The 56,703-nt window shown below is 71.0% G+C and carries 50 protein-coding genes and 1 tRNA gene (1 of these 51 only partly in view); 25 read left to right on the top strand and 26 right to left on the bottom strand.

The window, feature by feature from the left end; all coding sequences use genetic code 11:
• From ACWGR4_RS13640 to ACWGR4_RS13610, 7 genes are all read left to right on the top strand, one after another.
• Positions 1 to 108, top strand: partial view of a hypothetical protein gene (locus ACWGR4_RS13640; protein ID WP_452128948.1) — the 3' portion only. 1,272 nt of this gene lie to the left of the window's left edge; only the last 108 of its 1,380 coding nucleotides appear in the window; the start codon falls outside the window, past its left edge; it ends in the stop codon at positions 106 to 108.
• A gap of 45 nt (positions 109 to 153) precedes the next feature.
• Positions 154 to 2,142 (top strand): AAA family ATPase, encoded by a 1,989-nt coding sequence (locus ACWGR4_RS13635; RefSeq protein WP_380002775.1) that lies wholly within the window; start codon positions 154 to 156, stop codon positions 2,140 to 2,142.
• Positions 2,135 to 3,409, top strand: a complete 1,275-nt coding sequence (locus ACWGR4_RS13630; RefSeq protein WP_452128949.1) for a hypothetical protein — start codon at positions 2,135 to 2,137, stop codon at positions 3,407 to 3,409. The genes ACWGR4_RS13635 and ACWGR4_RS13630 overlap by 8 nt, the downstream gene beginning before the upstream one ends.
• A gap of 6 nt (positions 3,410 to 3,415) precedes the next feature.
• Positions 3,416 to 3,877, top strand: coding sequence for a hypothetical protein (locus ACWGR4_RS13625; RefSeq protein WP_380002777.1), 462 nt, complete (start codon positions 3,416 to 3,418; stop codon positions 3,875 to 3,877).
• A 182-nt stretch (positions 3,878 to 4,059) separates the two neighbouring features.
• Positions 4,060 to 4,635 (top strand): hypothetical protein, encoded by a 576-nt coding sequence (locus tag ACWGR4_RS13620; protein WP_380002778.1) that lies wholly within the window; start codon positions 4,060 to 4,062, stop codon positions 4,633 to 4,635.
• Complete coding sequence (locus ACWGR4_RS13615; RefSeq protein ID WP_380002779.1) at positions 4,632 to 7,199, top strand: Hsp70 family protein; 2,568 nt, start codon at positions 4,632 to 4,634, stop codon at positions 7,197 to 7,199. Before ACWGR4_RS13620 ends, ACWGR4_RS13615 begins: the two co-directional genes overlap by 4 nt.
• A 1-nt stretch (position 7,200) precedes the next feature.
• Positions 7,201 to 7,611 (top strand): hypothetical protein, encoded by a 411-nt coding sequence (locus ACWGR4_RS13610; RefSeq protein ID WP_380002780.1) that lies wholly within the window; start codon positions 7,201 to 7,203, stop codon positions 7,609 to 7,611.
• A 208-nt stretch (positions 7,612 to 7,819) separates the two neighbouring features.
• On the opposite strand, the gene ACWGR4_RS13605 is transcribed toward ACWGR4_RS13610, so the two are convergent.
• Positions 7,820 to 8,698, bottom strand: coding sequence for a TauD/TfdA dioxygenase family protein (locus ACWGR4_RS13605; RefSeq protein ID WP_452128950.1), 879 nt, complete (start codon positions 8,696 to 8,698; stop codon positions 7,820 to 7,822).
• A gap of 170 nt (positions 8,699 to 8,868) precedes the next feature.
• On the opposite strand from ACWGR4_RS13605, the gene ACWGR4_RS13600 reads away from it, so the two are divergent.
• Entirely contained in the window at positions 8,869 to 9,348 is a 480-nt protein-coding gene (locus ACWGR4_RS13600; protein ID WP_452128951.1) for a hypothetical protein, read from the top strand.
• 49 nt (positions 9,349 to 9,397) lie between these two features.
• Here ACWGR4_RS13600 and ACWGR4_RS13595 read toward each other — a convergent pair whose 3' ends face one another.
• The 3 genes from ACWGR4_RS13595 to ACWGR4_RS13585 all read right to left on the bottom strand — a co-directional run bounded on the left by ACWGR4_RS13595 (position 9,398) and on the right by ACWGR4_RS13585 (position 11,129).
• The gene (locus ACWGR4_RS13595; RefSeq protein WP_201260864.1) at positions 9,398 to 9,781 is read right to left on the bottom strand and encodes a BlaI/MecI/CopY family transcriptional regulator; all 384 of its coding nucleotides are present in this window, start codon (positions 9,779 to 9,781) and stop codon (positions 9,398 to 9,400) included.
• Positions 9,782 to 9,872: 91 nt separating this feature from the next.
• Positions 9,873 to 10,376, bottom strand: coding sequence for a hypothetical protein (locus ACWGR4_RS13590; protein WP_452128952.1), 504 nt, complete (start codon positions 10,374 to 10,376; stop codon positions 9,873 to 9,875).
• Positions 10,377 to 10,511: 135 nt separating this feature from the next.
• Entirely contained in the window at positions 10,512 to 11,129 is a 618-nt protein-coding gene (locus ACWGR4_RS13585; RefSeq protein WP_452128953.1) for a hypothetical protein, read from the bottom strand.
• A 115-nt stretch (positions 11,130 to 11,244) separates the two neighbouring features.
• Between ACWGR4_RS13585 and nfi the strand changes: the two genes are divergently transcribed.
• On the top strand, positions 11,245 to 11,955 hold the full coding sequence (gene nfi, locus ACWGR4_RS13580; protein ID WP_380002786.1) for a deoxyribonuclease V: 711 nt from the start codon (positions 11,245 to 11,247) through the stop codon (positions 11,953 to 11,955).
• A 134-nt stretch (positions 11,956 to 12,089) separates the two neighbouring features.
• On the opposite strand, the gene ACWGR4_RS13575 is transcribed toward nfi, so the two are convergent.
• The 3 genes from ACWGR4_RS13575 to ACWGR4_RS13565 all read right to left on the bottom strand — a co-directional run bounded on the left by ACWGR4_RS13575 (position 12,090) and on the right by ACWGR4_RS13565 (position 16,759).
• Complete coding sequence (locus tag ACWGR4_RS13575; protein ID WP_452128954.1) at positions 12,090 to 14,654, bottom strand: ABC transporter permease; 2,565 nt, start codon at positions 14,652 to 14,654, stop codon at positions 12,090 to 12,092.
• Between the two features lie 22 nt (positions 14,655 to 14,676).
• Positions 14,677 to 15,435, bottom strand: coding sequence for an ABC transporter ATP-binding protein (locus tag ACWGR4_RS13570; RefSeq protein WP_078977113.1), 759 nt, complete (start codon positions 15,433 to 15,435; stop codon positions 14,677 to 14,679).
• Positions 15,436 to 15,772: 337 nt separating this feature from the next.
• Entirely contained in the window at positions 15,773 to 16,759 is a 987-nt protein-coding gene (locus tag ACWGR4_RS13565; protein WP_452128955.1) for a helix-turn-helix transcriptional regulator, read from the bottom strand.
• Positions 16,760 to 16,824: 65 nt separating this feature from the next.
• On the opposite strand from ACWGR4_RS13565, the gene ACWGR4_RS13560 reads away from it, so the two are divergent.
• Positions 16,825 to 17,322, top strand: a complete 498-nt coding sequence (locus ACWGR4_RS13560; RefSeq protein WP_380002790.1) for a pyridoxamine 5'-phosphate oxidase family protein — start codon at positions 16,825 to 16,827, stop codon at positions 17,320 to 17,322.
• A gap of 33 nt (positions 17,323 to 17,355) precedes the next feature.
• On the opposite strand, the gene ACWGR4_RS13555 is transcribed toward ACWGR4_RS13560, so the two are convergent.
• Positions 17,356 to 19,023, bottom strand: a complete 1,668-nt coding sequence (locus ACWGR4_RS13555; RefSeq protein WP_452128956.1) for an ABC-F family ATP-binding cassette domain-containing protein — start codon at positions 19,021 to 19,023, stop codon at positions 17,356 to 17,358.
• A gap of 258 nt (positions 19,024 to 19,281) precedes the next feature.
• Complete coding sequence (locus ACWGR4_RS13550) at positions 19,282 to 20,022, bottom strand: YoaK family protein (protein WP_452128957.1); 741 nt, start codon at positions 20,020 to 20,022, stop codon at positions 19,282 to 19,284.
• A gap of 310 nt (positions 20,023 to 20,332) precedes the next feature.
• Here ACWGR4_RS13550 and ACWGR4_RS13545 point away from each other — a divergent pair, with 310 nt between their 5' ends.
• Positions 20,333 to 21,604, top strand: a complete 1,272-nt coding sequence (locus ACWGR4_RS13545) for a hypothetical protein (RefSeq protein WP_452128958.1) — start codon at positions 20,333 to 20,335, stop codon at positions 21,602 to 21,604.
• Between the two features lie 50 nt (positions 21,605 to 21,654).
• Here ACWGR4_RS13545 and soxR read toward each other — a convergent pair whose 3' ends face one another.
• Positions 21,655 to 22,131: a redox-sensitive transcriptional activator SoxR gene (gene soxR, locus ACWGR4_RS13540; protein WP_201260865.1), complete on the bottom strand. Its 477-nt coding sequence runs from the start codon at positions 22,129 to 22,131 to the stop codon at positions 21,655 to 21,657.
• Positions 22,132 to 22,265: 134 nt separating this feature from the next.
• Between soxR and ACWGR4_RS13535 the strand changes: the two genes are divergently transcribed.
• Together ACWGR4_RS13535 and ACWGR4_RS13530 are read left to right on the top strand one after the other, a co-directional pair.
• Positions 22,266 to 22,973 (top strand): SDR family NAD(P)-dependent oxidoreductase, encoded by a 708-nt coding sequence (locus tag ACWGR4_RS13535; protein ID WP_452128959.1) that lies wholly within the window; start codon positions 22,266 to 22,268, stop codon positions 22,971 to 22,973.
• Positions 22,970 to 23,986 (top strand): S-adenosylmethionine:tRNA ribosyltransferase-isomerase, encoded by a 1,017-nt coding sequence (locus ACWGR4_RS13530; protein WP_452128960.1) that lies wholly within the window; start codon positions 22,970 to 22,972, stop codon positions 23,984 to 23,986. Before ACWGR4_RS13535 ends, ACWGR4_RS13530 begins: the two co-directional genes overlap by 4 nt.
• 36 nt (positions 23,987 to 24,022) lie before the next feature.
• On the opposite strand, the gene ACWGR4_RS13525 is transcribed toward ACWGR4_RS13530, so the two are convergent.
• The 3 genes from ACWGR4_RS13525 to ACWGR4_RS13515 all read right to left on the bottom strand — a co-directional run bounded on the left by ACWGR4_RS13525 (position 24,023) and on the right by ACWGR4_RS13515 (position 27,532).
• The gene (locus ACWGR4_RS13525) at positions 24,023 to 24,688 is read right to left on the bottom strand and encodes a DUF6629 family protein (protein ID WP_452128961.1); all 666 of its coding nucleotides are present in this window, start codon (positions 24,686 to 24,688) and stop codon (positions 24,023 to 24,025) included.
• 270 nt (positions 24,689 to 24,958) lie between these two features.
• Positions 24,959 to 26,143, bottom strand: a complete 1,185-nt coding sequence (locus ACWGR4_RS13520) for a L,D-transpeptidase (RefSeq protein ID WP_380002799.1) — start codon at positions 26,141 to 26,143, stop codon at positions 24,959 to 24,961.
• A gap of 132 nt (positions 26,144 to 26,275) precedes the next feature.
• Entirely contained in the window at positions 26,276 to 27,532 is a 1,257-nt protein-coding gene (locus ACWGR4_RS13515) for a L,D-transpeptidase (RefSeq protein WP_452133078.1), read from the bottom strand.
• 776 nt (positions 27,533 to 28,308) lie between these two features.
• Between ACWGR4_RS13515 and ACWGR4_RS13510 the strand changes: the two genes are divergently transcribed.
• The 5 genes from ACWGR4_RS13510 (at position 28,309) to ACWGR4_RS13490 (ending at position 32,629) form a co-directional block, all read left to right on the top strand.
• Positions 28,309 to 29,829: a sensor histidine kinase gene (locus ACWGR4_RS13510; protein WP_452133077.1), complete on the top strand. Its 1,521-nt coding sequence runs from the start codon at positions 28,309 to 28,311 to the stop codon at positions 29,827 to 29,829.
• An 80-nt stretch (positions 29,830 to 29,909) separates the two neighbouring features.
• Entirely contained in the window at positions 29,910 to 30,374 is a 465-nt protein-coding gene (locus ACWGR4_RS13505; RefSeq protein WP_126643224.1) for a roadblock/LC7 domain-containing protein, read from the top strand.
• Complete coding sequence (locus ACWGR4_RS13500) at positions 30,371 to 30,730, top strand: DUF742 domain-containing protein (protein ID WP_078977125.1); 360 nt, start codon at positions 30,371 to 30,373, stop codon at positions 30,728 to 30,730. Before ACWGR4_RS13505 ends, ACWGR4_RS13500 begins: the two co-directional genes overlap by 4 nt.
• Positions 30,711 to 31,334 carry a GTP-binding protein gene (locus tag ACWGR4_RS13495; protein WP_126643223.1) on the top strand — a complete coding sequence of 208 codons (624 nt, stop codon included), beginning with the start codon at positions 30,711 to 30,713 and terminating at the stop codon, positions 31,332 to 31,334. Before ACWGR4_RS13500 ends, ACWGR4_RS13495 begins: the two co-directional genes overlap by 20 nt.
• Entirely contained in the window at positions 31,331 to 32,629 is a 1,299-nt protein-coding gene (locus tag ACWGR4_RS13490) for a cytochrome P450 (protein WP_380002802.1), read from the top strand. The genes ACWGR4_RS13495 and ACWGR4_RS13490 overlap by 4 nt, the downstream gene beginning before the upstream one ends.
• 82 nt (positions 32,630 to 32,711) lie before the next feature.
• On the opposite strand, the gene ACWGR4_RS13485 is transcribed toward ACWGR4_RS13490, so the two are convergent.
• The 3 genes from ACWGR4_RS13485 to ACWGR4_RS13475 all read right to left on the bottom strand — a co-directional run bounded on the left by ACWGR4_RS13485 (position 32,712) and on the right by ACWGR4_RS13475 (position 36,038).
• A complete protein-coding gene (locus ACWGR4_RS13485) occupies positions 32,712 to 33,926 on the bottom strand; it encodes a cytochrome P450 (protein WP_380002804.1) in 1,215 nt (404 codons plus the stop codon).
• A gap of 401 nt (positions 33,927 to 34,327) precedes the next feature.
• Positions 34,328 to 34,600: a hypothetical protein gene (locus ACWGR4_RS13480; RefSeq protein WP_452133076.1), complete on the bottom strand. Its 273-nt coding sequence runs from the start codon at positions 34,598 to 34,600 to the stop codon at positions 34,328 to 34,330.
• A 430-nt stretch (positions 34,601 to 35,030) separates the two neighbouring features.
• Positions 35,031 to 36,038: a transcriptional regulator gene (locus ACWGR4_RS13475; RefSeq protein WP_452133075.1), complete on the bottom strand. Its 1,008-nt coding sequence runs from the start codon at positions 36,036 to 36,038 to the stop codon at positions 35,031 to 35,033.
• A 352-nt stretch (positions 36,039 to 36,390) separates the two neighbouring features.
• Between ACWGR4_RS13475 and ACWGR4_RS13470 the strand changes: the two genes are divergently transcribed.
• Together ACWGR4_RS13470 and ACWGR4_RS13465 are read left to right on the top strand one after the other, a co-directional pair.
• Complete coding sequence (locus tag ACWGR4_RS13470; protein ID WP_380002809.1) at positions 36,391 to 36,840, top strand: hypothetical protein; 450 nt, start codon at positions 36,391 to 36,393, stop codon at positions 36,838 to 36,840.
• A 440-nt stretch (positions 36,841 to 37,280) separates the two neighbouring features.
• A complete protein-coding gene (locus ACWGR4_RS13465) occupies positions 37,281 to 37,616 on the top strand; it encodes a hypothetical protein (protein ID WP_380002810.1) in 336 nt (111 codons plus the stop codon).
• A gap of 88 nt (positions 37,617 to 37,704) precedes the next feature.
• Here ACWGR4_RS13465 and ACWGR4_RS13460 read toward each other — a convergent pair whose 3' ends face one another.
• The 4 genes from ACWGR4_RS13460 to ACWGR4_RS13445 form a co-directional block, all read right to left on the bottom strand.
• A complete protein-coding gene (locus ACWGR4_RS13460; RefSeq protein ID WP_452133074.1) occupies positions 37,705 to 39,054 on the bottom strand; it encodes a helicase in 1,350 nt (449 codons plus the stop codon).
• Entirely contained in the window at positions 39,045 to 40,589 is a 1,545-nt protein-coding gene (locus tag ACWGR4_RS13455) for a hypothetical protein (RefSeq protein WP_452133073.1), read from the bottom strand. Before ACWGR4_RS13455 ends, ACWGR4_RS13460 begins: the two co-directional genes overlap by 10 nt.
• Positions 40,586 to 41,743, bottom strand: coding sequence for a hypothetical protein (locus ACWGR4_RS13450; protein ID WP_452133072.1), 1,158 nt, complete (start codon positions 41,741 to 41,743; stop codon positions 40,586 to 40,588). Before ACWGR4_RS13450 ends, ACWGR4_RS13455 begins: the two co-directional genes overlap by 4 nt.
• Positions 41,744 to 41,817: 74 nt before the next feature.
• Positions 41,818 to 43,743 (bottom strand): hypothetical protein, encoded by a 1,926-nt coding sequence (locus ACWGR4_RS13445; RefSeq protein ID WP_452133071.1) that lies wholly within the window; start codon positions 43,741 to 43,743, stop codon positions 41,818 to 41,820.
• A 256-nt stretch (positions 43,744 to 43,999) separates the two neighbouring features.
• On the opposite strand from ACWGR4_RS13445, the gene ACWGR4_RS13440 reads away from it, so the two are divergent.
• Positions 44,000 to 44,073: transfer RNA gene (locus ACWGR4_RS13440), tRNA-Lys, on the top strand.
• Between the two features lie 64 nt (positions 44,074 to 44,137).
• Here the strand turns inward: ACWGR4_RS13440 and ACWGR4_RS13435 are convergent.
• Positions 44,138 to 44,497: a hypothetical protein gene (locus ACWGR4_RS13435; protein ID WP_452133070.1), complete on the bottom strand. Its 360-nt coding sequence runs from the start codon at positions 44,495 to 44,497 to the stop codon at positions 44,138 to 44,140.
• A 1,426-nt stretch (positions 44,498 to 45,923) separates the two neighbouring features.
• Between ACWGR4_RS13435 and ACWGR4_RS13430 the strand changes: the two genes are divergently transcribed.
• Positions 45,924 to 46,331 (top strand): hypothetical protein, encoded by a 408-nt coding sequence (locus ACWGR4_RS13430; RefSeq protein ID WP_452133069.1) that lies wholly within the window; start codon positions 45,924 to 45,926, stop codon positions 46,329 to 46,331.
• 248 nt (positions 46,332 to 46,579) lie between these two features.
• Here the strand turns inward: ACWGR4_RS13430 and ACWGR4_RS13425 are convergent, their stop codons facing one another.
• Positions 46,580 to 47,350, bottom strand: coding sequence for a hypothetical protein (locus tag ACWGR4_RS13425; protein ID WP_452133806.1), 771 nt, complete (start codon positions 47,348 to 47,350; stop codon positions 46,580 to 46,582).
• 811 nt (positions 47,351 to 48,161) lie between these two features.
• On the opposite strand from ACWGR4_RS13425, the gene ACWGR4_RS13420 reads away from it, so the two are divergent.
• A complete protein-coding gene (locus ACWGR4_RS13420) occupies positions 48,162 to 48,809 on the top strand; it encodes a TRADD-N-associated membrane domain-containing protein (protein WP_452133807.1) in 648 nt (215 codons plus the stop codon).
• 75 nt (positions 48,810 to 48,884) lie between these two features.
• Here ACWGR4_RS13420 and ACWGR4_RS13415 read toward each other — a convergent pair whose 3' ends face one another.
• The 3 genes from ACWGR4_RS13415 to ACWGR4_RS13405 form a co-directional block, all read right to left on the bottom strand.
• Positions 48,885 to 49,667 (bottom strand): hypothetical protein, encoded by a 783-nt coding sequence (locus ACWGR4_RS13415; protein WP_452133808.1) that lies wholly within the window; start codon positions 49,665 to 49,667, stop codon positions 48,885 to 48,887.
• 578 nt (positions 49,668 to 50,245) lie between these two features.
• On the bottom strand, positions 50,246 to 50,911 hold the full coding sequence (locus ACWGR4_RS13410) for an HAD family hydrolase (RefSeq protein ID WP_452133809.1): 666 nt from the start codon (positions 50,909 to 50,911) through the stop codon (positions 50,246 to 50,248).
• 286 nt (positions 50,912 to 51,197) lie between these two features.
• Complete coding sequence (locus ACWGR4_RS13405) at positions 51,198 to 52,010, bottom strand: phosphatase PAP2 family protein (protein WP_452133810.1); 813 nt, start codon at positions 52,008 to 52,010, stop codon at positions 51,198 to 51,200.
• A gap of 281 nt (positions 52,011 to 52,291) precedes the next feature.
• Between ACWGR4_RS13405 and ACWGR4_RS13400 the strand changes: the two genes are divergently transcribed.
• The gene (locus tag ACWGR4_RS13400) at positions 52,292 to 53,428 is read left to right on the top strand and encodes a phosphotransferase family protein (RefSeq protein WP_380002825.1); all 1,137 of its coding nucleotides are present in this window, start codon (positions 52,292 to 52,294) and stop codon (positions 53,426 to 53,428) included.
• A gap of 243 nt (positions 53,429 to 53,671) precedes the next feature.
• Entirely contained in the window at positions 53,672 to 55,942 is a 2,271-nt protein-coding gene (locus ACWGR4_RS13395) for a RelA/SpoT family protein (protein WP_380002827.1), read from the top strand.
• Here ACWGR4_RS13395 and ACWGR4_RS13390 read toward each other — a convergent pair.
• The gene (locus ACWGR4_RS13390; RefSeq protein WP_452133811.1) at positions 55,939 to 56,472 is read right to left on the bottom strand and encodes a MarR family winged helix-turn-helix transcriptional regulator; all 534 of its coding nucleotides are present in this window, start codon (positions 56,470 to 56,472) and stop codon (positions 55,939 to 55,941) included. The genes ACWGR4_RS13395 and ACWGR4_RS13390 overlap by 4 nt on opposite strands.
• Positions 56,473 to 56,703: the final 231 nt, after the last annotated feature.

Raw genomic sequence — 56,703 nt, 5'->3', positions numbered from 1 at the left:
TACCGAATACTGGCCTTGGGCGTACGGGACCTGGGCGCGGGACGGCCCGAGGCGGCCCGGGCCCGGGCGGACCTGGCCGAGCGGCTGCTCGCCGGCGACGAGGCGTGATCCGACCGGGTGCGATCGAAACGGCGAGGCGGGGGAGAAGGCGACGTGGACACGGACATCCTCGGGGTGCCGGAGCAGGTGTTCGACAGCGGGCTGCTGGTGGCCACCCGCCGGTTCGAGACCGCCTCGGCGGTGGCCCGCGAGCTCGGCGCGCACACGATCGAGGTCGCCCACACGCTGATCGCCCTGGCCCGGATCGACGGCGGGCGCGCCTGCGGCCTGTTCGCCCGCCAGGGCATCCCGCCGGACGTGCTCGCGGCCGGCCTGCTCGGCGGCGGCGGGCCGGCCGCCGGGGCGAGCGGCAACGGCCGGGGCGGCGCGGGCGCGCTCGGCGGCCTGCCGGTCACCGCCGACCTGCGGGCCGGCTTCGCCGCCGCGGCGGACACCGGCTACGTCGACGAACGTGCGCTGCTCGCGGAGTTGTTGCCGCGCCTGGAGCCGGGCGCGGTGGACCTGCTCGTCGGCTACGGCCGGGTGGACCTCGACGCCTGGCGGGCCGAGGTGGCCGCGGCGCGCCCGGCGGCGGAGGTGTGCCGGGCCGACGGGTCGATCGACGAGGCCGCGTTCGCCCCGGGCGCCCGGCGGGTGCTGGCGATGATGGTCGCCGAGGCGAGCGGGCTCGGCCGGCGGCAGTGCGGCATCGCGATGCTGCTGCACGCGCTGGCCACCACCCCGGGCGGACTCCTGGAACAGGCCTTCCTGTTCCTGCGCCGGGACGTACGGGCGCTGCGCGAACAGACCATCGCGCTGACCGGCGCCCGGGTCCGCGGCCCGGCGGGCACCGGCCCGATCACCCCCGACGAGCCGCTGCGGCAGACCCTGCGCCGCGCGGCGACGTTCGCCGCGAGCGGCCCCGACCCCGACCCGGACACCGGCGCCCGGATCACCGAACGCGACCTGCTCGCCGCGCTCCTGGACACCCCCAGCGGCCTGGCGGCCGGATTCTTCCGCGACATCGGCCTGGACCTGGACCGGCTGCGCCGCTTCGCCGACACCTACTACCGCGAGCCCGCCGAGCCCGAACCGGACCGGGCCGGCACCCCGATGTCCCCCGAGGAGGCGGTACGCCGGCTGCGCGCGGGCCTGATCGGCCAGGAGAGCGTGGTCGAGCGGCTCGCCTTCCACGTCGAACTCATCAAACGTTCGCTCACCCGCGGCTTCCGCCCGGACGACCGGCCGCGCGCGGCACTGCTCCTGTGCGGCCCCAGCGGCTCCGGCAAGACGATGACCGCCCGGCTGCTCGCCGAGGTCGTCTACGGGTCCGAGGACGACGTCCTGGTCTTCGAGATGGGCCAGTTCAGCGCGCGCGAGTCGATCAACAACTTCATCGGCGCCCCGCCCGGCTACGTCGGCTTCGGCGAGGGCAAGCTCACCAACGGCCTGCGCGACAATCCGCGCCGGGTGTTCCTGTTCGACGAGGTGGAAAAGGCCGACGCGCGGGTGCTCGACGCGCTCCTTCGCCTGCTCGACGAGGGCCGGATCGGCGATCCGGCGGGCCCGGTGCGCGAGGCGCACGACGCGGTGGTGATCCTGACCACCAACCTCGGCGCGACCCACTCCGCCGCCGAAGCGGTCGAGGACGACGTGGACAGCGTGGACAACTTGATCGGCTCGATCCTGGCCGAGGGCGCCACCGGGCACACCGCCGCGAGCGCCCGGCTGCGCCGCACGATGGAGGGGTTTTTCCGGCCCGAATTCCTCAACCGGGTCGACGAGGTGATCCTCTACTCGCCGTTCGGCCCCACCGAACTGCGCGGGATCGCGGAGAACGGCCTGACCCGACTCGCCGCGCGGCTGCGCGAGCAACTCGGCGTCGCGCTGACCTGGACCGACGAGGCCGCCGACCACATCGCCACCGTCGCCTGGCGCGGCCGGCCGGAGGAGGCGGCACGCGGCGTCAACCGCTGCGTGACCGCCGTGGTGCCGGGCGTGTTGCGCCTGCTCGACGAGGCCGACGCGGCCGGCCGGCCGATCGGTGCGGTCCGGGTGCGGGTGGTGGCCGGTGCGCTTGTGGTGGGGGGCGCCGATGACTGACCGCGCGGAACTGCGCGCGTTCGCCGCCCGGCTGCGCGAACACGGCGCGGGCGACGGGCCGTTGGACGGCGAGGCGTACGCGAGCCTGGGCACCGGCGCCGACGCGCAGCCGTGGAGCGCGCGGGCCGAGCAGTTGTGGACCACCGGCGGCGGGCCGTGGCGCACCCACCACCTCGCGGTCGCGCTGCACGCGCGCGCCTACGACCTGGAGCTGGCGGGTGAGAGCGAGGCGGCCCACCCGTACTGGAAGAAGGCGTTGGCGCACTGGGCCGAGCTGTACCACGACAGCGCCTTCTGGGATCGGATGCACGAGCACCTGGAGGCGGTGGCCGGGAGCCCGGTGCCGGCGGCGACCGTCCAGGAGGTCCGCGAGCGGCTGCCGCGCGACCTGCTCGCCCCGCACCTGACCCTGGCCGCCGATCGGCGCCTGCGCGACCCGCTTTCCGCGCGCGAACACCTGGACCTGGTCCGCGAGTCCGGCTTCCCGCCGTCGGTGATCGCCAACGCCCGGGCCGACCTGGTCCGCGAGGCGCTGGCCCAGGCGTCGCGCGACGTCGAGGAGGGCCGCTACGACGACGTGGTCGAACTGCTCGCCTCCTGGCTCACGGTGGACCCCGGCAACACGGGGGCGGCCCGGGCCCTGCTGTACGCGACCCGGCGCCACATCGAGATCGTGGTGGCCGCGCCCGGGTGGGCGCACAAGATCGAGCCGCTGGTCGAGCGGGTGGCTCGGCTCGTGCTGCCCGCCTGGGACGAAGTGGGCACACCGGAGGGCTCGTTCGCGGTCGAGCTGGCCCGGCACGAATACTGGCGCGGCATCGTGGTGCGCGAGTTGGAGTCCGGCCCGGCCACCGAACCCGCCGTACTGGAACAGGCCACGCTGCGCTCGGGCCGACACCTGCTGCGCGCCCTCGAACTCGACCGCGACCTGGCGCTCAAGAGCATGTACCGCGACGTCGAGCAACTGGCCGCCGAGGAATGGGCGTTGGCCGCCACCGCCCGACAACGCCAGGGGCTGCCGGACGGACACGTGCGGGACGCGCTGCGCCGGGCGCTGGCGATGTCCGCGCCCGGGCCGTGGGGACGGCTGTTCATGGCCCGCGTACTGATCAACCTGCACGCGCCGCAGCCGGAGGACCTGGCCACCGCCCGCCGGCTCGCCGACGAGGTGGCCGCCGACCCGGACGCGGACAAACCCGAGATCGTCAACGCGCTGCGCGGCGTCGTGTTGTCCCTGGCCACGGGGCACGGCCCCGCATGGAGTTGAGTGCCGATGGAACCCACCGCGAGCGAGGGCGCCCGGGAGAACCCCTGGGCCTGGCAGGCCGGCCGGAACCCCTACCGGGGCACCGCCTTCCAGATCCTGGATCTGGATCCGGATCTGACCGGCCGGGCGGCGATCAAGGCACAGGTGCGCAAGCGGCGACAGCGGATCACCCGCAGCGCCGACCGATTCCCGGTGCACGGGAGGGTGCTCGCGCCGGCCGAGGTGAACGCGGCCGAGGAGGCGCTGACCGACCCGGCCGGTCGGCTGGCGGCCGAACTGCTCACCCACCGACCCGAGCGGCCCGGCCCCGATCCGGCCGAGCTGGCGGAGGAGTTCGCCGAGACCGAACCCCCGGAGTCGGCCGGGCCGCCGAGGATCGGGATCGACCGACGTGTGCTCGCGGGCCTGGTGCCGCCGCCCGCGCCGCGCGAGTTCGTACCGTTGTGGACGGAAGAAGGGGCGCACTGATGGCAGCGACACCCGAGCGGGGCCCCCTCGGGGCGGACCCACCGGCGGATGCGACGGGTTCGCCCGATCGGGCCGGCTCGCCCGCGTCGAAGGCGTCGACAGGATCGACCACATCGACTCCGTCGACCGGACCCGTCGATCCGGCCGAGTCGGCCGCTCTCGCCGCGGACCACGCCGACCCGATGGCGATCACCGAGAGCGAGCGCGCGGTGCCGGAGCACGCGCTCGACCCGCCGTTCGCGCTGGTCTACGACGTGGTGCGGCGAACCGCGCGCGAACGCGAGGCCGGGCGCGAGGAGATGCGCAAACGCCTGGAGTCCACCCACGAGCGGTACACCGGCCTGGCTGCCGACGCCGCGGTCGCGCTGCACGAGTTGCGCGGCTGCCTGGACGGCGAGCCCGCGCCGGCCGTACTGGCCTCGATCGCCCGGCGGTTCGCCACGGCGCTCGACCGCGCGGGCGTACGCTTCGACGATCCTGTGGGCGAGGCGTACGCCGCGGTCGGCCGCCGCGTGGACGTCGCGCACGCCCCCGACAGCGGCGACGAGGCGGCGATGATCGTGGCCAGGACGCTGCGGCCCGGAGTACTCCTCGACGACGGCGAGGTGATCCGCCGCGCACAGGTCGTGCTCGGCTTCGTACCCACCCCGGCCGAACGCGAGGCCGCCCCCGGGCGGACCGACGACCGGGAAAACCCCGCGGCACCGCGCCCCGAACCCTCGAACGAGCCGAACTCCGAAGGCGGTAGCACCAGATGAGCATCGTGGTCGGTATCGACCTCGGCACGACCAACTCGTGCATCGCGATTCCCGCCGACGCCGAGGTGCCCGACAAGGAGGCGCTGATCGCCGCCCGTCGGCTGCGCCCGGTCGGCGACTCGCTGATCGTGGCCAACCCCGACCGCTCGCCCACCACCCCGTCGGCGGTGTGGATCGATCCGATCGGCACCCCGATCGTCGGGCAACTGGCCAAGAACAAGGCCCGGTTGCCCGGCGCGCCGCCCGCGATGTTCTTCAAGCGCAACATGGGCACCGACCAGCTGGTCACCGCCGGACACGCGCGGCTGACCCCGCTGGAGGCGTCCACGCACATCCTGCGCCACCTCAAGCAGGTGGCCGAGGAGGTGCTGGGCGTGCCGGTGGAGCGGGCCGTGGTGACCGTCCCGGCGTTCTTCGAGACCCGGGCCAAGAACGAGACCACGCGCGCGGGCCAGGCGGCCGGCCTGGAGGTGGTCGAGACGCTGATCGAGCCGGTGGCCGCGGCGCTTGCGTACACGCACGAGCGGGCCCGCGAGCTGACCGAGCCGCAGACGTTCCTGGTCTACGACCTCGGCGGCGGCACCTTCGACACCTCCGTGGTCACCTGGGACCCCGAAGTCGGCTTCGAGAACCGCTCGTTCAGCGGCGACCGCTACCTGGGCGGATTCGACTTCGACCGGCGGATCGTGTCCTGGATCGCGGCCCAACTTCCCGAGTACGACCTGGCGATCGACTCGGAGAACCCCGCCGACGGCAAGGTGGAGGCGCAGTTGCTCTCGGTCGCCGAGGGCGCCAAGCACGACCTGTCGCGCTACCCCGAGACCGAGATCGTCAGCCAGTACTGCGAGGACCGGCGCGGCACCCCGATGAACATCGGACTGCCCATGCGCCGCGAGGAGTTCGAGGAGATGATCGCGGATCGTATCCGCGGCACCCTGGACGACTGCGATCGCGCGCTGGCCCGCGCCGGGATGACCGCCGCCGACCTGGACGAGATCGTCATGGTCGGCGGCTCGTCCCGGATCCCGCTGGTGGCCTCCATGCTCACCGAACACTTCGGGCGCGGTCCCCGGCTGCTCAACCCGGACCTGTGCGTCGCGCTGGGCGCCGCGCTCAAGGCGGCGAACGTACCGAGTCGCAGCGGCCATCTGGAACTGGACCGCCCCGAGGCGCTGCCGCCGGAGACGGACATCGGCGGCCGGGTCCTGGCCGGCCCCGACCTCGGCTCGCCGGCCGCCGCGCAGTTGGTGCTGACCTCGGACGACGGCTTGGTGTACCTGACCGAGACGGCCGACGGGGAGGGCCGATTCCTGTTCGCCGACGTGCCGTTGCGCGAGGGCGAGAACGGCTTCACCGTGCAGGTGTCGGTGCACGGCCGGGAGATCGAGAGCCGCCGTCTGGAGGTGACCACCGACGACAAGCCGCGCTCCGACGCGACCGGCGACGTGCTCGCGCACGACTTCTCGGTCGAGCTGGTGGACGGGCTGCACGCGGTGGTGCGGGCCGGGACGATGGTGCCGTACCGCACCGATTTCCGCCTGGAGACCGCGTCCCACGGGTCCAGCCTGCGGGTCGGCCTGGTCGAGGGCCTGGTGCCGATCGGCGAGGTCTCGATCCGGGACCTGCCGACCGACGTGCCGGTGGGCTCGACCGTCGAGGTGACGCTGGAGTTCGAGACCGGCTGGACGATCCGGGCCGAGGCGCGGTTGCCGCAGGTGGGCGCGGAGGGCAGCGCGATGATCGACATCCCGCAGCGGGCCGTGCCGGGGTGGCCGGAGCTGACCGAGCGGCACCGGCAGGTGGTGACCGGATGGGCGGAGAAGCGCGACGCGATCCCGCCGGCCGACGCCATCCGGGTCGGCCCGGCGCTGGATCGTCTCCTCGCCGAACTCGCGGAGCTGGTCCGGGAGCGGATCGACCCGAGCAAGACCCACCACAAGCTCCTGGAGGCGGAGACGCTGGTCCAGGGCCTGCGAGTGGCCACCACCGCGGGCAGCGCGCTGAACCCGGTGATCGGCGAGTTCGAGGACAACCTGGCCTTCCTGGCCCGGCTCGCCGACCGGCTGGTGGACCACGACCCGGTCGAGGCGGAGCGCTTCCGAAGCGCGATCCCCGGCCTGCGCGCCACCGGCCGGGCGGCCTACGCGGCGGGCAACAAGATGGACTGGCACCTGGCCAACGAGGCGGTACGGGACCGGATCAACGCGGCCGAGCGCATGCTGCACGGCGGCCGTGCCCCGCAGCAGTTCACCGCCGCCGAGTTCCAGGTCGCGGTGCTCCAGGAGGTGGAGTATCTGCGGCGCTCGATCCAGGAGATGGACCAGGCGTCCGGTGGCCTGCACCGGCTCGACGCGGACGCGTTCCTGCGCGAATTGGACACGATCGCCGAGGACGCGGCGGAGGTGGATGTCCGGGACGAGGCGGCGGGCAACCGACGGCTCGTGGAGATCTATCGGGGTCGGATCATGCCGCTGCGGGCCCGGGCGGACCGCTGGATGGAACAGATCCGGGAGGGCTCCCCGCACATCGGGTTGCGGCTCCCGAAGAACTCCCTGGAGAAGTGACATGGCGTTCGCGATCACCTGCCCCCTGTGCCGCCGCCGGATCGCCGACCTGACCGGACGCTGCCCGGCCTGCGGCGGCGACCTCGGCGCGCTCGCCGGCCTCGTCGAACTGGCCGACCGCCACTTCAACGACGCGGTACGGGCGGCCCGACGCGCCCGCTGGAACACCGCCGCCGAACACCTGGCGGTGACCCTCGCCCTCAACCCGGCCGACGCGGAGGCCCGCCAGCTCCTCACCAAGGTCCGCTACCACCAGGACCCCAAAACCCTCCCCGACCGCCTGTGGCGCAAGGCCCGAACCCACCTCCCCTACGGCGACCGCCTCCCCCGAACCCTCCCGAAACAAGCCACGGTTCACCACCTCCTGGAGCAAGCAACCCGCCGCTGGTCGACAACCCGAAAGTCGCCCTGACCACCACGGCACACGGAGCCGGCGGGCCACATCCACCCGCACGGGAGTCCGGAGCCACCTCCGCAACGTCGGACGAAACGCCGGCCGGGCAAAACTCCAGCCCGGCCGGCGTTTGAGGCCATCTCGGCCGAAGGCCGGCCCATCAAGCCCGTCCGGCGTTTGAGGACGGCAAGCCGACCATGGCCAACCGTCGACCACCGCCCGCCGATCAAGCCACCGACTCGCCGACAGGCCGGCTGCGCCGACCATCCACCCCCACCGGAACGTCCCCGTCGATCGTCACCCGGTGCAACAACCGCCGCGACCCGTCGAAGTCCGTGATCACCCGATGCTGGGTCGCCCGGTTGTCCCAGATCGCCACGTCACCCGCCCGCCACCGCCACCGCACGGTGTTCTCGGGCCGAGTGACGTGCTTGTGCAACAGCGCGATCAACGCCGCCGAGTCCTCGGCGTCGAAGCCCACCAGCCGCTGAGCGAACGCCCCCAGAAGCAGCGCGCGTTCACCGGTGACCGGATGCACCCGCACGACCGGATGCTCCGTCTCGTACACGGTCGACTCGAACAACTCCCGATAGTCCTTCCGCGCCTGGCTGAGCCCATCCGCGTCCGAAGCCACGTAGTCGTACCGATTGCTGTGTACCGCCCGCAGCGAATCCGCCAACGCCGCAAGCGGGCCGGGCAGTTCCGCATAGGCGCTCGCGGTATCGGCCCACAACGTGTCCCCGCCCACGTCCGGCAGGCGTACCGCGCGCAGGATGGAGGCGAGCGGATAGGCGGGCACGAACGTGACATCGGTGTGCCAACGGTCGGCGACCACCCCGTGATCGTTGTCGATCGGCACGATCAACTCGCCCTCGGCGGACGCGGTCGGGTGCCCGATCGGATCGCCGAGCAGCCGGGCGAAGGCGAGTTGGCCCGCGTCGTCCAGGTGGTGCTGGTCGCGGAAGAAGATCACCCGATGCCGATGCAGTGCGTCCCGGACGGTGTCCACCGTGATCGAGTCCAGTTCGCCGCCCAGGCGAACTCCCTCGACCACGGCCCCGATTCGGGCGGCGACGGGTGATACGGAAACGGTTGCAGCGGTCATGAGCGTGGTGTCCCTTTCGGCCTTCGCACGGAGAGAACGTCATCCGAAGCGGGCGCACGCGGGCGCGGACCGCCGAATCCCGCGCATCCACGAGAGAGACATGACGACCCATCAACAAACCGAAGCCGGCGCGCGCCCTAGCGACAGCGCATACCGGGCGGAACAGGAAGATGCGCGATCCGATGCCGCCGCATCACAGACGCGACAACACGCCCGCCGGCGCCGCCGGCGCGTGCCATCCTCGTGATCCCCACACCGAAATTCTCCGGGTGGCCCGCATAGGGGTCAACCTCGGGGACGCGTCCATTCCCGTCCGGGGGGACCATCCCGCCACGCAACGCGATTTCGAAATCGTACGACCTGCCATGGGGAGCATGGACCGCGAGGAATTCGACCGACTGACCGCCATCGCCGAGAGCATGCACGCGCCGTCCAATTACAAGGTCGAGATCAGCGATGGCACGCTCGTCATGACGACCGGCCCATCCGGCATCCACGAGTTCATCGTGCGTCGCCTGCGCATGCGTATCGAGCAGGGGATCGCCGGGCGTCCCGAGTACACGGCTCGCGCGGCCTACGCGTTCGGCGAGGACGTGCCGTTGCCCGGTTTCGGGTTCGCGGTGACGACGGCGGACTTCCCGACCTACTGACGGTCTGCCGCAGGCGCGTCCGGACCGGTGGACGAGCCGGCGGGCGCGCCTAGGAGCCGCCCTCCTCCAGCAGGCGACGCAGCAGTGCCTCGTCGTCGGTGGACAGGTCGGAGACGAATCGGGCGAGCACCGCCTGCCGGTCGCCCTCCTTGTCCAGCACCTGGCGCATCCGCCGCGCGGCGAGCCCGGCCTCGTCGTACACCGGCGCGTACACGTAGGACCGGCCCGACCTGGTGCGCTGGAGCACACCCTTGTCGTGCAGGCGGGACAGGATCGTCACCACCGTCGTGTACGCCAGCTCGCCGGAGACCCGTGCCTGCACCGCGGCCGCGCCCATCGCCGTGGGCGACGTCCACAGCAGGGACAGGATCTCGGACTCCAACTCGCCGGGGCCACGTCGCGCGGGCGCTCCGCCTGCTCTGCTCTCGGTCACTTCGGCCTCCGGTCAATGGGCACAACGCCCCGGAAGCCTAGTCGCGCGCCGAATACGGTCAACAGGGTCGCCGAATTCGGCCAGGCGCTCGTCAGGCGGCGGTGACCAGCGGGTCGCGCACCGGCAGGGGAGGCGCGGGGGCCTCGGCCCGGGCCACGAGCACGGCGCAACCTTCCGCGCGCAGCGCCTCGACCAGGACGTCGTGCCGCCGGCCGTGCACCCGGGCCGGATCGGCGGCGGCCGGCACCAACACGGCCACCCGGCGCTCCGGCAGACCCCGGACGAACGTCGCCAGCGCCTCGACGAGCCGGTCCCGCTCGTCGAAGACCACGCTCAGCGGCGCATCCACCCCGGTCGCGTCCCACGCGTCCACCAGCGCGTCGCGAACGGCCCGTTCGCCGGGGCGCGTCACATGCACCGCGATCGCCCGTCCGCCCAGGTCCCGCGCGGCGCCGAGCGCGGCGAGCGCGGCGGCGTCGATGCGTACGATCGGCACCACCACGGCCTGCGGAGCGCCCTCGGCGCCCCGGCCACCGGTCCGGCGGAGCGCGACGGTACGACGAATTCCGGTGACCCGACGCAGCACGGTGAACATGACGGCCTCCTCTCGACCGTCTTCAGCCTCGCCCCGAATCGGCCCGCCGGCGCCCGCGTTGACGCGCTCTTGGCGTGCACCATGCCGATCCGAGCGCGTTCCTTACCCTCGGCGTCACCGGTCCGAGCGCGGACCTCACCCCAGGGGCAGCAGGTTGGCGCGGACGAAGCCGGCCAGCCGGGACTGGTCCAGACCGCCCTTGTCGGCGCGCACGACGAGGGTCGGATGATTGCGCGAACGCGGGTTGCCCAGGGTCACGATCGCGACCGGCTCGCGCCAACGCCGTACCGAGTTGGTCGCCTCGTAGTACTCCTGGGTGAACAACACCGCCTCGCCCAGCGGAGTCTGCACCGTCTGGGTCACCGCGCCGGGCGGGACGTCGGCCGCCGTGCGGTACAGGCCGTGCCACCCGTTGCCGGGCGGGCCGCCCGGCGCCTTGCAGGTCACCTCGTTGGACTCGATCGTGACGTCGTCGAGCGCGAGCAGGACCCGATCGCACGGGGTGGTCACGGTCCGCGCGCCCGCATCGGTGCCCCCGGCGGCGCGGACCTCGAAGGCGACCGTGCCGGTGTCCACCCTGGTCGCGTGCACCCGCACCGGCGGCGCCGTGGACGGGGGCGCCGTGGACGGGGGCGCCGTCGACGAGGGCGCCGACACCACGAACGGATCATCCCCGGATCCACCACACCCCGACACCCCGAGCATCACCCCGGCCGCGACCACCGCCCCCACACTCCACCGCCGCACCGTCATCGCCCTGCCCCCTCGTCGTCGGTCGCACGCACCCGCGCAGTCGTACGCGCCCGCAGAGTGGACGCGACAGCCCACCGAGGGGTTCCACCCGCGAAGCCGGCGGTACGTTCTCGGGATGAGCACTTCTTCCGCGATCGCATCGGCCGAGGAGTGGCCGCGGACCGCCGCCGAGGCGCTGGCCGTGCAGGATCGGCTGCGGCCGACGGTGGACACGATCGGGCCCGGGCCGCAGCCGGGCGAGGTGCGGCGGGTGGCCGGCCTCGACGTGGCCTACGCCGAGGACTCGGACGAACTGGCCGCCGCCGTCGTGGTGTTGGACGCCCGCACGCACGCCGTCCTGGAACACTCCGTGGTGCACGGCGTGGCGACCTTCCCGTACGTCCCGGGCCTGTTCGCCTTCCGGGAGATCCCGGCGCTGCTGGCCGCGCTCGAACGCCTCGACGCCGCACCGGACCTGCTGCTCTGCGACGGCCAGGGACTGGCCCATCCGCGCCGCTTCGGCCTGGCCTGCCACCTCGGCGTGCTCACCGGCATCCCGGCCATCGGGGTCGGCAAGACGCAGTTCGTCGGGACGTACGAGCCGCTCGGGCAGGCCCGCGGCGAGGCCGCCGACCTGGTGGACGAGGGTGATGTGGTCGGGCGCGCGCTGCGCACCCGCGACGCGGTCAAGCCGGTCTTCGTGTCGATCGGCCACGGCGTCGACCTGGACACGGCCTGCGCGCACGTACTGGCCCTGACCCCGCGCTACCGCCTCCCGGAGACCACCCGCCAGGCCGACCAACTCTGCCGCCGGGCACTGAAGTCCCACCCCGAGGCCCGCTCCTGACCCCCGCCTCGCCGACGCGAAAAGAGCCCCCCGCACCGCCTGCGCAAGGCGGTGCGGGGGGCTCTTCGGTCACCGGCTCCCCAAGGGGGGAGGATGGGGAGCCGGCTGCCTGTCGGGAGGGTCGCCCCTCCGGGTCAGTCCGTCGCGATGGCGCGCAGGACGTTCATCCGTGCCGCCCGGAAGGCCGGCATCACCGCGGCCAGCAGGCCGACGATCGCCGCGGCGATCACGATCCCGACGACCGTGCCCCACGGGACCTTGAGCACGTCCAGGCCCTGGTTGGCCAGCAGGCGCTGGGCGCCGATGCCCCACGCCATGCCGAGCGCGAGCCCGACCAGGGCGCCGAACACCGCGATCACCATGGACTCCAGGCGGATCATCCGGCGGATCTGCCGACGCGAGGCGCCGATCGCCCGCATCAGACCGATCTCCCTGGTGCGCTCGACCACCGACAGCGCCAGCGTGTTGATCACACCCAGGATCGAGATGATGATCGCCAGGCCGAGCAGACCGTAGATCAGGTACAGGAACGTGTCGATCTGCTTGCCGATCAGTTCCTTGTAGTCGCTCTGGTCACGCGCCTTGACCTGCGGGAAGGGTTCGAGCGCGGTCTTGAGCGCGGCGCCGACCTTCGTCGCGTCCTGACCACTGGCCGCGTTGATGCTGACGCTCTGGTACTGCACGTTCGGGACGAACTTCTTCATGATCGTGTTCGGGATCACGATCGTCTCGCCCATGCCGATGACGTCGTCGGACTTCTTGCGGATCGCGCCGACCTCGACCGTGGTCTTCTGCCCGTTCGGGAAGGCGAGTTCGATCTTGCCGCCCAGGCCCAGGTGGTGGTCCTTGGCGAAGTCCTCGCCGATCGCCGCCTTGCCCGCCGACATGGCCGCGTCGCCGGTGCCCTGGAGATAGGTGGTCTTGATCGTGCCGTCGATGCCCGGGTCCGAGCCGAGGACGAAGTCCTTCTTGGACTTGCCGTCCGCGGTGATGACCGCGTTGGACAGGGTCGAGGCGACCACCTCGCCGACGCCGGGGGTCTTGCGGGCCGCGTCGACGATGTTCCCGGGGAAGGTCCCGGTCAGCGACTGGATGGTGTAGTCCGAGCCCAGCGACTTGTCGATCTGCTTGTCGAAGGAAGCCGACATCGACGAGGCCGCGACCGCCATACCGCTGACGAGGGCGACACCGATCATGATCGCCGACGCGGTGGCGCCGGTACGCCGCGGGTTGCGCAGCGCGTTCTCCCGGCTGAGCCGGCCCATCGAGCCGAACAGCTTCGGGTACCAGGCGGCCAGCGCCGGGACCACGGTGCGGGCCAGGAGCGGCGCCAGCACGATGAAGCCGAGCAGCGTGAACAGCACGCCCAGGCCCACGAATCCGCCACCCTGGCCACCGCTGGACGAGGTGGCTCCGGCGACCAGCGCGAGTGCGCCCAGACCGAACAGGACCGCGCCGATCACCGAGCGGGTCTTGATCGACTTCTGCGGCGGCGCGCCGGCCTCGCGCAGGGCCGCCATCGGGGCGACCTTGCCCGCGCGGCGGGCCGGGACGTACGCGGCGATCACGGTGACGATCACGCCGACCAGGTAGGCCACGATCGGGGTGGCGGTCTTGATCACCAGGGACGTGCCCTTGAGGTTGATCCCGACCGCGCTGATCAGCGCCTTGAGACCGACGGCCAGACCCAGGCCCGCCGCCAGGCCGAGCGTCGAGCCGACCACGCCGAGCAGGACCGCCTCCAGGAGCACCGAGCGGTTCACGTCCGCCCGACTCGCCCCGATCGCCCGCATCAGACCCAGCTCACGGGTGCGCTGGGCGACCAGCATGGAGAAGGTGTTGAAGATCAGGAAGACGCCGACGAGGACGGCGACACCGGCGAAGCCGAGCATCGCGTACTTCATCACGTTCAGGAAGCCGCCGAGCTGGTCGTTGGACTCCTTGGCCGTCTCCGCGGCCGTCTTGACCTCGAAGTTCTTCGGGTCGTTGAGCAGCTGCTCCACCCGCTGCTTGAGGTCCTTGTCGGCGACTCCGCCGACGGCCGAGACCGATACCGAGGTGACGGCGTTCGGGTCGCCGAGCAGGCGTTGCGAGGCGACGGCGTCGTCGAACGAGAGCAGCGCGGCGCCGGGGTTGGTGGCGGTGAAGGTCAGGATGCCGCTGACCTTGAACGTGAACTCGCCGTTGGCCCCGATCGCCCGCAGCTGGTCACCGATCTTGACGTGCTTCTTCTTCGCCGTGTCGGCGTCGATCAGCGCCTCGTCCGGACCCTTGGGCGCGGCACCGCTGGTGATCTTGACCGGCGTGCGGTCGGTCTCGAACCAGTTGGTGACGATGGTCGGCGCGCCGGAGGACGGGCCCACCGACTTGTTGTTCTTGTCGACGATCGTGAACGACTCGAGGCTGATGCTGCCGTGAGCCTCCTTGACGCCGTCGACCTTCTTGATCTTGTCGATCAGCGACCGCTGGACGACGGGCGTCTCACCGGTGAGCGCGAGGTCGTCCTTGCTGAACTCGGACTTGGGCTTGACCGAGACGTCCGACGCGGTGGACTTGAACAGCTCGTCGAAGGTCTTGGTGATCGTGTCGGTGAAGACCAGGGTGCCGGAGACGAACGCGACCGACAGCAGGACTGCCAGGGCGGACAGCACCATTCGGCCCTTGTGGGCCAGGAAGCTGCGGAACGTGGCTTTCAACATGGTGGGGGACTCTCCGCCTGTTTCAGCTGGTCCGGGCGCCGTCGAAGCGCTTCATGCGCTCCAACACGGCGTCGGACGTGGGACGCAGCATCTCGTCGACGATTCGACCGTCTGCCAGGAACAGGACCCGGTCCGCGTAGGACGCCGCGTTGGGGTCGTGGGTGACCATCACGATGGTCTGACCGAGCTCGTTGACGCTGCGCCGCAGGAAGCCCAGCACCTCGGCGCCGGAGCGCGAGTCCAGGTTGCCGGTCGGCTCGTCACCGAAGATGATCTCGGGCCGGCTGGCCAGGGCCCGGGCGCAGGCGACACGCTGCTGCTGACCGCCGGACAGCTCGGTCGGCCGGTGCTTGAGCCGGTCGCGCAGGCCGACGGTCTCGATCACGTTGTCCAGCCAGGCCCGGTCGGGCTTGCGGCCGGCGATGTCCATCGGCAGCGTGATGTTCTCCAGCGCGGTCAGCGTCGGAAGCAGGTTGAACGCCTGGAAGATGAAGCCGATGTTGTCGCGGCGGAGCTTGGTGAGCGCCTTGTCCTTCAGGCTCGTGATCTCCGTGTCGCCGATCCAGCTCTTGCCGCTGGTCGCGGTGTCGAGGCCGGCGAGGCAGTGCATCAGGGTCGACTTGCCGGAGCCCGAGGGGCCCATGATCGCGGTGAACTGGCCGCGACCGATCTGGACGTCCACGCTGTCGAGAGCGACGACTCGGGTCTCGCCTTCGCCGTACGCCTTGGTGAGCTGCTGCGCGCGGGCGGCGATGGTGCCCCTGGAGTCCGCGTCGGTCATGGCAGCCGTGGCCGTGGTCACGAGTCTGTCCCCCATGTTGAGGTGAAGGGTGGCGCGCTCCGCTCTTGCAGTGCACTCGATCACCGTAGGGGGGAGGGCGTCGCGGCGAATCCTCTCCAAGGACAGACCTGCTGGTCCTACGCAGGGAGGACCCGGGGTCCGCCAAGCGACCCTTGCCCCTAGGGGAGCCCCGTACCGGTGGGGTAGTTACCGTACGTGTGTACGCGCGTGATCACGTTGCGTTGATTCTTGCGGTACCAACGATCCACATGCGGCACGAAGTTCCCCGAATGTCCCATTCGCCACGACGCGCGCCCGAAGACGGGGCGCGTCAACCTTACGGGGGACCCGTGGGTAGGCCGTGGCGCGTGGCGATGCTCGCGCCCACGGCGGCCACCGCCCGGCGCAGACTCGGCGGCGACACCGCCTCCATGTCGACTCCCAGCATGACCAGTTGACCGGTCGCGACCTCCTCGGACTCGGCCCACAGGCGCAGCTCGCGCCACCCTTGCGGATCGGGCGGCCCGGCCGTGGCGAACGCGTCCGCGGCGACGGCCGGGCCGAACACCCGGGGCAGCTGCGCGAAGCCGAACGGCGATACCCGGATCATGCAGGCGAACCGCATCAGCGAGCGGGCGAAGTCGTCGTTGTGGTGCGTCCACCACGTGCTCAGATCGAAGTCGTCGGGCCGCTCGAAGCGTTCCGGCCGGATGCTCGCGGCCACCACGCGCGAGATCCGATAGCTGCGGATGTCGACGCGATGGCGGGCGACCAGGTACCAGACACCGGCCTTGAGCACGAGGCCGAGCGGGTCGAGCCGGCGGGCCACCTCGCGGTCGCGGCGGGCGTAGCGCACGTCGATCCGCCGGCCGGTCCACACCGCGCCGGCAACCGCGGCCAGGTGCGGGACGTCCTCGTCCCGGGCGAACCACCCCGGGGCGTCCAGGTGGAACCGCTGCCGCACCCGGCCCGCCCGGGTGCGCAGGTCGGCGGGCAGTGTGGCCATCACCTTGGTCTGTGCCGCCACCAGGACCGTGTCCAGGCCCAGCGCGTCGGCGGCGTGCGGCGCGCCGGACAGGAACAGCGCGGCGGCCTCGTCGCCGGTGAGCCCGTCCAGCCGGGTCCGCCACCCCTCGACCAGCCGGATCCCGCCGTGCGGACCGGTCTCGGTCCACAGCGGCACGCCGGACGACTGGAGCGCGGCGACGTCGCGGTAGACGGTGCGTACCGACACCTCCAGCTCGGCGGCCAGCTCGGCGGCGGTCGCCCCGCCGGGTCGGTTCTGCAGGTGCAGCAGCAGTGCCACCAGTCGACCGGATCGCATGACACGAAAACTAACCCGGAATCCCTGCCAACGGTTGTCAGGGATGGGGCGCCACGATGGGTGTCATGACGAGTTGGGCGGAGTTCGAGAAGGCCGAACCGGAGTTCGCGGCGACGGTGCGCGAGCGGTTCGGGATGTACAAACACCACGTGCTGGGCACGCTGCGCCGGGACGGCTCGCCCCGGCTGACCGGTCTGGAGGCCGACTTCCGGTTCGAGCAGATGTGGCTCGGCATGATGCCGGGCTCGCTCAAGGCGCGCGACCTGCTGCGCGATTCGAGGTTCGCGCTGTTCGCCAACCCGGGGGAGGGGGCCGAGATGACGCACGGCGACGTCCGGGTGAGCGGGCGCGCGATCGAGGAGACCGACGAGGCGCTGAAGAAGCGCTACGTCGCGGAGACCAACGCGCCCACCCCGTTCCACCTGTTCCGGGTCGAACTCGGCGAGGTGAGCGCGGTCGGGCTCGACGGGCAGGAGATCGTGGTTCGGACCTGGCGCCCGGGCGCGCCGGTGCGTGGGGTGCGGCGGGGCAACGACCAGGAGTCGGCGCGCGCGGAGGGGTGAGTGGTGGGCCCCGGCCGCGCGCGCCGGCCGGGGCTATTGCATCGGCTCGTCCTCCGGGGTCTCGGCGTCGCCCTCCGGGGCGGGGACGGCGAAGCCCTCGCCGCGGCGCAGGGTCAGCTCCCGGGTGATCCCGATCCCGTCCAGGAACGGGCGGTCGTGGCTGACCACGACCAGTGCGCCGCGATAGGCGCCCAGGGCCTGTTCGAGTTGGCGCACCGACGCCAGGTCCAGGTTGTTCGTCGGCTCGTCGAGGATCAGCAGGTGCGGCGGCGGGTCGGCGGACAGCAGGGCGGCCAGGACGGCGCGAAACCGTTCGCCGCCGGACAGTGTGCCCACCCGCTGCTCCGGGCGGTTGCCCCGGAAGAGGAAGCGGGCCAGCCGGCCGCGCAGTTCCGCGTCGGTGGCCTCGGGCGCGAAGCGGCGCACGTTGGCCAGGACGGTGGCGTCCTCGTCGAGGATGTCCAGCCGCTGGGGCAGGTGGCGCACCCCCTCGACGTTGATCCGGACCGTGCCCGCGGCGGGTTGCTCCGCGCCGGTGAGCAGGCGGAGCAGGGTGGTCTTGCCCGAACCGTTGTCGCCGACCAGGGCGATGCGTTCCGGGCCGCGCACGATCAGGTCCACGCCGTGCGGGCCGTAGAGCGCGTCCGCGGTGTTCAGGCCCTCGGCGGTGAGCACCGTGCGGCCGGCCGGTACCTCGGTCTCGGGCAGTTCGATCCGGATCTCCTTGTCCTCGCGGACCGCGTCCCTGGCCTCGGACAACCGGCTCCTGGCGTCGTCGAGGCGGCCCTCGTGGGTGCCCCTGAGCTTGCCGGCGGAGACCTCCGCGCCGCGTTTGAGGTTGCCGGCCACGATCTTGGGGATGCCGCCCTCCAGTTGGGCCTTGCGGCCGGTGCGCTGTCGGCGGGCCAGCCGGATCTGGGCCTCGGCCAACTCGCGCTTTTGCTTGCGCACGTCGGTCTGGGCGACCCGGACCAGCCGCTCGGCGGTCTCCCGCTCCTGCTCCAGGATGTCCAGGTAGGAGCTGAGGTTGCCGCTGTGGGTACGGGCCCGGTCCGGCAACACCTCGACGATCCGGTCGACCAGATCGAGCAGCACCCGGTCGTGGCTGACCACGACGAGCACCCCCGGGTACCGGCTCACCGCGTCGTACAGCCGCTCGCGCGCGGACGCGTCGAGGTTGTTGGTCGGCTCGTCCAGGAGCAGGATCTCCGGTCGGCGCAGCAGCAGCGCGGCCAGCCCGAGCAGCACCGACTCGCCGCCGGACAGGGTGCCGACGGTGCGGTCGAGGTCGACGTGTGGCAGCCCGAGCCGGTCGAGTTGGGCCCGCGCGCGTTCCTCGACGTCCCAGTCGTCGCCGATGGTGTCGAAGTGCCGGACGTCGGCGTCGCCGGCCTCGATCGCGTGCAGCGCGGCCCGCGTGTCGGCGATGCCGAGCACGTCGTCGACGCGCCGGTCGGCGTCCAGCGGGAGGTGTTGCGGCAGGTAGCCGAGGTCGCCGGCGAGGGCGATCGATCCGGCGGTGGGGCGCAGTTCGCCCGCGATCAGCTTGAGCAGGGTGGATTTGCCCGCGCCGTTGACGCCGACCAGGCCGGTGCGCCCGCCGCCGATGGACAGATCCAGGTCGGTGCACACGGGGGTGCCGTCGGGCCAGGCGAAGGACAGGGCGGAGCAGACGATCGCGGGTGCGGTCGGAATGGACATGCGGATTCTCCCGGGACGCGGTGATGTACGGATCGCGTGGGACACCGCGCGGCGGGATCGGGAAGCACCGGGACGAGACGGTCGACAACGAAAGAGTCGACGGAAAAGTCGTCCGGGACGGCCACACCGAGGTCGAGAACGCGACCGCGAGCACGAAAGGGCTCAAGCGGCGCGATGTCCTGACCTCAGATGCGCAACGGACCATCCAGACGGACGACAATGTGACCCGGCAAGGCTACCTCGGGTGCGTCGCGGACCTCAAACGATTTCGTCGGCATTTCGGTCGCGCCGTTCCCGCAGGTCGAACCGGTAGGCGACGGCGGCGGTGCCGATCAGCAGGGCGAGCGGCGCGGCGAACGCGATCAGTACGTGCACGCGCAGGACGAGTATCGCGCCGGTGAACGCGCCCAGTGCCATCGCGATCGCGGAGAGCAGCCGGCGGCCGGCCCGGGATCCGGTGCCGCCGAGCCGGCCGATGTCGGCGGCCAGGCCGGTCAGTGTCTGGGACAACACGGTGGTGGTCAGGTCCGGGACGGCCAGCCGGCGGGCCACCGCGTTCTGTAGGCCCATGGCCAGGCCGAGCAGCAGGATCAGGGTGTAGCGCTCGCCGGTGCCCAGGCCGTGCACCGCGGCGGCGGCGATCAGGGCCGCGGCGAGCAGGGCGGCCTGTACCGAGGCGCCCACCCACAGCAGGCGCACACGGCGCGCGCCGAAGACCACGCCGAGTCGGCCGCCGCCGGCCGCACCGACCAGGAACGCGCCGAGCGCGGCGAGCGAGGCGGCCACCGACAGGCCGGGGGCGCCGGCCAGGGCGAAGCCGGTGAAGACCACGTTGCCGGTCATGTTCGCGACGAACACCCGACCCAGTTCGAGATAGCTGAGCGCGTCCACCAGGCCGGTGACCACGGTGAGCACGATCAGCAGCGGCGGCAGCGGGGCGTGTGGGTCGCCGTGCGGCGGCAGCAGCGTGTGTTTGGCGTCCCGAAGCGTCTCGCGCATCGATGTCCCCTCCGGGATGGGCCGGTTCTCGGTTCGGGCCCGGCGACCGGACCCCGGGCGGCCCCGCCCCATGCCGAGGCGAACCACCGGCCCGAGGCTATCCATTGCCGGTTCGGGACCCGTGACACCTTCGGCTGCCGTGCGGCCGCTCACACTGCGGCCGAGTGGCCGTACCCGTTCATTCCATGTGGTGGTGCCGGCCGGCCGCTCGGTGGGGCGAGTCGACGAACCGGTCGGCGGTCGATCTAGCCTGCTGTCGATTTCCCTATATTTCCAATCATTTGGGGCATTCGTGCGATCATCCCGCCACATGGCCGTCCTCGTCCTTGTCGTCGCGGTGGTCGCCGCCATCGGCTTCGTCGTCTTCGCCCGCGATCACGGGAGCGATCCCGAACAGAAGGCCGCCGCACCCGCCAAACCTCCCCAGGGATCGGCCGCCCAGGCCCCGGCGACCCTGATCGGCGACGGCTCGACCTCGAACACCGGCGAGCAGCCCAACCGGCCCAGGCCGGAGAAGCTGGCCCCCGGCGCGACCCCGCCGCAGTTCGTGGTCTTCTCCTGGGACGGCGCCGGCGAGGACGACAAGAAGTTGTTCTCCCGCTTCCGCCAGGTGGCCAAGGAGAGCAACGCCAGGATGACGCTGTTCCTGTCCGGGGTGTACGTGCTGCCCGAGGCCAGGAAGGCCAGGTATCAGCCGCCGCACAAGCCGATCGGCGCCTCCGACATCGGCTACCTCGACGACGCCCACCTGCGGATGACGCTGGAGCAACTCGGCGCCGCGTGGCGGGAGGGCCACGAGATCGGCACCCACTTCAACGGACACTTCTGTGGTCCCACCGGCGGCGGTTCGTGGTCGGCCGAGGACTGGCGCGCCGAAACGGAGCAGTCGCGCGCGTTCGTGAAGAACTGGAAGACCAACACCGGCTGGAACGACCTGCCGGCGCTGCCGTTCGACTACGACAAGGAACTCATCGGCGGCCGGGCGCCGTGCCTGGAGGGACAGAAGGCTCTGCTCGCGGCGGCGCCCTCGCTCGGCTTCCGCTACGACGCCAGTTCGCCCGGCGGGCGGCAGGTGTGGCCGGCCAAGGTGAACGGGGTGTGGGACCTGCCGCTCCAGCAGATCCCGCTGCCGGGGCGGGGGTTCGAGGTCCTGTCGATGGACTACAACGTGATGTTCAACCAGTCGCGCACGGTCAAGGGCGACCCGGCGAAGTTCGGCGAGTGGGAGGACCAGGCGTACGCGAGCTACATGGCGGGCTTCGACCGCGCGTACACCGGCAACCGGGCGCCGCTGCTGATCGGCAACCACTTCGAGGGGTGGAACGGCGGCATCTACATGAAGGCCGTCGAACGCGCGATGCGCACGGCCTGCGCCCGCCCCGAGACCAGGTGCGTGAGCTTCCACGACCTGGTGGACTGGCTCGACGCGCAGGATCCGGCGGTGCTGGCGAAGTTGCGCACCTTCGACGTCGGCGCCAAGCCGGACTGGGCGGCGCTCGGGGCGCCCCCGGTGCCCGCGGCCCCGGCCGCGCCGGGTGCGGCCGGCGCGCGAAAGGCCGCGGTGGTGCGCGACCGCTACTGACGACCGACCGACCGCCGGCCGGGCCTGGGTGTCACCCCGCCCGGTCGGCGTCAGCCGTGGGGGTGGCGCCGGTCCTCGCGCAGCAGCTCCGGCAGGGTCACCGCGCCGGAGCCGTAGCGGGCGGCCTGGTCGTCGGGGTTGGAGATCCGGCAGCGCTTCATCGACAGGCACCCGCAGCCGATGCACTGCTCCAGGCCGTCGCGCAGCCGTACCAGGGCCTCGATCTCCTCCTCCAGACGACCGCGCCAGGCTCGGCTGATCTTGGCCCAGTCGGCGGGGGTGGGGGTGCGGCCCTCCGGGAGATTGCTCAGCGCCGACCGGATCTCCTCCAGCGACAGGCCGATGTTCTGCGCCGCGCGAATGAACGCCAGCCGGCGCAGGATGTGCCGCTCGTACCGGCGTTGCCCGCCCGTCGTGCGGCTCGCGGTGATCAGGCCCTCGGCCTCGTAGTAGCGCAGCGCGGATGCCGCGAATCCGCTGCGCGCGGTCATCTGCCCGACCGTCAACAGGTCCGTTCCGGTGAGCACACCGTCTCCCAGGTCTCGTCCGAAGTTTCCGTGCGATGCGCCTCCCGGTCGCTTGACCTGAAGTGCACTTGAACTTGCAGTGTAGAGGGGCAGCCCATCACCGGGTGGGGTGTGGAATTCCCCTGGAGAACACCATGCCTGTCGCACTCGTCACCGGCGCCTCGCGCGGCCTCGGCCTGGCCCTGGCCCGCGCGCTCGCCATCCGCTCCTGGACGCTGATCCTGGACGCCCGCGGGCCCGCCGACCTGGATCGGGCCGCCCGCGAACTGCGCGCTCTGGGCAACGCCGACGTGATTGCCGTCGCCGGCGACGTGACCGATCCCGCGCACCGTCGCGAACTGCGCGACCTGGTCCGCGAGTCCGGTCGACTCGACCTGCTCGTCAACAACGCGAGCGCGCTCGGGCCCAGCCCGCTGCCGCCGCTCGCCGCCCATCCCCCGGCCGACCTGGTCCGGGTGTACGAGGTGAACGTGTTCGCGCCGCTGGCGCTGACCCGACTCGCCCTTCCCTTCCTGCTCGACGGCGACCGCGGCGCGGTGGTGAACATCAGCTCGGACGCCGCCGTCAACGCCTACCCCGGCTGGGGCGGCTACGGCTCGGCCAAGGCTGCCCTCGACCACATCGGCGCGACACTGGCCGCCGAGAACCCGGACCTGGACGTCTACGCGTTCGACCCCGGGGACATGAACACCGACCTGCATCAACAGGCGTTCCCCGGCGAGGACGTCTCGGATCGCCCGAACCCCGAGACCGTGGTGCCGGCCCTGCTGCGGTTGTTCGACGAACGTCCCGCGAGCGGGCGGTACACGGTCGCCGAGTTCGCCCCGGCGGTGATCTCGTGACCACCGCGACCGTGCATGAGGCCACCGAACCCGCCGAGGCACGGGGGCTCGCGCGGGACGGGGTCCGGCTGCTCGTGCACGCGGGGGAGCGGGTCGAGCACACCGTCTTCCGTGACCTCGGACGGCACCTGGGACCCGGCGACCTGCTCGTGGTGAACACCTCCGCGACGCTGCCCGCCGCGGTGGACGGCTACCGCGCCGACGGCTCGCCGGTCACCGTGCACTTCGCCACCCGCCTCGACGAGGAGACCTGGATCGTCGAACTGCGGCACACCGACGGCACGCCCGGGCCGGTGGCGGGGGTGCGCCGCTTCGAGGCGGTGCGTTTCCCCGGCACCCGGTGCGGCATGGCGCTGCTCCTGGACCCGTATCCGCACGAGCACACCCCCCAGCGGTTGTGGAAGGCCCGGATCACCGTGCCGCACGCGCGGGTGGAGACCTTCCTGGCCGACCGCGGCCGGCCGATCAGCTACGCCCACGTGCGCGAGCGCTGGCCGCTGACGGCGTATCAGACGATCTTCGCCCGGGACGAGGGCAGCGCCGAGATGCCCAGCGCCGGGCGGCCGTTCACCCACGAGCTGGTGGTCGACCTGATCACCCGCGGGGTCACCGTCGCGCCGATCGTGCTGCACACCGGGGTGTCCTCCCAGGAGGTCGGCGAGCCGCCGCTGCGCGAGTGGTTCGCCGTGCCGGAGAGCACCGCGCACCTGGTGCGCCGGGCCCGCCGAGTGATCGCGGTGGGCACCACGGTGACCCGGGCCCTGGAGTCGGCGGTGGGCCCCGACGGCGAGATCGCCGCCGCGAGCGGCTGGACCGACCTGATGCTCGGCCCGGACCGGCCGGCCCGGGTGGTCGACGGCGTGATCAGCGGCCTGCACGCGCCCGAGGCCACCCACCTGCTGCTCCTGGAAGCGGTGGTGGGCCGGGCGGCGGTGCGCAGGGCCTACGACGCGGCGCTGGCCGAGGACTACCTGTGGCACGAGTTCGGGGACAGTTCGCTGCTGCTGCCCTGAGCCGCGGCGGCCCGGAGCCGCCTCCGGGCCGCCGGCTCACCGCACCAACTCGGACACGGGCCCGGGCGAGGAGCCCGCGCTCCCCGGTGGGGCCGGGCGCCGGGAGCGTACCCACCACAGCACGATCACGCTCGCCGCCGCCGCGACCGCACACCACGTCGACGCGAACGCGTGGAACCACAGACGCATGGTGACCGCCGCGCCGACGGCGCAGACCAGGCCCAGGAACCGCAACAGTCGGTCCCGGGCCAACAACAACGAGCCCAGGGTGGCGACCAGATAGCCGGCGATCACCCACGGGGCGGCGGGAATGCCCACCGAATAGCGCACGGTGTTCCCGCAGATCTCGGCGTCGACCGGACGCGAGACGAGCGCGTGCCCGAGGGCGCCCGCGACCATCAGGCCGAGCACGATGAAGAACGTGGCCCGGACCCGCTCCCGACCCCTGGCGAGCGGCCACTGGGCGGCCAGCACCGCGAGCGGGACGAAGGCGGGCAACAGCGGGAAGGCGATCACCGCCCAGGCCTCGCGCGCGATCTCGGCGGTACCGGCCGACACGTCACCCGTCTCGCCCTGCCACACCAACGCCTCGACGAGTTGATGGGCGCCCAGGATGACCGGCAACAACGCCATCGGCAGATCGTTGATCCGTCGCACGGAGGCGACGCTGGCTATGCCGACCGCCGTGATGGCACTGCCCATCACGAGGTCCGCACCGGCGCTCCAACACACGGCTGCCTCGATTCACCGGGAGGGGTGGGGTGGTCCCGTGGCAGGCGTACCCACATGGTTGGTGTGTTCAACAGTTCATACGCTCATTCGGCCCCGGGAATCGACGTGGGATGGGTCACGCCCGGGTGTAGGGCACACGTACCGCCGACTGCCCGGCACGGTTGGCGCGGACATGGTCAACGCCGGCGCGACGGGACCGGGTGTGGCCGGACCCGGTGTCGGGTCCGGCCACACCGTGCGTCAGTTGCCGGCCGTCCACTGCTCCCAGGTCAGGTTCCACGCGCCGTAGCCGTTGTCGGCCGCCACCGGCTTCTCCTCGTTGCCCTTGACCTGCACGATGTCCCCGCGGATCGAACGCTCGTACATCCACTTGGCGTTCTCCAGCGTCATCGAGACGCAGCCGTGGCTGGTGTTGGCGTTGCCGAACGGGTTGACCGTGGTCCACGTGTTGGCGTGCAGGAACGTGCCCGACTCGGTGATCCGCATCGCGTACGGCACGGCCTTTTGGTCGTACTCGTTGCCCAGGCCGACGGTCTGCGAGTTCATGTCGAGCGTGGGGTAGCGCTCCTCCATCACCATGATCCCGTTCCACGTCGTGTACTTGGGGTCCTCGCCCGCGGTGATCGGGATCGTCTTGACCACCTGGTCGTTCTCGGAGACGGTCATCGTGTGCGCGTTGGCGTCCACCACGGCGATGCGCTTGGTGTCCGCGATCTTGAAGCCGAAGCTCTTGAACTGCTTGGACATCACCCCGCCGCCGAGGTCCACGCCGCGCAGGTTCAGGTCCACCTTCACCTGGGTGCCGGTCGGCCAGTACTCCTTCGGCCGCCAGTCCACCCGCGAGTTGCCGAACCAGTGCCAGGCGCCCTCGACGGCGGGCGTGGCGGTGACCTTGATCGCCTCCTGGACCGCCTTGCGGTTCTTCACCGGCTGGTCGAAGGTGATCGACACCGGCTGGCCCACGCCGACCGTGGCGTCCGCGTCCGGCATGAAGGTGGCGGTGGCCGCCTGCGTCGGATTGAGCACGGTGAACGCCGCGTTGGCGGTGGTCGGCTTGTTCTCCGCGTTGACGGCGGTGGCGGTGACCGTGTACTTGCCGCCGTACATGAACGGCACCTTCGGCTTCCAGGAGTCGCCGTTCAGCGCGCCGTCGACCGCCTCGCCGCTCGCGTTGGTCACCTTGACCTCGGACACCTTGCCGCCGCCGACCGCGATCTTCACCGGGGTGCCCGGGTCGACGCCGGTGGCCTTGTCCACGGGGGTCAGGGTGACCACGGCGGGCTCGGCCGGGCCGGCGCGGTTCTCGCCGGCCGCCTTCGCCGGGTCCGCCGACTTCTTCGCGTCGTCCTTGCTACAGGCTCCGGTCAACAACAGGGTCGCCGCGACGAACGCCGCGACCCCGACACGCTGGGTGATACCGGTCATGAAAAGGGCCCCCCGGGCTAAGCCGTCCGATCAGGTGGATTCACCTGAGGGACGCCGCCGGCCGCGTGGCCGTTGCACGAGGGGCCCTGTGATCGAGGTCTCAATCGTCGTCGGGTGCGTCGCGCCCGGGGGTCACTCCTTGGTCGCGCTGCCGGCCAACCACTGGGACCAGCTCAGGTTCCACGCGCCGTAGCCGTTGTCGGCCGCGACCGCGCGCTCCTTGGAGTTGACCACCTTGACCACGTCGCCGCGATCGGCGTGGTCGTAGAACCACTTGGCGTCCTCGGGCGTCATGCTCACGCAGCCGTGGCTGGTGTTGGCCCGGCCGAACGGCGGATTGGCCTTGTCGTACCAGTAGTTGCCGTGTACGAACGTGCCCGAGGTGGTGATTCGGACCGCCCACGGGACGTCCGCGATGTCGTACTCCTTGCCCAGACCCACGGTCGCCGAGTTCATCCGGGTCTTCTCGTACTTCTCCATCACCACCATCACGCCGCCCCAGGTGTCGTACTTGGGGGACTCGCCGGTGGTGACCTTGGTGGTCTTGACCACCTTGCCGTTCTCGGTGGTGGTCATCGTCTTGCTCGCCACATCGACGGTGGAGATCCGCGCGACGTTGCTGATCGCGAAGTTGAAGCTCTTGTACTGCTTGGAGCCCGCGCCGCCGCCGAGGTCGGCGCCGCGCAGGTTGAGGTCGACCTTGACCTTGGTGCCGGCCTTCCAATAGTCCTTGGGCCGCCACTCCACCCGGGTGTTGCCGAACCAGTGCCACGCGCCGGACACCGCGGGCGTCGCGGTGACCTTCATCGCCTTCTCCGCCTCGGCCTTGTTGGTGATCGGCCGGTCGAAGCGCACCGAGACGGGCTGACCGACGCCGACGGTCCCGCCGTCGGGGAAGATCGAGGCGGTCACCTCCTTGCCCAGCGTCTGGGTGGTGAACCTGGTGGAGATCGTGGTCGGCTGGTTGTCCGTGTTGGTGGCGGTGGTGCTCACCGTGTACTGGCCGCCGGGGGTGAACGGGACCTTCGGCTTCCAGGACTTGCCGTCGGGCGACAGGGTGCCGTCGACCTGTTCGCCCCGGGCGTTGGTCACCTTGACCGCGGAGACCTTGCCGCCCTCGATCGCGAAGGTCAGCGGATCGGCGAGGTCGACGCCGGTGGCGCCGTCCTCGGGCGTCATGGTCACCTGCGGCGCGGCCCCTTTGGCCGGCTCGGGGGGTTTGCCGGACTCGGTACCCGGGGCGCCGCCGGACGCGCCGGGCGCGATCTTGGATTCGCTGCCCGCGTTGCTCGTCTTGTCGCCCTTGTCGTCGCCGCCCAGCAGCCCGCAGGCCCCCGTGAACAGGATCGCGCCGGCGATCAGAACGGCCGGAACGGTGCGCCGTCGCATCGCTTTACCTGCCACGTTTCGGGATTCCCTTCACAACGGGTCGAAAAGACGGAGGCCGCGCGATGCGAGTCTCCGCATCATTGACTTCCGGAGGGGGTCTCAGGTTGCTCTCCGAGGGATGTGATGTACGTCTCGTTTTGGCGAGCGGATAGTGAGTGAGTCCTCGATTCGACGGTCCGCGTGGCCCGGCGGTGGTCGTCGCCGACGACGGTGGTGCGTCGGTTGTGCGGTGGATTGCGGGTCGACGAGTCGGCGGATCGACCGACGTCGGAGTGCTCGCGGCGACCGTGCGTGCGGCGTGGCCGGCACGGAGCCCGCGTTCGTTGTACTTGCGTGGGCGTGGTCGGGGGCGGTATAGGCGTCGCGCCGCGATCCGCTCCCTTGTTTCTCCCCTATATACGGGTGGCGCTCGCGGCCGGCCGCGAGCGCTCGTGGGTCTTCCGCGGGCTGGTCGCACGGCACCTTTTCGGGCGCTTGGTACGTGAGACTGATCACCGCCGCCGGGGCTTCGCGCGGTGTCGCGGCCCGTCGGGCGCGGGTGGGTGGGGGTCGGCGAGCGCGGGTGCCAAAACCGCTCGGACGTGGCCGGATTCGTTCTCGGCGAGGGTTTGCGCCGGCTCGACCGGCCGCTGGAGAGATGGGTAACTCACGGACAAATCAGCCCAGTTGACGACACGTCAGGCTACGCATGCGTCCGGAAGGTCGGTGTTGGGCACGTCCGGATCCGGCCCGGTAGGCTCACGCCCGACCAGCCCCCGGCAACGAGGATCCGCTTGATGTCAGCAGTAGACATGCCCCCTCGCGCCCGGTCCGAACGACCCCCGATGGGGCGGCCACTGCTCGCCTTCGCGGTCGTGTCGATCTGTACCGCAGGCGCGGTCGTGTGGGCGGTGTCGGCCGTCGGCTCGAAGCATCGCACCACCGTCGCGGTGGGCGGCGTGGCGGTCGCCTTGGCGTTGGCCATCGCGGTCGCGGCCACCGTCTACGCGATCGGCACCGCGGACCTGTTGCGCGCCCGAGTCGCCACGTTGGAGGGTGACGCGGCCCGCTGGAACGACGCCAACCGGGACCGGATGTCCGCGTTCCAGGCCGAGGCGACCCGGGTCGCCGACCAGACGTTGCCCGCGTTGGTGGCGCTGCTGCGCGACGGCGCGTCGGTGGAGACCGCCCTGGCCGGTGTACCCACGCCGCAACATGAGGCGCTGGCACGGATGTTGACCACCGTCGCGCGCGAGGTGGGCCAGGGTGAACGTATGCGTGCCGCCGCGATGTCGGCGTGCGCGAACGCCGCCGGTCGGGTACAGGCGTTGTCCACCAGCATGCTCGCCGACCTGCGCGAGATGGAGGGCCGGCACGGCGAGGAGGTCTTCGGCGACCTGCTCCGGCTCGACCACAGCACCGCCCAGGCGGGCCGGCTCGCGGACAGCATCGCGGTGCTCACCGGCGCGCGTTCGGGGCGGCGTTGGACCAAGCCGATCGTGATGGAGAGCATCCTGCGCGGCGCGGTCGGCCGGATCAGCGCCTACCAGCGGGTGCGGGTGCACTCCACCAGCGAGGCGGCGGTGGCCGGCTACGCGGCCGAGGGCGTGATGCACGCGCTGGCCGAACTGATGGACAACGCGACCAAGTTCTCGCCGCCGTCCGAGCAGGTGCACGTCTACGTCGAGGACGTGCCGGCGGGCGTCGTGGTCACGGTGGAGGACGGTGGCCTGGTGATGGGCGAGTTCGCCCTGCGGCGGGCCGAACAGGCGGTCTCGGCCGACGCGTTGGACCTGACCACGCTGTCCGGGACGCGGCTGGGACTGGCCGTGGTGGGTTGTCTGGCCCGCAAGCACGGGCTGACCGTGTCCTTCCGGCCGTCCTCGCGCGGTGGTACGGGCGTCGTGGTGATGATTCCGCGGCAGCTGGTCGGCGAGATCCGGCCCGAGCCGCGCAAGCGGGCCGCGCCCGAGGTGCGTTCGGGGCGGGCGCACCCCGTGGAGGCGGCGCCGGCGGCCCGGGCCATGGCGGAGGCGCCTGCAGCGCCCGCAGCGCCTGCGGCACCCGTGACTCCTGCGGCGCCGTCCGCCGAGCCGGCGCCCGCACCCACGCTCTCCGGGTTGGCCAAGCGCCGTCCCGGACAGACCCTGGCCGCCGCGGCCAGGGCGGCCGAGCGGGCCGAGTCGCGCTCGGACGCCGGCTCCCGCGAGAGCAAACCGCGCCCCGCGCCCGGGGCCCGCTTCGGCGCGTTCCGCCAGGCGGTACAGGGCGAACGACCGGGTCGGGACGTGACGGCGTCCCCCGACGACAAGTCCTGATCGCCCCTTCGCCGGGTGGTACGCAACGAGAGAACGGAGGCGGGGGCGGGCATCCGAGCGATGTCCACCCCGGAAGCCCTATGAGCGCAACAGCACACGGCACCGAAGCGCAGCGGACCGACCCGCAACGGCGGTCCGAGCGTGATCTCGACTGGCTCCTGGAGAACCTGATCGAGCGCACTCCGGGCACGCGGCACTCGCTGGTGTTGTCCAAGGACGGCCTGAAGTTGTGCCGTACCGGCGGGCTGACGATCGACCAGGCCGACCAGCTCGCCGCCATCGCGTCCGGCATCCAGAGCCTGTCGCACGGCGCGTCGATCGAGTTCGGCGACGGCAGCGGCGGTGTGCGCCAGTCGATGACCGAGTTCCACGGCGGCATCCTGTTCATCGTCGAGGCGGGCGAGGGCGCCCACCTCGCGGTGATCGCGGACGACGACGCGGACGCCGGGGTGGTGGGACACAACATGAACGAATTGGTCGAGCAGATTGGCGAGTATCTGAGCACACCGGCTCGGAACTTCGACGAAGGCGGCCGATCGGCATGATCCGGCGGCCAGTCGACAGCGGCGATCCGGATCGGCTGTACACGGTCACCAACGGTCGAACGCGCGCCGACGAGGACGCGTTCGACCTGGTCACCCTGATCGTCAGCGAGTGCGAACCCACGCCGGGCATGCAGTCCGAGCACGTGCGGATCCTGCGGATGTGCGATCGACCGACCGCCGTGGTGGAGATCGCCGCCGAACTGGGCCTGCCCGTGGGCGTGGTGAAGATCCTGCTCTGCGACCTGCTCGACACGGGGCGAATCACCGCGCGGCACCCGCGCCTGTCCCCGCGCCGGGCGCAACTACCCGATACCGAGATCCTGAAGCAGGTGCTCGTTGGACTCCACAACCTCTGAGCTCGCCACGTCCGAGCCGGCCGTGCGTACCCCCCTGGCGAGCACCGCGAGCGACGGGCTCAAGATCGCCATCGTGGGCGGGTTCGGCGTCGGCAAGACGACGATGGTGCGCTCGGTGAGCGAGATACGTCCGCTCAACACCGAGGAGACGATGACCCGGGCGGGTGTGGGCATCGACGACGCGCGCGGCGCGGATGGCAAGACCACCACCACGGTCGCCTTCGACTTCGGTCGGATCTCGCTCAACGACGAGATGGTGCTGTACCTGTTCGGCGCTCCCGGGCAGGAGCGCTTCTGGTTCCTGTGGGACCGGTTGTTCTCGGGCACGCTCGGAGCGGTCGTGCTGGTCGACCCCAGGCGGCTCGAGGACTCGTGGTACGCGATCGACCGGCTGGAGCACCACGGCATGCCGTTCGTCCTGGCCCGCAACAACTTCGGGCCACCCGAGCACACGCTGGAGGAGGTGCGCGACGCGCTGTCCCTGCCCGCCGAGATCCCGATGGTCGACTGCGACGCGCGCAGCCGGGAGTCCAGCAAGGCCGTGCTGATCGCGCTGGTGAACCACCTCTACACGTTGTCCTTCGCCCGGGAGCACGCCCTGTGACCACGCCTTCGGACCTCAACGACCCGAACGCCCCCGCGCCGCCGCAGGGTTGCCCCGCGCACGCGGGCGGCGGGCCGGCCCTCGACCCCTCGCACGAGGGCGCCGCGCGGTTGTCCGGCCCGGGGTTGTGGCAGGACCCGCACGGGATGTATCGCAAACTGCGCCAGGAACACGGCTCGGTGGCGCCGATCCTGCTCGACGGCGACATCCCCGCGTGGTTCGTGCTCGGCTACCGCGAGGTGCACCATGTCACGGCGAACGACCAGATGTTCGCCCGCGACTCGCGGCGCTGGCACGCGTGGGACCGGATCGCGCCGGACTGGCCGCTGATGCCGTTCGTCGGCTACCAGCCGTCGGTGATGTTCACCGAGGGGCCCGAACACCGGCGCCGGGCCGGGGCGATCAGCGACGCGCTCTCGGCGGTGGACCAGTTCGAACTGCGCGCCCAGGCCGAGCGGATCGCGGATCGGCTGGTCGACGAGTTCGCCGGGGTGGGCGAGGCCGAGTTGATGGCGGACTACGCGCACCGGCTGCCCTCGCTGGTGGTGGCGCGGCTGTTCGGGTTGCCCGAGGAGGAGACCCCGGATCTGGTCCGGGACCTGGCCGGTTCGTTGGACGGCGGCGAGGGCGCGGTGGACGCGCACCTGCGGGTACGGGCCACGATGGCCCGGTTGTTGGAGCGCAAGCGCGAACGCCCCGGCGCCGACGTGCCGTCGCGGCTGCTGGTGCACCCGGCCGAGTTGGCCGAGGAGGAACTGATCCAGGACATGCTCGTGGTGATGGCCGCCGCCCAGCAGCCCACCGCGAACTGGATCGGCAACACGCTGCGGCTGATGCTGACCGACGACCGTTTCGCGCTGACCCTGTCCGGCGGCCGGCGCAGCGTCGGGCAGGCGCTGAACGAGGTGTTGTGGGAGGACACCCCGACGCAGAACTTCATCGGCCGCTGGGCGGTGCGCTCGACGGTGCTCGGCGGGCAGAAGATCAAGGCGGGCGATCTGCTGGTGCTCGGGCTGTCCGCGGCCAACACCGACCCGCAGGTGCGGCCCGACTCGCACGCCGGCGCGGCGGGGAACAGCGCGCACATGTCGTTCAGCCACGGCGAGCACCGCTGCCCGTACCCGGCGCCGGAGTTGGCCGAGGTGATCGCGCGGGCGGCGATCGAGGTGTTGCTCGACCGGTTGCCCGACGTCAACCTGTCGGTGCCCACCCGGGAACTGGTCTGGCGCGACTCGGTATGGATGCGCGGTCTGGAGAACCTTCCGGTCGAGTTCACCCCGGCGTACGTGGGGTGAATCCGGGTCGGCGCGGGGACGGGCGCGTGGCCCGTCCCCGGGCGTCTCTCGGCGCTTCTCGCGGGACGCGGGACGGCGCGGCTCAGGCCGTGGGGGTGAAGGTGACCGGCAGTGCGACCGGGCCGCGGGTGAACACGCCCTTCTCGACGGGTGCGAAGCCCGGCGCGAAGGCCAGGTCGGGCATCGCGTCCAGGAGTTGGTTGGTGCCCACCTCGACCTCGGCCACCGCGAGCAGCGCGCCGACGCAGAAGTGCCGGCCGAGCGCGAAGGAAAGATGGTCGGCCGCCGCGGAGAACGCGGTCTTGGCGGTCAGGTCCTCGCGGAAGATGTCGAACCGGTCGGGGTGCGCGTAGCGTCGGTCGTCCCGGTTCGCGGCGCCGATCAGGCAGGTGAGCGTGCTGCCTGCGGGCACCACGCCGCCGGCGAGTTCGACGTCCTCGGCGGGTTGGCGCATGATCATGTGCACCGGCGGCGAGTAGCGCAGCGTCTCGGCGAACGCGCGCGGGATCAGCGAGCGGTCGGCGCGCACCGCGGCGAGTTGGTCGGGGTGTTCGAGCAGGTTCTTGAACAGGCTCGCGATCGCCTTGTCCGTCGTCTCGCCACCGGCGGCGAGCAGCAGGCTGCAGAAGGCCTTGATGTCCTCGTCGCTCATCCGGGTGCCGTCGATCTCGGCCAGGCACAGCGTGGACAGCAGGTCCTCGCCCGGGTTCGCCCGCCGCTCGGCGATCAGCGGCAACATGTACGCGGCGAACTCGTCCCGGGTGCGCAGCCCGGCGGCGGCCACACCGGGGTCCTGGCTCAGGTTGCCCAGGAACGCGATGACCGCGGTGTACCAGCCCTGGAACCGCTCGTGGTCGGCCTGGTCCAAGCCGAGCATGTCGGCGATCACGTTGACCGGGAAGCGCTGGGCGAACTCCGGTACCAGGTCCACCGATCCGCGCGTGCGGAAGGTGTCCACCAGTTGCCGGGCGTTGCGCTCGATCACCGGCATGAACGTTTCCTGAAGGGTGTTTCCGCGAAACGCCGGTGCCACCAGCGCGCGCCGCACGGCGTGTTCGCGCCCGCTCATCTGCAGGATGGTCCGCCCGTGCACGGGCTCCAGCTGCCAGTCGTAGTTGTCGGTGGTGAACACCGGTTCCTTGAAGGCCCGTTCGAGGTCCGCGTAGCGCGAGATGACCCAACTCTGCATACCTTCGTGCCACAGCAGCGGGTGTTCGTCCCGCATGCTCCGGTAGAGGGGATACGGATCGGCCGCGAACTCGGGCGAAAGTATGTCGGGCACGTCCAGAGCGGTCATCGAATCGAATCCCCTTGTCCCGCAACGCGATCGAAGATCATCAACCAACCGCCCCAGGCTATGGACCCAACCACCTCGGGGTCCACCCCGCCCGCGGGGCCGACTTCACCCTCCCGCGGTCAGTAGCTCCGCGAGTTCGCGGGCGTCGGCCGGCATTCCCGGGGTGGGTGCGCCGTACCGCGCCAGGGGCTGGTCCACCGCGAGGAGGTGGTTCGGGGCGCGTTGCGCGGGCGCACGCTCCAGGACCGTGGTGCCGGTCTCGGCCTCCAGGGCCGGTGCGTAACCCGCACCGCGCAGCGCGGTCAGCGTCCCCTCGGGCGGTGCGGTGGAGATCAGTACGGTCGGGGCGATGCGGCGCAGGCCCAGTTTGGCCAGGGCGCGGGCGCCGGCGACCTCGGCGATCAGTGCCGGGTCGCCGGGCCGATCCGCCGGACCACGGCGTGGCCCTCGGATTCGATGTCGCCGACGGCGGAGAGCAGTTCGGCGAGTTCGGGGGCCGGCGCGCCGGTCACGGTGGCGGTCAGGTCGGATTGGAACCGGGCGGTGGTACTCGGCGCGGGCAACGTGTCGCGCAACGCGGCGACGGCGCGCGCGAGCGCGGGGCGTCGGGTGACGTCGATGCCGAGGCCGTCCAGTTCGGATGCCTCCGGATCGGCGTCGGCGCCGGGGACCACGCGGACACGTGCGGGCGCGCGTTCGGTACCGGGCCGTACTCCTCCGATGCCCGCGACGCCACCGCCGCCAACAGCGCGACGTCACCGGCGCTCACCCGCGACAGCCCCACCATCACGGACTCGTCCGCCACCAGGAACCGCGCCAACTCGCGGAAGCCGGCAACCCGCGTGTATCCGGCCGAGCGGGGCAACGCCCGCTCCTCCAACAGAGCCGTCAACCGCTCGACCGACAACCCGGCAAGCCGCCGCTCCAACGAAGCAACACAATCCACACAACGAGGGTAGGCCACGCGAGGCCGGCCGCCGCCGGGGCTCAACGTCGGTCCGGCCGGGGCCCGCGCGCAAGCAGCCCGGCCGGCGTTTGAGGGCACTCGGCCCGGCCGATATTCGAGGCCTCCCGGCCGGAGGCCGGGCGAGGGAGGCGGCGGGCCTACCCCGGCTGCGATCCGCCGCCTGTGCGTAGGCGGTCGTCGACGTCGCGGACGAAGGGTTCGCGGGACCACGGGGCCAGGGATGCGCGTACCGTGCGGACGCGGTCCACCGCCGTTGCGTATCCCTGTACGCCGACCAGGTCGAGGGCCTCCTCCAGTAGCCGGCACGCGTCCTGCGGCTCGCGGGCGCCGACCGCCGTCGCGGCCAGTTCGGCCAGGGTCATCGCGCGCTGCTTGTGGCTGTGCGCCGGCAGCCCCGCCAGGGTGCGCTCCAGCGTTGCCCGCGCCTCCGCCGAGCGGCCGGCGGCCACCTCCGCGGCGCCCCGGAAACCCTCCAGGCGGGCCGCCGAGAACCAGTCCAGCCAGGCCGGCGGGCCGTCCGCCGTCCACGACCCGGGCGTGTCCGGCGGCGCGAACGTGTCGGCGGCCCGGTCCAGCAGCGGAAAGGCCGCGTCGGGCGTACCCAGCCGCACCTCCGCCTCCGCCGCGATCGCGTCCAACCAGGCCCGCAGCGTCGGACCCGCGTCGCCGCTCGTGGTCCGCTCCCGCGCCGCGGCCAGCGTGTCCCGGGCCTCGGTGCCGCGCCCGGTCCAGGCCGGGGCGAAGGCCATGTGCCCGAGCACGGCCGCGGCCAGCGAGCCGTCCCGGCCCCGGTCCGCCGCCTCCAACGCGAGGTCCTGCCAGCGCCGCACGTGCGGTCCGCGCAGGCTCAGGTCGAAGAAGGCGATCCGGGACGCGAGCAGGGCGGTCTCCGCGATCGCGGAGTAGTGCGCCCCCTCGGGCCCCTCGGCCAACAGCCGGGCGCCGTGGCGGGCGTGTTCGGCCACCACCGGGAGCAGCCGCCCCGGTTCCTCGATCCAGTAGCGGGACCGCAGGCGGGCGGTGGTGGCCACATAGGCGGCGGGGTCGGGGAGGGCGGGTGCCGGCGCCGAGGAGGCGTACGCGGCGGATGTCTTCGCCGTGAGGCCGGCGACGGCGGCGCCGGCCAGAAAGGTACGTCGTTGCACCGCGTCCTCCATACGCGTCGGTTGACGGACATGACTGGAGGACCCGCTCACGTAATACACCGGGTCCGGAAGATCCGTGCTGGATCTCGATCGTGACCCCGTCCCACCTGCGGCGTCATGCCTCTAGCCCGTTAGGGCGGCAAGAGTCCTCAGCGCGTCCTTCAGGAGTCCCACCGCGGGCCTCGTCACACCGTGTGCCGGCCTGGTTGCATCTAAGGGCAGGGCGGACGACGCACAACTCGGACGCCTCTGGCACGTGCAGGACACAGAGGACGCTTCGAGGACCTCCCGGCCCCCGGGGACGATTCCGTTTCCATGACTTCCATGACGAAACGAGAGGACCGCCTCACCGATGGACGCCGACGTGAACCGAACGACGCTGGCAGCGCTGCCGCAGGACGCGCTTCGGAACCCGTACGCACCTCGCCTGGTCGCCGCCGGCGAGACGTTCGACGTGATCGAGGTGGAGGACCGGCTCGGTCGGGCGGCCCTGGAGACCCTGCACGCACACCGCGTGCCGGTCGGACCGGTCATCTTCGACCGCCGCTACCGCCGGATCGGATTCCTCGTACCGCCGACCGCCGTGATGCCGATGCGCCCGCGCGAGCGCCGGCTCGGCCCACGCCACCACGGACGCGGCGCGTGGATCACCTTCCCGCCGCCGCCGGAGCAGAACGACGGCCCGCTGGTCTGGCTGGTGCCGCCCACGCCCGACAACCGCCTGACCACGCTGCGGCACGTGCGCGCGGCGATCGCGGAGGCGGCCCGCGCGCTCGCCGAGCGCCACCAGCAGGCGATCTGAGGTCGCCCAGGACGTACCGGTCGGAGACCTGACATCACGAGCGGCTCCCCCAATACCTGCTCGACCCGACCGGTATCGGCAAGACGCGACGCGTCCCTCGGCCTCTCGGCCGGGGGGCGCGTCCGTGCGTGGGCCCCGATCGGGGCGGTCCGACACGGGACCGAAGCCGGTCCGCAGCCGGACACAGGCCGGACCGAACCCCGGTCGAAGCCGAGCCAAGCCCCGAAACCGGCCCCCGGCCCCGCCCGATTCGGGGTTTATCCAGGCGGCGCCCGCACCGGCGTCCCTCTTTCGGGCAAGGGTCTTTCGCATGGCGCCCGGTTGGCGACAATGGCAAGGGCACGGGATCTTGCCGATCTTCTCGAATCGGCCGATTCCCGCTGCTTCCCCCCGTCCGTTTTCGTCGTCAGCACGTCTGCCCTGTCGGAAGGAATCCGCGCATGCCGTCCGAGTCGCGCAAGCCCCGCATGCGGCCTGTGCCGCTGTTGTTCGAGCCCTCGGTCCCCGAGCCGCCCGACGAACGCTTCTTCGACCTGGACGATCTGACCGATCCCCAGGAGGTGCTGACCCGCTCGACCGACCTGGCCGAGGCGTTCCGGGCGGCGGCCGACCGGGCGGTGGACTACCAGGCGATGGCCGCGGCGCGGATGGCGGACCCGAATCGGTTCGACCATCTGACGACGGCTCAGGTCGCGGCGCGCGCGGGGTGGGGCGAGGAATACACGGCGAAGATGATCGAGCACGGCCGACGGCTGCTGCTGGAGCGCGGCGAGTAGCGGACGATCGGGAACGCCGGCCGGAGGGGGCGGCCGGCGCTCGCGCGGGACGGCGCAGACCCGCGCACCGCGGGTGTCGTACCCGTGCTCAGGGCGTCAGCGGCACCCGATGCCTGCCGAGTTCGGCCAGCACCGCCTGGTTGGCCTCCCAGCCGTCCGGGAACGACACCGGCACGCCGAGGTGCACCGGGTTCGCGGTCGGGTGCGCGTCGAGCAGTTCGGGGATCCCCGCCCGGGCCACCACCAGGCACGCGTGTCGATGCCGGGAGGCCAGTACGCACAGCCGGCCCGTCTCCAGGTGGAATTCGGTCGCGTCGCGCCGCCCGGACAGCGGATGCAGCACCACGGTCACGTCGAACTCGCGGCCCTGGAGCCGGTTCGCGGTGTCCACCACGATCTCCGTCGCGCCGAGGTCGCGCAGCGCCGACTCGACCCGGGCCCGCTGCTCGCGATGGCTGACCCCGATCGCGATCCGGGACGCGTCCAGCGGCACCCCGTCGGGAGTACGCTCGCCGACCGCCGTCCCGCCGCGCGCGAGCAGCCGCGCGGCCAGCGTGGCCACCGCCCGTACCGCCTCCTCGTCGGCCGCCCCGGTGAATCGCGCGGGCAACTCCAGCAGCCCCCACCCGGACCCGGCCGCGACATCGACCACCGTGTCGTACGCGTCGTGCTCCCGCGCCGCCTCGAAGCGCAACGAACGCTCGCCGGGGCCGGTCCCGGAGCGGAACGGGGTGAACGGATAGAACGCGTCCGACACCAGCGGCGCCGCGCTCGCGGGCAGCCGCCAGGACACCGGCAGCCGGTGCACCGGCAGGTCCGGGTTGTGCCGACGGAGCACCACCACCGCGCTCTGCGACGGGTCGTAGCTCAGGCTGTGCCAGCGCGAGGTGTCCACGGTGGCGAACGGGTCGAGTTGGCCGGGATCACCCACGAACAGCGCCCGGTCGAACAGCCGCGCCACCAGGAGCAGCGCGTCGGAGCGCATCTGGTACGCCTCGTCCACGATCGCCCACGGCCAGCGCCGGTCCTGGACCAGCGCCCATTTGGCGGCCGTGGCCACCACCACCGCGCAGGCGTCCAGTGCCTCGGCCTTCTCCGCGTTCGACACCGAGGTGCCCACCAGGGCGGGCGGCAGCCGGTAGCCGGTGGCGGACAACCGGCCCACGGCCAGCCGCGGGTGCTCCTCGGCGAGCCGGACCAGCAGGTCGTCGACCTGGTTGTTGGTCTGCGCGACGATCATCAACCGCTCGCCGGACGCGGCCAGTTCGCCGGCGGCGCGCACCACCAGCGTGGACTTGCCCGCGCCGGGCGGCGAGTCGACCACGACGCCGCGATGCGCCCCCGAGCCGAGGTCGGCGAGCACCGCGGCGGTCGCGGCGGCGGCGAGCGCGGCCGGGTCGCCCTGCGGGGCGCGAGTGTGCGCGGTCGTCACGACCACTCCTCCAACGCGTCGTCGTCCGGCTCGGATCCGGTCGCGGTCTCCGAGCCCGACTCCGATTCCGGCTCGGGCGGCGGGCCGCCGTGCGTCCAGGGGGTGTCCTCGACGGCGGGCCAGTCGGGGCTGCGCCGGAACTCGGCGATCAGCGAGGTCCAGCACAACACCTCGCCCCGCTCGGGCACGCTGCCCGGCTTGGGCGCCTTGCCGCCGCCCATCCCGCCGAACAACTCCAGCTCCATCCGGCCGGGTTCGTTGACCAGCACCCGGGCCTTCGCGTCGGGGCGCTCCACGCAGGCGAGTTCGGTACCGGGCCCGAACAGCGGCTCGTCCTCGGTGCGAAAGACGAGCAGCGGCCGGGGTCGGGCGGTCTTCTTGCCCGGTTCGGTGACCATGCGCTCTGCGTCCACCGCGATCAGCTCGCCCCGGAAGGCCTCGCCGGCCAGCCGCACGGCGGCCATCAACAGCGGGTCGTCGCGCACCTGTTCGGCGTTGAGCCGGGCCTGGGCCCGTTCCCTGCTCGCGAGTTGCGCGGCGGCCGAGATCGCGCCGGGGATCCTGGGCTGCGGACGCGACTCGGGGTCGGCCAGGTCGGCGGCGAAGAAGCTGTACGAGGCCCGGTCGGCCTCCCAGCGCCCGGCCACCGAGGCGCCCGCCGGCAGGGCGGCGAGCAGGTCCACGCCGCGCCACATACGATCCCAGGTGGGCATCAACTCGGCGGCCAGCGCGTCGCGGATCGCCTGCTCGGCCCGCCGCTCGCGCTCGCGACAGGCGGCGTCCTCGTCCGACTCCCGCTCGGCGGCAACCGCCTCGTCGAAGGCGGTGATCAGCGGCACGAGCCGTTCGTCGAACGCCGGATCGGTCGCCGGGCCCGCCGTCGGACCACCCTCCGCCTCCCGCGCCGCCTCGTCCCCGCGTCGACCGGCGGGCGGGTCGATCCAGGCCAACAGCGAGGCCAGATCGCCGTCCTCCATCGCGCTCTGCCCGGTCGCCCACGCCTGGGTGAGCAGGTCCGTCATCGCGAGCAGCACACTCGACCCGGGTACACCGGCCCGATCCGCGAGCCAGGTACTCCACCGGCCGAGCAGCGGCACCCCGGCCGGCACCGCGAACTCGCCGTCGGTGCGCCGGAATCGGGTGGAGCGGCCGAGCAGTCGCAGATACTCGATCCCGCCCGTGGTGGGCACCAGCACCTGCGGCGCGTCCAGGCTGCGCTCGTAGGGATCGTCGCCGCGACGCTCGATGGTCTCGGTCTCGGCGGCGAACGCGCCCAGGTAGGGCAGCAGTTGCCCGGCCAGCTCGGCCGCGTGCGCGAACCGGCGGTCGCGGTCGCGCGGTTGCGGTACGGCGAGCAGGCGCGGCCGGTCGCGGTCGGTGCCGACCAGCGCGGCGAGCGGCGCGAACGCCTCGCCCGCGAGCACATACGGCACCAGCACCACCGGACGCGCGGACAGGTGCCGATGGCGCACCGTCGCCGCCGGCTGCGCGTGTCCGGTCGCGGCGGCGCGCAACCGGCCCAGCGCGGCGATCGTGCTCACCCGACACCGCCCAGCGCCTCGTGCCGCAGCGCCTGGGCGCGGCGGAGCAGCCGGGCCACGTCCTCCTGGCCGGGCTCGGGGGCGCGGGTGCCGTCGGCGAGCGCCAGCGCGGTGCCGATGTCGTCGATGCCGCCGAGCGCGCCGCGTACCGAGGTGCCCAGCGTGCCCACGCCGCCGCCGGTGCCGCAGCCGCGGGCCTCGTCCCGGCAGAACAGGGCGAGTTCGCAGGCGGACAGGCAGTCGGGCAGGTAGGCGGCGGGTACCCGGGCGACGGCCGCGCCGACCCGCTCCTCGGCGACGTCGAAGGTCAGCCCCTCGGGGAGCTCGGCGAACAGCTCCTCGACCCCGGACAGCCGGGCCAACCGCCGCCGGGTGGTGGCGAGTTCGCGGCGTACGTCGAGCACCACGGCGATCGGGCGGTTGGCGAAGTCCTGGGCGCACACCAGCACGATGTCGGTGGACACCGACTCGGGGTCCAGGCCCAGTTCCTCGGCGAGCCCGCGCAGGGCGTGTACGTATACCGCCGCCTGTCGGGTGGCGGAGGCCAGCTTGCCCGGGTCGGCGGAGCCGTCGATGATCGCGAAGGACTTGATCTCCACCACGTGCAGTCGACCGGCCACCCGGCAGGCCATCGCGTCGGGTTCCAGGTAGGCGCGCCGGCCGGCCACGTCGAGTGGGAGCAGCGGGTGGTCCAGGATCGCGCAGGCGTCCGGGTCGCCGCTTGCCGCGCGCAGGAGCGCCTCGCGGGTGCGGGCGACCCGCTCCTCGCGGCCGGGTCGGCCGGTGGGGCCGGTGGGGCCGGCGGGACCCGTGGGACCGTCCACGTCCACCAGCGCGCCGTCGTCGGGATCGGCGCCCAGGACCTCGGCGAGGAGGCGGCGCAACTCCCGCCCGTCGTCGGCCTTGACCCGGGCCTCGAACACATTGCCGCGCCCGATGGCGAACGGGGAGCGGCCGTAGCGGGCGGGGAAGCCGAGGCGTTCGGCCAGTACGGTCTTCTCGATGCCGGCCGCGTCCAACACGCCGCGGCGGGCGCAGCCCGGGTTGGCCGCGAGGGCGGCCACCGTGCGGGCGTTGTGATTGCGGGTGGGCAGTTCGCCGCGCAACTGCTCCAGCCTGCCGGCGATCGCGCCGGTCGTACCCGTCGTGCGCATGTCTCGTGTACGGCTTTCGTCGTCGAACCGTCCGGTCCCGGGTCAGTGTGGACCATGTGACCGACAGGCGGAACTCAGCGCAGATCGCCGCGCCGATCACCGCGCCGCTCGTCGCGCTGTTCCTCGGCCGAGGGTAGGGCCACGAAGCCGGTCTCGTCGGTGGGCGCGAGTTCGGAGAACGACGCCAGCGCCTCGTCGAGTTGCCGCACCGCGACCGAACTCTTGTACGGCTCCAGCTGTTTGCGGGTTTCCCTGACCCGGTCCATGCCCATCGAATACCAGTGCATCCGCAACATGTCGATGGACTGGAACAGCCGGCCGCACGCCTCGTCCACCTCGCCCGCCTGGAAGGCCGCCTCGGCGAGGTCGGCGTACATCACCGCGCGCTGCTTGTCGCCGTTGGGCGGCAGGTTCTGCAAAGCGTCGTTGAGCGAGCCCTGGGCCTGGTCCATCCGGCGCGCGGTGAGTTCGGCCTTGCCGCGAAAGCCCCACAGCCGGGAGGCGTCGAAGAAGTCGAGCCAGGGCGGGGTGGGGGTGTTGTCGGGGTGGCACAGCAGGTCCTCGGCCCGGTCGAGCAGGTGCAGCCCGCGCTCGGGGGTGCCGCGCAGCGACTCGAACTCGGACTGCACCGCGTCGAACCAGGCGCGCATCACCGTCGGCGCACCGCGCGTAGCCGTCTTGCGGGCGAAGTCGAGGATGTCCGCCGCGGCCGTGGGCGCGGCGTCGAAGGCGGGGATGAAGGCGGTGTGCGCGAGTACGGCGGCGGCGAGCAGGGTGTCGTCCGCCTCGTTGGCGGCCCGGTAGGCGACCAGGTAGTGGTCCTGCGCGTCGTGCGGGCGGTCCAGGTCGAAGAAGGCCATCCGGCCGGCCAGCATCGCGGTCTCGGCGAGCGATGCGCCCAGGATCCGCCGGGCCCGGGCCGGGCCGGGGGCGGCGAGCAGCTGGGTGCCCAGGCGCACGTGGGCGATCACCGAGGGGTAGGCGATGGCGGCGGGGGCGACCCAGTACATCTGCCGGTAGGTCCGGGTGAGCATCGCGTACTGGTCGGCGCCGACCACGGTCAGCTGGCCGGCCCGCGAGTGCATCGGCACGGCCAGCGGGCCCGGGTCGGGGGTGTCGCGCAGGAGCTGGCGCAGTACGGCGGGGGTGGCGATCTCCAGGGACCGGGTCGGCGGCTCGACGGAGCGGGGGCCGATCACCCGCAGCGGTGGCCGAACCGGCAGGTCGCGGGGCCGGTCGCCCTCCAGCCGCCGACCGTCGACCACGGTGGGGCCGTCCTCGAACGGCGGCGCCTGGGCCGGGACGGGCGGCGGCGCGAGACCGGGCGGGGGCACCGGGCCGGGTGGGGGCGCGAGTCCGGGGGGCGGTACGGGCCCCGGCGGCGGCACCGGGCCGGATCGCGGCGGCGGCACGTGGCGGCCGGGCGGGAGCGGCGGCGTGCGGCCGGGGGTGGCCGGCGGCGGGGTGCGGCCGGGCGGCGACGGGGGCGCGGTGCGGGCAGGCAGCGCCATCGCCCCCCCGAGCGGGCTGCCCCCGGGTGGTGGCGGTTGTCGGCGCACCCGGGCCTCGCCGTAGCCGGTCGGCTCCGAAAGCTCCGACGCCCACCCGGCTTCGCGGGCGGGTGCGGGCAGGCTCTGCGGCGCCGATTGCTCGAGCACGGGCTGCGGCTCGGGGTAGCCGTCGGTATACCCCTCGGCATAGCCCTCGCCGTACTCCGCCGTCAGCTCCGCCTGCCACGGCGGCGTGAACCCGAGATCGGTCAGCGGCCGCTCGAACAAAGCCTGCAGGACCTGCTGATAATCGGGGGTCGGCCAAGGCGGCTCGGCGCTTTCCCACCGGCGCACCTGCCGCACACTGACCCCGAGGCGGAGGCCGCATTCGAGCGCCTTCTTCTCGAACGCGTCGGCCAATTGTTGCTGGGAAACCCAGCCATGCGAGTGCCGCAGGGCCTTGAGCCGGACATTCCCGGACGAAGGACCGGCCCCCTGCCGCATGGCCATCGGCCCTCCCGGTTCACGCGTGCGGTGTGCTGTGCAGGCTGTGATGCCGACGGTACCCGCCGTGAGTGGGGCCGGGGGACCTCTTTGCGGATGTCCGGAAAGCGGCGTCCTCCCCGTGTCCTCAAAGAAGTCCTTCGAGGGACCTTGCGCGCCCTCGATACGCTCCCCGCGCGCCCCCGAACACGGTCGAGCCCGGTCCCCGGGTGTCGATTTTCGATCACCGCCGACCCCTGCTAATGTTTCCCACGCAACGCAAGCGCCGCTAGCTCAGTTGGTTAGAGCAGCTGACTCTTAATCAGCGGGTCCGGGGTTCGAGTCCCTGGCGGCGCACTTGAAGATGGCTGTATGACCTGGGCGTTCTTCCACTTGGAAGAGCGCCCTTGGTCGTTTTTGCCTATCGGTGCCGGCCGGGTGCCAACGGCAACATCGGTTGCCCGCTTGGTCTCTGGTCGCCACACCAGCGCGGCGGCAACCTCGGCCACCCGATGGGCCACTCCGGCGGCACCGATGTGTAGGTGTCTGCCGTGATCTTGATGGACGAGTGCCGCAGCGTCGCAGAGATGGCCTTCATGTTCCCTCCGGCGGCATGCGCCAAGGTCGCCGCACCATGCCGTAGATCGTGCAGTCGAATGGGCGGCAGGTAGCCGGGGTGGGGATAGTCGCGCAACGGGTCATCCGGAAACAGCCGGCACCAGATGTGCGGATCCACCATGCCATTGATCGTCAGGCCGTGCCGGTGCTGAAACGCGGACACCCTTGCACAGCTCCGCGGCGAACTCGTCCGTACGGCAAGTGTCCCAAGCCGCGATCATGCAGTCGGTGGCGCTTCGTCAGGTGAGAGGTGATCGAGGAGCAGTTGGCAGACTGTCTGAGTCACCTCGAGGCAGCGCGGCCTCGCCTCACAGCGTGGCTCAAGCGTGAACTGGAAGCCGCTCTGCGACTCAGCTCTCCCTGCAAGAAGCCGCTGCGGGGGTTTCAAGCGGGAGGGAGAGCGCATCAAGAGCAAGCTGACGATCCTGTACGACGATCGCCTCGAGGACACGTCGTATCTCGACACGGCATTTAGCTCCGTGGAAATGACCCGGCAGGCAGCAGGTGAGTTCACAAAATCCAGGGACAATGACCGTAGGCGCGAATTGATTGGTGAGCTGCAGCGACGGCAGCCACAACTGCGTCGTCACACCAATCTGCCAGGTCGGTCGGCAGGTCAGAAGGTCGGCGTGGCCGGGGGAGGACGGATCCCAACCGCTGAAGCGCGGCGAGGAAAAGTGGATGATCCGGCTCCGCGAAACGGACTTTCCGGCCCACCCCTTCACTGGCCCTAACGACCCATTCTTCCCCGGCCGGGCACTCGGACATGCTTGTGCCCAATGGAGCTGGGGGACAGCCCTTGAATTTGCAGATCAGTTCTTTGATCAGATCGGTGTTGAGCCAGCGTACGGGCACATCCGAGCAACTTTGTGCTAGAGAAGCCCGAGACTGCTTGATTTAAAGCAGAGCGATAATGGTGACCACGGTGCTGACTGCTCCAAAAACGGTGCCGAGAATCGCGGCAATCCCAAGAACACCGGGCAACGCGGACCATGCGAGAAGTGACGCCCAAAGGCTCGTCGGGGGGCACGCCTGGTCTCAGGACCACGGACGACGTGTGGAAAAGACGGTAGAGCCGTGGACCCAATGATGGCAGCAAAATCTGCCACATCTGGCGTGGCAATACGACCTGAGCGACGACAAGACCACCATCACCGCGGCGCGGGTATGGGCGAGTGACGGTTCAATCGCAGATCTCCAGAGCGACGGCACCGTGGCCCAAGCCCGTCCCCGGCGGCTTTGGAACTCGCTCGAACTGATCCACCAGTCGTATGCAGCCAGCGAGGGGCCGGCCCCAGATCGCTACGGCCTGACGGTTACGCCCGACCAGCCGTACGTCTGGCTGGGCGCGCCGGACAGCGGCCGGCGCTGGTACTTGAACGTCCCACCGCGCAGCTCTGGCTGACAAATTTACCCGGGCGCATCAGGCTGCCGAACGCGTTATAGACCCCGCTCCCCGTGTGAGTGGGGGTTTATGTCGTCATGCCCCGAGCCAGGACAACCCTCAGCTTTCCGCTTGACTCAAATCCCTTGCCACGAAAGGCATTTCGAGCGTGCATGGTCCGCAATCCGCCTACAGTCAGCTGACCATGGCCGACACCCAGAACGCCGTGGCCTGGGCCTGTCGCCACGTGGTTGACGTGCTGCACCAGTGGTGCGTGCCGTCCGATCTCATCGAGACGGCCAAGCTGGTCGTGACCGAGCCGGCGACCAACGCCATCCGGTTACCGGGTGAAGATTGTGCAGCCGGTTTGTGCTCGGCCAGCTCGGCGGTCGGCACCATCACCACTTCGTTGTCACTGGCCAGCTCGACGCTGGTCGTCTCCGTCTGCGAACCCATCCTCCAAACCGACAACGACGTGGCGATCGGCAACGGGGTGCTGCTGGCCGCTGGGGCTCCTACTGCCCAACGCCGACCTCGAAGGTTGTCTGGGTCGAGCTGTCGGTTCACACACCAGCCAGCTCGACCGCCGGCGCCGGAGCCGAACCGCTGCTGATGGCCCGCGTGTTACTGAGGTTTTCGTTGTTATGTCGCTTGGTTGGGTTAGATTTGCTTGAACTCTGCCCTCACCCGACCTGCGGATCGCCCCGAGGGTCCGTGAGGCAACCGTTCGCACACGCGATGGTGGCCCGTCAGGATCTGACGGGCCACCATCGCGTGTGGGTTGCATGAGCATCGGGATGTCGGATCATCCGGTTGTATGTATCCGCCTTGCCGCGCCCGCGAGTGGAATGACGAGGGGTGTTAATTCGGCTTACATGATGGACGCTTCATGTCGCCTTCCAGCTCTGGCTGGATATCAAGCGTGTACAGGGTCGTACCGCTCGATGCGGGCTCTCCTGGGTATCCGTGGGTACGTCCAGTCGCATTCTGCCAGATCTTTTGCGCTTCACTGCGCTTATCGGCTTCTACGGTACTCATCAGCACGAAGAAGTGAGTCCGCTTCAGCGGGAGGTCGTCCCGATTCGGGAGAGTAAAATCCACGGTCCAGGGTCCCGTAGACACCTTTGTGTTAAAGATGTACTGACCGGTACCCCGATCACCGAGCGCGTTGCAACTTTCTTTGCTTGACACGGTCTCGATGACGAGCGTCTTACCTGGAGGAATCTCTCCGACCACTACTCCACTGAGACGGTATGCCTGCCCCACCTTATTGCCTTCGTTGATGTTGACCGAGCAGACCACAGGCGAATCAACCGGCAGACCGTCCATTTTAACGGGATTGCGATACCACGCTTGTTTTTCCTTGGGGCAGCCTGAAGCTGGCCCCTTGGAACCATCGCCAACGCCATCGCCATCACCAGGCAATGCAACGGCGGCTCCCAAGACCATCACCGTCGCTACCGCGACAGCGCCAACCTCTTTTCCAGTGGGAACATGCGGAAAAAAGGCCAGAAGAAGGAGAACTACCCCGATCACGGCGATCAGTGAGCTCACCACGCTCTGTCCTCTGCTCGCATCCTCCCAGTTGACTATGAACCAGGTAATGCCCAGAGCAACCATAGCTGCTGCCACGCAACCGACAATGGTTCGTACGACCAGCCTGACGGCACCCGAATTTGGCATCGGGCCTCCCCCCGTCTCGATGAAGTCGGATCGCTATGATGCCCGTTTCGTGCTGACGGCGTACAGGTTCTTCGCATGTTCGCCGGAATCGTGAGTCAATCCGTTACGACCCTGGGGCATCAATCGAACAATCCCCAGCAAGATACGTTTCTGCACCGACCTTATTACGTGCAAAGGCCATCCACTTACAGACCGGGCGGGTGGGAGTCGGACCTGTACCTTCTTGGTCTTGCGGATACGTTTAACTTTGATCGCGGCGAAAGAAAGATCCGCCCAAGCGATCACAAGCAGACAATCCACAACTGTTTTCGATCCGGCCGGCTAGGTACACCGCAGCGAGCCCGGTTCGTGGCGCCAATCGGAGATCTAGGCGGTGGCGCTGGGCAGCCTCGACTGCGGCGTCGAGGAAGTCGTGGTGGGTCATTGCTGTCGCCAACGGCTCCGACGGCTGCTCTCAGCGAGGGCCAGGCCCGGTGAAGATCCCGTGAGGCAACAGTTCGCACACTCGATGGTGGCCCATCAGGTCCTGACGGGCCGCCATGACGATGCGGACTGAGTGAAGGGTGAACCCGCCAAGTGGCGGGTGCGCGGCGCACATACGAGCTGTTCCCTCAGTTCTTCCTACCTCCGTCGGCAACTTTCTCCAGGTCAGGGCTTCTAACGATCACAACCGCCTTGTCAAAGACCTTGGATCAAGAACAGCCCGCCGTCACGCCGCGTACTCTGACCGGTACACCTGGGGGTAGGGCGAGGGGGACCAATGACTGCTCCGGACGGGACCAACCCACCTTTCGGTCAGATCTCGACCGGCGACAACACTCAGATTTATGTCCACTCGGGGGCCGGCTCCATTGCGGCTGGCGGTCAAGTCGGCCCTGCCCTCACCTTCGGTTTACCGAGAACCGTCCTACCGGACGCCGATGCACTCGCCCAGCGACGTTCGGATCTGCTTTTCGGGTTCTATGAGCAAGCGCGTGCTCAGGCCACCCAGACCTTCCGCCTGGCCATGATCTTCATGTCCCTCGGGGCGGTGATCCTGCTCGTCGGCAGCACACTCGCGTTGTTCAAGTCCGGCGAAGGGCAGGCCAATTCCGTGGCCGCCATGTCAGCTCTGGCGGGTGTCGTGGTCACCACATGCGGAGGAGCCTTTGCCGTCCAAGCCCATCGGGCGCGCCTCCATGTCGCGGAGCACGCCGAGCGGATGCATGAGGACATGCGGTCAGACCGAACACTCGCCCACGCCGTGACTTTGATCGAGACGTTGCAACACGGCCAGGAGCGCGAGCGCATCACGGCAATCGCGGCCCTACGAGCCCTCGGCGTGGATCCGACCTCACCCGAGCTCGCGAGCGAGATGCTGCCACAGCAACACCTGCCTGTGCTCCCACCCATCCCGCCGCCGTTCTAGCAACGGCCCGCACTTGAACCGTCCGCCCGACCGATCACAAGCAGACAATCCACAGCTGCTTTCGATCCGGCCGGTTCAAGCGCACCGCAGCGAACCTGGTTCATGGCTCCACCGGGAGATGAAGGCGGTGCGCTGGGCCGCTTCAACTGCGACGTCGAGGAAGCCGTGGCGATTCATTGCTGTCGCCAGCGGCGCCCAGGGTTGTTCCCAGCGCACCAGCACGTCCACGGCCTCCAAATCCTGCTTGGTGGCTCGTTCCCAGTACGGGAAAGCCGGCGTCCACCACGCTTGACTCGGGTCGTTCTCCCGCGGAGCCATGACCGACCAGACCGGCCCCTGGCGGCCTTGGTCGGCTGCCAGGAAGCAGGAAACGACGCCCTCGCTCTGCTTGACCGAGCAGTATGTGCCCGAGGCTGGTGCGGCTGCTGGACGCTTCTGCTCGTTGGATGGCCCGGATTTTTGACCTGCGGCCACCAGCGCCACCACCGCCGGCACCAAGGCCAGGGCAAGCCCAAGCAGCAAGCGCGCCCTCGAGCCGATGTGACGTCGTGGCGACTTCGGTACCACGACGGGCTCAGGCGGTGACGCAGCCGTGATGACCATCAGCAGCGTGACGTTGACCGTCACCTCGTCCAGCTGAACCCGCAGCTGCTCGGTGCGTTGGCCCAGCGGCGTGTAGGCCAGGATGGGTTGGCCGTAGACGCGGAGATCCAGGCTCGACACGTCACGGAACTCGGCCGGGCCGATATACCAGAACAGGCCGGACTCGGTGATGATCCTGGCGCCGGCGATCTGCGAGCCATCCGTGAAGCGCAGGACTACCGACCGCATCTTCGGCCGCTCGCCCACCGCCACCATCCGAAGTCCACAACCTAGGGACAAGGCTCGACAATCCGAGGTGGTGGCGGTGGAGGTGGTAGTTCACGACGTGGTGGCTATGGCCGGCTGGCTCGGGGCTGTCGGGTGTGCTGGCGGCTCGTCCGGCGATTTCGACTGACGTCTTTCCGATCCGATCGAGATTGCAGCCGGAGCGCCCCAACCGAGTGTCCACCAGAACGCCCAGTCGCGGTGGAGCGGCACGTCGTACAACTTCCAAACCGCGTTACGACGCTTCGGATGGCTGACTGAAGACCTCCCGGAGGGGACTCCCGCGGAGTTACGCATACATTTATGGTGCACGCCGAACCGGCGAATGACCATGCGGCTCACGTTCGAAGCGAAATCTCATGCTCCGCACTGATGCCGACGCTCGGAGTCGTCAAAGCGCCAGTTGCGACGAATTCGTCGTATCGGGCACTGTAATCGCCCGCGTATCAGCAATCACTCAACTGTCACCAGGCTCTACAGTCGACATCCAGGAATCCGCGCGTGGGAAGCTTGTCGGGCGCCGCGGTGGCGCGGCGTGTGCGGGCTTCCCACGCTTTGCCCGGGCTCGGCTATCGCTCCGTTGTGTTGTTGATTCGGGCTATGGCTGTGGGGAGTTCGTTGAGGGATTGCAGGCGCAGGTCGGTTACCGCGATCAGTTCCGGGTCGTCGGCGATCAGGTAGCCCCAGGGGCCTCGGCGGATGTGGGCGGTGCGCAGGCCCGCCTGGTGGGCCGGGCGGACGTCGTTGTCGAGGCGGTCGCCGACGTACAGGATTTCCTCGGCCGGGCACGGGCACTCGGCGACCAGGCGTTCGAAGAAGGCCGGCTCGGGTTTGCTGATGCCCCAGTCGTCGGAGGTGGCGAGCAGGTCCACGCCCAGTTCCAGGTCGCGCAGGATGATGCCCGCGTTCACCGTCTGGTTGCCGACCACGCCCAGCCACAGGCGCTGGTCGCGCAGCGCCTTGAGGCAGGGGCGGGTGTCGTTGTAGAGGTCTTCCTCGCCGAACCATTCGGGGAAGCCCGCCTCGGCGCGCGCGGCGCGCTCGACGGTCAGGTCGAAGCCGGGCCGAAAGCGCTGGAACACCTCGCGATAGTCGAGGCCCTGCGCGATCACCGCCCCGAAGGTGGCCGCGAAGGTGTGTCGGGGTACCCCGAGCCAATCGGCCCACGTGCCGTATTCGCGCGATTCGTCGACCAGGGTCTCGCCCACGTCGAACACCACGGCGCTGATCCGCATTACCGCTCCCGCTGTTGTCGCCTGCCGGCCCCGTGTCCTGTGCCCGTGCGTCGAACCCCTTCGTCCGCCAGGCGAGAAATGGGCCTGTCAGGCCGAGCCCGATCGGATTCGTCCGCCGTTGTGGCGACTTGTCCGATCGGCGTGCGCCCGATGGCGGAATCCTTGCCGTGTGCTCGGGCGTGGGGCCATCCAGAAGGTACCGCCTGCCCGCAGGCCCGGCGTCGTTCCGAGGTTGGATCCGGTAGATCTCGACCGAAATCGTTTTGTCCGTTACCTGACGATGGCGTCAGGCAGCGTCTTTGTGGCCGGAATCGATCGCCGCGACAGCGGAATCCGACCCGGGCCGGCGCATCGCCACCCCACCCCGCAACCCGTCGAGCCCGCGCACCACCCACGGCGAGGCCAGTGCGCCCAGACCCATCACGGCCAGGCCCGCGACCACGTCGGCGAGGTAGTGGTTCCCGGTGCCGAGCACCACCACGATCACGAACAAGGGGTAGAGCACCGCCAGCCCGCGCACCACCCGGCCGCGCCCGTGCCGCCACACCTGCCACCCGCACCACGCGGCCCAGCCCACGTGCAGCGACGGCATCGCCGCGTACTCGTTGGTCATGTGCTCCATCCCGCGCGGCGCACTGGCCCCGCCGCCCCACCAGCCCCAGGACGCGAAGTGCGCCATGGTGTCGGTGAAGCCCTCGATCATCCGGGGCGGCGCGGTCGGGAAGAGCATGAAACCGGCCAGCGAGACCACCGTCGCCACGGCCAGCGTGGTGCGCGCGCCCCGGTACCGCTCGGGGCGACTGCGCCACAGCCAGACCAGGACCAGCGGCGTCACCACGTAGTGCAGCGTGGCGTACGCGTAGTCGCAGACCACGCCGATGAACACATGGTTCGAGACGACCTGGTTGAGCATGCGCTCGGGGTCCAGGTGGCTCAGCGACTCCACGTGCAGTATTCGCTCGGCGTTGCGCACCGCGGCGTCGGCGTCGCCGCGGACCACGAGCCGGCTCAGCGAGTACACCTCGTACAGCACCGCGATCAGCAGCAACTCGGTCCACCAGCGCGGACGCAGGCGGACCTTGGCGGGGATTGACGACATCCACCCAGTTTGCAACACGCTCCGGTGCGCTACGGCACCGCGTCGGCGGAGCCCGGCCGGCGCCCACGGACGGTGGCCGACGCCCGCCGCGCCACGGGCTCGGGACCGCCCTCTCACGCGCCGGATCGGTGTGCGCGGCCATTGATGACACGTGTCACACATGATAGAACGTGTTTCACTTTTCTGTCGGGCGGACGCCGCCGACAGGGCGGGGACCGGGCGTCGGCAGGGACGTCCGGCGCCGCCGGTCGCAGCTCGCGACGTGGATACCGGAGGTTGTCGTGGCCGACTCCGACGAGGTCACCCGTCCGCAGACCAGCACGCGGGACCTGGCGACGGTGCACGATCAACTGCTGGTCTGGTTGGCCGGCCGCCTGCCGGAGGGGGCCGAACCGGAGGTCTCCGAGCTGCGCGCCCCGTCGGGCAACGGGATGTCGAGCGAGACGCTGCTGTTCGACGCGACGTGGACCGAGGACGGCGAGCGCCGTACCGAACGCTGCGTGGTGCGGATGCGGCCGGCGATGGACGCCAAGCCGGTCTTCCCCAGCTACGACATGGACAAGCAGTTCGCGGTGATGACGCTGGTCGCCGAGCGCTGCTCGATCCCGGTGCCCGCGCTGCTGTGGAACGAGCCGGACGAGGGGCCGCTCGGCGCCCCGTTCTTCGTGATGCGCCGGGCCGAGGGCGCCGCGCCGCCCGACGTGATGCCGTACACGATCGACGGCTGGATGCTCGCGGCCACGCCCGAGCAGCGCCGCCGGCTCCAGGAGGAGTCGGTGGCCGTGGTGGCCGCGATCCACGGGATCGAGACCACACCCGAGGAGATCGCGTTCCTCCAGTACGACGGCGCCGGCGAGATCGCGCTGCGCCGGCACCTGGACGACCTGCGCGCGTTCTACGAGTGGGGCATCGAGGGGCAGCGGGTGCCGCTCCTGGATCGGGCCTTCCAATGGCTGGAGGACAACTTCCCGGCCGAGGTCGGCCCGGACGTGATCAGCTGGGGCGACGCCCGGATCGGCAACATCCTGTACGTGGACTTCGTGCCGACCGCGGTCCTGGACTGGGAGATGGCCGCGGTCGGTCCGCGGGAGCTGGACCTGGCCTGGATGATCTTCATCCACGCGTTCTTCCAGGACATCGCCACCCGCTACGGCCTGCCCGGCCTGCCCGACTTCATGCGCACCGAGGACGTGTGCGCGCAGTACGAGAAGCTGACCGGCCACACGCCGCGTGACATGCGCTACTTCGAGATGTACGCGGCGGTGCGGCACGGCGCGGTGATGGCCCGCATCGCGCACCGCCAGTGGCACTTCGGCGAGCGCGAGCAGCCGGCCGACCTCGACGAGACGGTGCTGCACCGGGGGTTGATCGAGGCGATGCTGGCCGGCACGTACTGGGAGCGCGCGGAAGATAACTGACGCCCCGTCATCACCACCCGCGCGCCCGTCCCGCGGCGGGCGCGCTCCCCGGGCCCGGCGGGTGTGCGCTCGGACAAGATCCCGAGGGGTTAGGCTGGACTCTTCACATCATCCGCGGCGGGCACATCTGACCCGTGCGGGTGATCGTGTGTGACGGGCGACATCACGCGGACACCGTCCGTGTTGTTGTCGGTAGCATGAATCACCGGGGGCGACTCCGGGGGTAGCTGCCGGAGGTGCCGCATGACGATCGGGGGACTCGACCCGCCGGCCGGGGCCGGTGTGCCCAAGGGTGCGCCGCGGGCCGAGGGTGACGTTCCGAGCCGGAGCATGTCCGACCGCGTCGGACGACTGTCCCGCCGGCCTGTCCAACAACCGATCCAGCGACTGGGTCTGGCCGCGGTCACGTTCCTCACCGGAAGCCGTCGACGCACTCCGGACGCGGTCGAACCGCTGCTCCAGGTGCATCGTGTGCACCACCCGAAGGCCGATGTGACGGCCATTCAGGAGGCGTACGCGGTCGCCGAGTTGTCCCATCGCGGGCAGATGCGCAAGAGCGGCGAGCCGTACATCACGCACCCCCTCGCGGTGGCCACGATCCTGGCCGAGCTGGGCGCCGACACCACCACGCTGGTGGCCGCCCTGCTGCACGACACGGTCGAGGACACCGACCTGACCCTCGAAGAGGTGCGCGCGGCGTTCGGCGACGACGTCACCCACCTGGTCGACGGGGTGACCAAGCTGGAGCGGGTCGACCTGGGCGACCGGGCCGAGGCCGAGACGATGCGCAAGATCATCGTGGCCACCGGTCGGGACCTGCGGGTGACCGTGATCAAGCTGGCCGACCGGCTGCACAACATGCGCACGATCCGATATCGCCGCCGGGCCAGCCAGATCCGCACCGCCGAGGCCACGCAGGAGGTGTTCATCCCGCTCGCCGAGCGGTTGGGCATCCACGTGCTCAAGTCGGAGCTGGAGGACATCGTCTTCGCCACGCTCCGACCCGAGGAGCACGCCGCCACGGCCCGCACGGTCAGCGCCAGCCAGGCGGTCACCGACGAGGCCGTGTCGAAACTGTGTACGACGGTCAAACGCGCGCTGCGCGAGGCCGGGATCGAGGCGGAGGTATCGCCGCGTGCGCGGCACCACGTATCCGTGCGCCGCGTACAAAAGCGGCGCGGACGCGAGGATCTGAGCCCGTTCGACCTCTCCCGGCTGATGATCGTGGTCGACGCCGACACCGACTGTTACGGCGCGCTCGGCGTACTGCACACCTGCTGGTCGCCGATCGCGGGCGAGTTCAAGGACTACATCGCGACCCCCAAGTTCAACCTGTACCAATCGCTGCACACCGCGATCACGCTGCCCGAGGGCGACAAGGTCGAGGTATTGATCCGCACCCGTCGTATGCATCGCCTGGCCGAGTTCGGCGTCGTGGCGCACACCGGCAAAGCGGACGCCGGACCGGACGCCCCCGAGCAGCTCGCGTGGCTGCACCGGTTGCTCGCCTGGCAGGGCGGCATCCCCGACGCGCACGTCTTCTGGAGCTCGCTGACCGCCGACCTGTCGGCGGACCGCGAGCTCCTGGTCTTCACCCCCGGGGGACGTCCGCTCACCCTGCCGGCGGGCTCCACGTGTGTGGACGCGGCCTACGCGATCGACGAGCAGACCGGCCACCGATGTATCGGCGCGCAGATCAACGGCCGCCTGGTGGCGCTGAGTTCGGTCCTGGCGGACGGCGAGACGGTGTCCATCATCACCGCTCCGCCCGGTGCGGCGGCACCATCGAAGGAATGGCTCTCGTTCGTCCGCAGCCCGCTGGCCCGGGTGGCGATCGAAGCCTGGCTGGCCAAGTATCCGAACGGCATCGAGGGCCGGATGGATCCGCTGCTCGCCCCGCCGCTCGGCAACCTGGCCGCCGCGGGCGAGGCCGCGCCGACCCTCCCGGCGAGCCGCACGGCGCCGGTCGGCGCGCCCGACGAGGCCGCCGCCCAGGCCCCCGCCCGGACCCGACGGGCCCCCTCCGACCCCGGCGAGGCCGTGGTCAGCGTGCCGGGCTCGCCCGGAGCACCGGTCCGCCTGGCCCGCTGTTGCACCCCGGTCCCGCCGGACGAGCTGGCGGGCTTCGTGATCCGCGGCGGCACGGTCGCGGTACACCGGGCCGACTGCACCAACGTCCAGCAGATGCGCCGCGCCGGCCGCGACGTGGTCGCCGCGTCCTGGCTGCCGCACCAGGCCGACCAGGGTTACCGGGTCACCCTGCAACTGGAGGCCCTGGACCGCCCCCGCCTCCTCGCCGACGTCACCGCCGCGATCGACGCGGAGGGCGCCGACATCACCTCGGCCTCGATCGCGCCGCCGCAGCAGATGCGCGTTCGGCAGACCTACACGATCCGCCTGGCCGACCTGGCCACCCTCCCGAAGCTGCTCCGGGCACTGCGCCGGGTGCAGGGCGTCTACGACGTCTACCGGGCGAGGCCGCGCGTACACCCGAGGGTGGCGGACCGACCCTAGGGTCGGTCCGATCCGCCGGACGGGTCCTGGGACCGGTCCGATCCGCCGGACAGGCTCTGGCTCGGCCGGTTGCGTTCGGGCTCGGCGCCGGCCTCCGCCACGTCGCCGCGCAGGACGTCGTTGAAGCGGGCCAAGTGGTCCGCGAGTGCGCCCAGTTCCTCCTTGGGCCAGGAGGCGAACCGTTCCGCCATCACCGCGAGGCTGCGCCGGCGCGCGTCGGCGAGCCGCACCCGGCCGGCCTCGGTGACGGTGATCAGGTGCGATCGGCGATTGGTCGGATCGGTGGCCCTGGCGATCAGCAGGGCCTCCTCCAGGGAGGTCAACTGCCGACTGATCGTGGTCTTGTCCAGGCTCAGCAGGCAGGCGAGTTCCTTGCCGGTCGAGGTGCCGCGCTCCTCCAGGAGGGCGAGCAGATGGAACTCCGCCTGGGTGATCCCCGCGGCCTGGAGCGGAGGAGCCATCAACAGCCGAATCAACCGGGTGGCGGCACCGACCTCACGGACCACTCGCCGCTCAACGCTGTCCGACATCGCCTTGCTCCTCATCACCGCGCACCCTGAATGTGCGCCAAGCGTGCCGGAAACGGTTGCAAAACACAACAAGCTGCGCCGGTCGGGGGAACCGCCGCCGGTCCGGGCGTCGGCTCACCGCGGTGAGCCGGTCGCGGGGGGGCCCGGCCCGCCCCCCGCGCCCGGGCCGCGCCGCCCCCCCCCACCCCCCCCCCGGCCCCAGCGGCGGGGGCAGTGCGCAGCCCCGAGGCA

This window comes from Embleya sp. NPDC055664 (assembly GCF_053618075.1).
Note: the sequence above shows the minus strand (reverse complement) of the source record. Positions and strands in the feature narration are given on the sequence as shown.

Coding starts and splice junctions, on each gene's coding strand:
- ACWGR4_RS13600 (WP_452128951.1), top strand. CDS start 8,869: ATGCGCGATCCGATGCCGCCGCATCACAGACGCGACAACACGCCCGCC.
- ACWGR4_RS13560 (WP_380002790.1), top strand. CDS start 16,825: ATGACGAGTTGGGCGGAGTTCGAGAAGGCCGAACCGGAGTTCGCGGCG.
- ACWGR4_RS13430 (WP_452133069.1), top strand. CDS start 45,924: ATGGCCGACACCCAGAACGCCGTGGCCTGGGCCTGTCGCCACGTGGTT.
- ACWGR4_RS13610 (WP_380002780.1), top strand. CDS start 7,201: ATGGCGTTCGCGATCACCTGCCCCCTGTGCCGCCGCCGGATCGCCGAC.
- ACWGR4_RS13390 (WP_452133811.1), bottom strand. CDS start 56,472: ATGTCGGACAGCGTTGAGCGGCGAGTGGTCCGTGAGGTCGGTGCCGCC.
- ACWGR4_RS13485 (WP_380002804.1), bottom strand. CDS start 33,926: ATGACCGCTCTGGACGTGCCCGACATACTTTCGCCCGAGTTCGCGGCC.
- ACWGR4_RS13405 (WP_452133810.1), bottom strand. CDS start 52,010: ATGTCGTCAATCCCCGCCAAGGTCCGCCTGCGTCCGCGCTGGTGGACC.
- ACWGR4_RS13575 (WP_452128954.1), bottom strand. CDS start 14,654: ATGTTGAAAGCCACGTTCCGCAGCTTCCTGGCCCACAAGGGCCGAATG.
- ACWGR4_RS13415 (WP_452133808.1), bottom strand. CDS start 49,667: ATGGTGGCGGTGGGCGAGCGGCCGAAGATGCGGTCGGTAGTCCTGCGC.
- ACWGR4_RS13470 (WP_380002809.1), top strand. CDS start 36,391: ATGGACGCCGACGTGAACCGAACGACGCTGGCAGCGCTGCCGCAGGAC.
- ACWGR4_RS13510 (WP_452133077.1), top strand. CDS start 28,309: ATGTCAGCAGTAGACATGCCCCCTCGCGCCCGGTCCGAACGACCCCCG.
- ACWGR4_RS13395 (WP_380002827.1), top strand. CDS start 53,672: ATGACGATCGGGGGACTCGACCCGCCGGCCGGGGCCGGTGTGCCCAAG.
- ACWGR4_RS13550 (WP_452128957.1), bottom strand. CDS start 20,022: ATGCGCGAGACGCTTCGGGACGCCAAACACACGCTGCTGCCGCCGCAC.
- ACWGR4_RS13515 (WP_452133078.1), bottom strand. CDS start 27,532: ATGCGACGGCGCACCGTTCCGGCCGTTCTGATCGCCGGCGCGATCCTG.
- ACWGR4_RS13565 (WP_452128955.1), bottom strand. CDS start 16,759: ATGCGATCCGGTCGACTGGTGGCACTGCTGCTGCACCTGCAGAACCGA.
- ACWGR4_RS13605 (WP_452128950.1), bottom strand. CDS start 8,698: ATGACCGCTGCAACCGTTTCCGTATCACCCGTCGCCGCCCGAATCGGG.
- ACWGR4_RS13450 (WP_452133072.1), bottom strand. CDS start 41,743: ATGCGCACGACGGGTACGACCGGCGCGATCGCCGGCAGGCTGGAGCAG.
- ACWGR4_RS13630 (WP_452128949.1), top strand. CDS start 2,135: ATGACTGACCGCGCGGAACTGCGCGCGTTCGCCGCCCGGCTGCGCGAA.
- ACWGR4_RS13590 (WP_452128952.1), bottom strand. CDS start 10,376: ATGTTCACCGTGCTGCGTCGGGTCACCGGAATTCGTCGTACCGTCGCG.
- ACWGR4_RS13570 (WP_078977113.1), bottom strand. CDS start 15,435: ATGACCGACGCGGACTCCAGGGGCACCATCGCCGCCCGCGCGCAGCAG.
- ACWGR4_RS13420 (WP_452133807.1), top strand. CDS start 48,162: ATGACTGCTCCGGACGGGACCAACCCACCTTTCGGTCAGATCTCGACC.
- ACWGR4_RS13545 (WP_452128958.1), top strand. CDS start 20,333: ATGGCCGTCCTCGTCCTTGTCGTCGCGGTGGTCGCCGCCATCGGCTTC.
- ACWGR4_RS13615 (WP_380002779.1), top strand. CDS start 4,632: ATGAGCATCGTGGTCGGTATCGACCTCGGCACGACCAACTCGTGCATC.
- ACWGR4_RS13555 (WP_452128956.1), bottom strand. CDS start 19,023: ATGTCCATTCCGACCGCACCCGCGATCGTCTGCTCCGCCCTGTCCTTC.
- ACWGR4_RS13410 (WP_452133809.1), bottom strand. CDS start 50,911: ATGCGGATCAGCGCCGTGGTGTTCGACGTGGGCGAGACCCTGGTCGAC.
- ACWGR4_RS13520 (WP_380002799.1), bottom strand. CDS start 26,143: ATGACCGGTATCACCCAGCGTGTCGGGGTCGCGGCGTTCGTCGCGGCG.
- ACWGR4_RS13445 (WP_452133071.1), bottom strand. CDS start 43,743: ATGGCCATGCGGCAGGGGGCCGGTCCTTCGTCCGGGAATGTCCGGCTC.
- ACWGR4_RS13500 (WP_078977125.1), top strand. CDS start 30,371: ATGATCCGGCGGCCAGTCGACAGCGGCGATCCGGATCGGCTGTACACG.
- ACWGR4_RS13465 (WP_380002810.1), top strand. CDS start 37,281: ATGCCGTCCGAGTCGCGCAAGCCCCGCATGCGGCCTGTGCCGCTGTTG.
- ACWGR4_RS13525 (WP_452128961.1), bottom strand. CDS start 24,688: ATGGGCAGTGCCATCACGGCGGTCGGCATAGCCAGCGTCGCCTCCGTG.
- ACWGR4_RS13585 (WP_452128953.1), bottom strand. CDS start 11,129: ATGACGGTGCGGCGGTGGAGTGTGGGGGCGGTGGTCGCGGCCGGGGTG.
- ACWGR4_RS13620 (WP_380002778.1), top strand. CDS start 4,060: ATGGCGATCACCGAGAGCGAGCGCGCGGTGCCGGAGCACGCGCTCGAC.
- ACWGR4_RS13535 (WP_452128959.1), top strand. CDS start 22,266: ATGCCTGTCGCACTCGTCACCGGCGCCTCGCGCGGCCTCGGCCTGGCC.
- nfi (WP_380002786.1), top strand. CDS start 11,245: ATGAGCACTTCTTCCGCGATCGCATCGGCCGAGGAGTGGCCGCGGACC.
- ACWGR4_RS13625 (WP_380002777.1), top strand. CDS start 3,416: ATGGAACCCACCGCGAGCGAGGGCGCCCGGGAGAACCCCTGGGCCTGG.
- ACWGR4_RS13505 (WP_126643224.1), top strand. CDS start 29,910: ATGAGCGCAACAGCACACGGCACCGAAGCGCAGCGGACCGACCCGCAA.